This window comes from Providencia rustigianii DSM 4541 (genome assembly GCF_000156395.1).
In the GTDB taxonomy this organism is placed as follows: Bacteria; Pseudomonadota; Gammaproteobacteria; order Enterobacterales; family Enterobacteriaceae; genus Providencia; species Providencia rustigianii.
Genome location: NZ_GG703817.1, coordinates 57,736 through 115,406 on the forward strand (window position 1 = coordinate 57,736; position 57,671 = coordinate 115,406).

General features: G+C 40.5%; 51 protein-coding genes, 2 pseudogenes and 1 riboswitch (1 of these 54 running past the window's edge). Of the genes and pseudogenes, 23 read left to right on the forward strand and 30 right to left on the reverse strand.

The window, feature by feature from the left end; translation table 11 throughout:
• The first annotated feature begins 9 nt into the window (after positions 1-9).
• Complete coding sequence (locus PROVRUST_RS00325; RefSeq protein ID WP_006812667.1) at positions 10-1,593, forward strand: TerC family protein; 1,584 nt, start codon at positions 10-12, stop codon at positions 1,591-1,593.
• Positions 1,594-1,773: 180 nt separating this feature from the next.
• A complete protein-coding gene (locus tag PROVRUST_RS19995; RefSeq protein ID WP_006812668.1) occupies positions 1,774-2,382 on the forward strand; it encodes a hypothetical protein in 609 nt (202 codons plus the stop codon).
• A 52-nt stretch (positions 2,383-2,434) separates the two neighbouring features.
• Here PROVRUST_RS19995 and asmA read toward each other — a convergent pair whose 3' ends face one another.
• From asmA to apbC, 6 genes are all read right to left on the reverse strand, one after another.
• Positions 2,435-4,297: an outer membrane assembly protein AsmA gene (gene asmA / locus PROVRUST_RS00335; protein ID WP_006812669.1), complete on the reverse strand. Its 1,863-nt coding sequence runs from the start codon at positions 4,295-4,297 to the stop codon at positions 2,435-2,437.
• Between the two features lie 117 nt (positions 4,298-4,414).
• Complete coding sequence (gene dcd / locus PROVRUST_RS00340) at positions 4,415-4,996, reverse strand: dCTP deaminase (RefSeq protein ID WP_006812671.1); 582 nt, start codon at positions 4,994-4,996, stop codon at positions 4,415-4,417.
• A 67-nt stretch (positions 4,997-5,063) separates the two neighbouring features.
• A complete protein-coding gene (udk, locus tag PROVRUST_RS00345) occupies positions 5,064-5,708 on the reverse strand; it encodes a uridine kinase (protein WP_006812672.1) in 645 nt (214 codons plus the stop codon).
• Positions 5,709-5,861: 153 nt separating this feature from the next.
• Positions 5,862-6,818 carry a zinc metalloprotease HtpX gene (gene htpX, locus PROVRUST_RS00350; protein ID WP_006812673.1) on the reverse strand — a complete coding sequence of 319 codons (957 nt, stop codon included), beginning with the start codon at positions 6,816-6,818 and terminating at the stop codon, positions 5,862-5,864.
• 44 nt (positions 6,819-6,862) lie between these two features.
• Positions 6,863-7,423 (reverse strand): LemA family protein, encoded by a 561-nt coding sequence (locus PROVRUST_RS00355; protein WP_006812674.1) that lies wholly within the window; start codon positions 7,421-7,423, stop codon positions 6,863-6,865.
• Positions 7,424-7,629: 206 nt separating this feature from the next.
• Positions 7,630-8,742 carry an iron-sulfur cluster carrier protein ApbC gene (gene apbC / locus PROVRUST_RS00360; protein ID WP_039854339.1) on the reverse strand — a complete coding sequence of 371 codons (1,113 nt, stop codon included), beginning with the start codon at positions 8,740-8,742 and terminating at the stop codon, positions 7,630-7,632.
• Positions 8,743-8,978: 236 nt separating this feature from the next.
• Here apbC and metG point away from each other — a divergent pair, with 236 nt between their 5' ends.
• The 4 genes from metG to cdd all read left to right on the forward strand — a co-directional run bounded on the left by metG (position 8,979) and on the right by cdd (position 13,404).
• Positions 8,979-11,006: a methionine--tRNA ligase gene (metG, locus tag PROVRUST_RS00365; RefSeq protein WP_006812677.1), complete on the forward strand. Its 2,028-nt coding sequence runs from the start codon at positions 8,979-8,981 to the stop codon at positions 11,004-11,006.
• Positions 11,007-11,165: 159 nt separating this feature from the next.
• Complete coding sequence (locus PROVRUST_RS00370; RefSeq protein WP_006812678.1) at positions 11,166-11,633, forward strand: CidA/LrgA family protein; 468 nt, start codon at positions 11,166-11,168, stop codon at positions 11,631-11,633.
• The gene (locus PROVRUST_RS00375; RefSeq protein WP_006812679.1) at positions 11,633-12,328 is read left to right on the forward strand and encodes a CidB/LrgB family autolysis modulator; all 696 of its coding nucleotides are present in this window, start codon (positions 11,633-11,635) and stop codon (positions 12,326-12,328) included. Before PROVRUST_RS00370 ends, PROVRUST_RS00375 begins: the two co-directional genes overlap by 1 nt.
• 179 nt (positions 12,329-12,507) lie before the next feature.
• On the forward strand, positions 12,508-13,404 hold the full coding sequence (cdd, locus tag PROVRUST_RS00380; RefSeq protein ID WP_006812680.1) for a cytidine deaminase: 897 nt from the start codon (positions 12,508-12,510) through the stop codon (positions 13,402-13,404).
• A 132-nt stretch (positions 13,405-13,536) separates the two neighbouring features.
• Here the strand turns inward: cdd and PROVRUST_RS00385 are convergent, their stop codons facing one another.
• The 4 genes from PROVRUST_RS00385 to PROVRUST_RS00400 are packed head-to-tail and all read right to left on the reverse strand — an operon-like array spanning position 13,537 to position 16,774.
• Positions 13,537-14,790, reverse strand: coding sequence for a hypothetical protein (locus PROVRUST_RS00385; protein ID WP_006812681.1), 1,254 nt, complete (start codon positions 14,788-14,790; stop codon positions 13,537-13,539).
• A gap of 9 nt (positions 14,791-14,799) precedes the next feature.
• A complete protein-coding gene (locus tag PROVRUST_RS00390) occupies positions 14,800-15,492 on the reverse strand; it encodes a hypothetical protein (RefSeq protein WP_006812682.1) in 693 nt (230 codons plus the stop codon).
• A 26-nt stretch (positions 15,493-15,518) separates the two neighbouring features.
• On the reverse strand, positions 15,519-16,130 hold the full coding sequence (locus tag PROVRUST_RS00395) for a hypothetical protein (protein WP_006812683.1): 612 nt from the start codon (positions 16,128-16,130) through the stop codon (positions 15,519-15,521).
• Positions 16,130-16,774 carry a hypothetical protein gene (locus tag PROVRUST_RS00400; protein WP_006812684.1) on the reverse strand — a complete coding sequence of 215 codons (645 nt, stop codon included), beginning with the start codon at positions 16,772-16,774 and terminating at the stop codon, positions 16,130-16,132. Before PROVRUST_RS00400 ends, PROVRUST_RS00395 begins: the two co-directional genes overlap by 1 nt.
• Before the next feature lie 438 nt (positions 16,775-17,212).
• On the opposite strand from PROVRUST_RS00400, the gene PROVRUST_RS00405 reads away from it, so the two are divergent.
• From PROVRUST_RS00405 to sanA, 4 genes and pseudogenes are all read left to right on the forward strand, one after another.
• A complete protein-coding gene (locus tag PROVRUST_RS00405; RefSeq protein WP_006812685.1) occupies positions 17,213-18,910 on the forward strand; it encodes an NAD-dependent malic enzyme in 1,698 nt (565 codons plus the stop codon).
• 167 nt (positions 18,911-19,077) lie between these two features.
• Positions 19,078-19,953: pseudogene (locus PROVRUST_RS20055) on the forward strand (rhomboid family intramembrane serine protease); the annotation flags it as partial.
• A gap of 294 nt (positions 19,954-20,247) precedes the next feature.
• Positions 20,248-21,096, forward strand: coding sequence for a YncE family protein (locus tag PROVRUST_RS20060; RefSeq protein ID WP_473086653.1), 849 nt, complete (start codon positions 20,248-20,250; stop codon positions 21,094-21,096).
• A gap of 158 nt (positions 21,097-21,254) precedes the next feature.
• Entirely contained in the window at positions 21,255-21,959 is a 705-nt protein-coding gene (gene sanA, locus PROVRUST_RS00415; RefSeq protein WP_006812687.1) for an outer membrane permeability protein SanA, read from the forward strand.
• Between the two features lie 8 nt (positions 21,960-21,967).
• Here the strand turns inward: sanA and yeiB are convergent, their stop codons facing one another.
• Positions 21,968-23,137, reverse strand: coding sequence for a DUF418 domain-containing protein YeiB (yeiB, locus tag PROVRUST_RS00420; RefSeq protein ID WP_006812688.1), 1,170 nt, complete (start codon positions 23,135-23,137; stop codon positions 21,968-21,970).
• 3 nt (positions 23,138-23,140) lie between these two features.
• Complete coding sequence (gene folE, locus PROVRUST_RS00425; RefSeq protein ID WP_006812689.1) at positions 23,141-23,800, reverse strand: GTP cyclohydrolase I FolE; 660 nt, start codon at positions 23,798-23,800, stop codon at positions 23,141-23,143.
• A gap of 388 nt (positions 23,801-24,188) precedes the next feature.
• Here folE and moeA point away from each other — a divergent pair, with 388 nt between their 5' ends.
• From moeA to PROVRUST_RS00440, 3 genes are all read left to right on the forward strand, one after another.
• The gene (gene moeA / locus PROVRUST_RS00430; protein ID WP_006812690.1) at positions 24,189-25,430 is read left to right on the forward strand and encodes a molybdopterin molybdotransferase MoeA; all 1,242 of its coding nucleotides are present in this window, start codon (positions 24,189-24,191) and stop codon (positions 25,428-25,430) included.
• A 5-nt stretch (positions 25,431-25,435) separates the two neighbouring features.
• Positions 25,436-26,182 carry a molybdopterin-synthase adenylyltransferase MoeB gene (gene moeB / locus PROVRUST_RS00435; protein WP_071599536.1) on the forward strand — a complete coding sequence of 249 codons (747 nt, stop codon included), beginning with the start codon at positions 25,436-25,438 and terminating at the stop codon, positions 26,180-26,182.
• 153 nt (positions 26,183-26,335) lie between these two features.
• Positions 26,336-26,671 carry a zinc ribbon domain-containing protein YjdM gene (locus tag PROVRUST_RS00440; protein WP_039853981.1) on the forward strand — a complete coding sequence of 112 codons (336 nt, stop codon included), beginning with the start codon at positions 26,336-26,338 and terminating at the stop codon, positions 26,669-26,671.
• Positions 26,672-26,757: 86 nt separating this feature from the next.
• On the opposite strand, the gene PROVRUST_RS00445 is transcribed toward PROVRUST_RS00440, so the two are convergent.
• Both PROVRUST_RS00445 and PROVRUST_RS00450 read right to left on the reverse strand, forming a co-directional pair.
• Positions 26,758-28,356, reverse strand: a complete 1,599-nt coding sequence (locus PROVRUST_RS00445; protein ID WP_039853983.1) for an ABC-F family ATPase — start codon at positions 28,354-28,356, stop codon at positions 26,758-26,760.
• 204 nt (positions 28,357-28,560) lie between these two features.
• The gene (locus PROVRUST_RS00450) at positions 28,561-29,136 is read right to left on the reverse strand and encodes an LOG family protein (RefSeq protein ID WP_006812695.1); all 576 of its coding nucleotides are present in this window, start codon (positions 29,134-29,136) and stop codon (positions 28,561-28,563) included.
• A gap of 302 nt (positions 29,137-29,438) precedes the next feature.
• On the opposite strand from PROVRUST_RS00450, the gene rhtA reads away from it, so the two are divergent.
• Complete coding sequence (rhtA, locus tag PROVRUST_RS00455) at positions 29,439-30,326, forward strand: threonine/homoserine exporter RhtA (RefSeq protein ID WP_006812696.1); 888 nt, start codon at positions 29,439-29,441, stop codon at positions 30,324-30,326.
• Positions 30,327-30,594: 268 nt separating this feature from the next.
• Positions 30,595-31,098 carry a DNA starvation/stationary phase protection protein Dps gene (gene dps, locus PROVRUST_RS00460; RefSeq protein WP_006812697.1) on the forward strand — a complete coding sequence of 168 codons (504 nt, stop codon included), beginning with the start codon at positions 30,595-30,597 and terminating at the stop codon, positions 31,096-31,098.
• 55 nt (positions 31,099-31,153) lie between these two features.
• Here dps and dinG read toward each other — a convergent pair.
• Positions 31,154-33,266, reverse strand: a pseudogene (dinG, locus tag PROVRUST_RS00465) (ATP-dependent DNA helicase DinG).
• Positions 33,267-33,509: 243 nt separating this feature from the next.
• On the opposite strand from dinG, the gene PROVRUST_RS19825 reads away from it, so the two are divergent.
• Together PROVRUST_RS19825 and sseA are read left to right on the forward strand one after the other, a co-directional pair.
• Positions 33,510-33,671 carry a hypothetical protein gene (locus PROVRUST_RS19825; RefSeq protein WP_006812700.1) on the forward strand — a complete coding sequence of 54 codons (162 nt, stop codon included), beginning with the start codon at positions 33,510-33,512 and terminating at the stop codon, positions 33,669-33,671.
• Positions 33,672-33,708: 37 nt separating this feature from the next.
• The gene (sseA, locus tag PROVRUST_RS00470; RefSeq protein ID WP_006812701.1) at positions 33,709-34,548 is read left to right on the forward strand and encodes a 3-mercaptopyruvate sulfurtransferase; all 840 of its coding nucleotides are present in this window, start codon (positions 33,709-33,711) and stop codon (positions 34,546-34,548) included.
• A 1,052-nt stretch (positions 34,549-35,600) separates the two neighbouring features.
• Here sseA and PROVRUST_RS00485 read toward each other — a convergent pair.
• The 3 genes from PROVRUST_RS00485 to rhlE all read right to left on the reverse strand — a co-directional run bounded on the left by PROVRUST_RS00485 (position 35,601) and on the right by rhlE (position 38,300).
• Positions 35,601-35,849 (reverse strand): GlsB/YeaQ/YmgE family stress response membrane protein, encoded by a 249-nt coding sequence (locus PROVRUST_RS00485; protein ID WP_006812704.1) that lies wholly within the window; start codon positions 35,847-35,849, stop codon positions 35,601-35,603.
• A 139-nt stretch (positions 35,850-35,988) separates the two neighbouring features.
• Positions 35,989-36,948 (reverse strand): tRNA dihydrouridine(16) synthase DusC, encoded by a 960-nt coding sequence (gene dusC / locus PROVRUST_RS00490; protein ID WP_006812705.1) that lies wholly within the window; start codon positions 36,946-36,948, stop codon positions 35,989-35,991.
• On the reverse strand, positions 36,948-38,300 hold the full coding sequence (rhlE, locus tag PROVRUST_RS00495; RefSeq protein ID WP_039853984.1) for an ATP-dependent RNA helicase RhlE: 1,353 nt from the start codon (positions 38,298-38,300) through the stop codon (positions 36,948-36,950). Before rhlE ends, dusC begins: the two co-directional genes overlap by 1 nt.
• A gap of 289 nt (positions 38,301-38,589) precedes the next feature.
• On the opposite strand from rhlE, the gene PROVRUST_RS00500 reads away from it, so the two are divergent.
• From PROVRUST_RS00500 to PROVRUST_RS00520, 5 genes are all read left to right on the forward strand, one after another.
• Positions 38,590-39,288 (forward strand): CerR family C-terminal domain-containing protein, encoded by a 699-nt coding sequence (locus tag PROVRUST_RS00500; RefSeq protein ID WP_006812707.1) that lies wholly within the window; start codon positions 38,590-38,592, stop codon positions 39,286-39,288.
• Positions 39,289-39,354: 66 nt separating this feature from the next.
• On the forward strand, positions 39,355-40,344 hold the full coding sequence (hlyD, locus tag PROVRUST_RS00505; protein ID WP_006812708.1) for a secretion protein HlyD: 990 nt from the start codon (positions 39,355-39,357) through the stop codon (positions 40,342-40,344).
• A gap of 8 nt (positions 40,345-40,352) precedes the next feature.
• Positions 40,353-42,092 (forward strand): ATP-binding cassette domain-containing protein, encoded by a 1,740-nt coding sequence (locus PROVRUST_RS00510; protein WP_006812709.1) that lies wholly within the window; start codon positions 40,353-40,355, stop codon positions 42,090-42,092.
• Positions 42,089-43,228, forward strand: coding sequence for an ABC transporter permease (locus tag PROVRUST_RS00515; RefSeq protein WP_006812710.1), 1,140 nt, complete (start codon positions 42,089-42,091; stop codon positions 43,226-43,228). Before PROVRUST_RS00510 ends, PROVRUST_RS00515 begins: the two co-directional genes overlap by 4 nt.
• 7 nt (positions 43,229-43,235) lie before the next feature.
• Positions 43,236-44,342 carry an ABC transporter permease gene (locus PROVRUST_RS00520; RefSeq protein WP_039853986.1) on the forward strand — a complete coding sequence of 369 codons (1,107 nt, stop codon included), beginning with the start codon at positions 43,236-43,238 and terminating at the stop codon, positions 44,340-44,342.
• A gap of 127 nt (positions 44,343-44,469) precedes the next feature.
• Here PROVRUST_RS00520 and PROVRUST_RS00525 read toward each other — a convergent pair whose 3' ends face one another.
• From PROVRUST_RS00525 to PROVRUST_RS00545, 5 genes are read right to left on the reverse strand one after another with little or no spacing between them, the layout of a single operon-like run.
• Positions 44,470-45,240, reverse strand: coding sequence for a class I SAM-dependent methyltransferase (locus tag PROVRUST_RS00525; protein WP_006812712.1), 771 nt, complete (start codon positions 45,238-45,240; stop codon positions 44,470-44,472).
• Between the two features lie 14 nt (positions 45,241-45,254).
• The gene (locus tag PROVRUST_RS00530; protein ID WP_006812713.1) at positions 45,255-45,605 is read right to left on the reverse strand and encodes a cupin domain-containing protein; all 351 of its coding nucleotides are present in this window, start codon (positions 45,603-45,605) and stop codon (positions 45,255-45,257) included.
• Positions 45,606-45,652: 47 nt separating this feature from the next.
• Positions 45,653-46,393 (reverse strand): ABC transporter ATP-binding protein, encoded by a 741-nt coding sequence (locus PROVRUST_RS00535; protein ID WP_006812714.1) that lies wholly within the window; start codon positions 46,391-46,393, stop codon positions 45,653-45,655.
• Positions 46,390-47,409: a FecCD family ABC transporter permease gene (locus tag PROVRUST_RS00540; protein ID WP_006812715.1), complete on the reverse strand. Its 1,020-nt coding sequence runs from the start codon at positions 47,407-47,409 to the stop codon at positions 46,390-46,392. Before PROVRUST_RS00540 ends, PROVRUST_RS00535 begins: the two co-directional genes overlap by 4 nt.
• Entirely contained in the window at positions 47,402-48,490 is a 1,089-nt protein-coding gene (locus tag PROVRUST_RS00545; protein WP_006812716.1) for an ABC transporter substrate-binding protein, read from the reverse strand. Before PROVRUST_RS00545 ends, PROVRUST_RS00540 begins: the two co-directional genes overlap by 8 nt.
• A gap of 95 nt (positions 48,491-48,585) precedes the next feature.
• Between PROVRUST_RS00545 and PROVRUST_RS00550 the strand changes: the two genes are divergently transcribed.
• Entirely contained in the window at positions 48,586-49,302 is a 717-nt protein-coding gene (locus PROVRUST_RS00550; RefSeq protein ID WP_006812717.1) for a Crp/Fnr family transcriptional regulator, read from the forward strand.
• 39 nt (positions 49,303-49,341) lie between these two features.
• On the opposite strand, the gene PROVRUST_RS00555 is transcribed toward PROVRUST_RS00550, so the two are convergent.
• From PROVRUST_RS00555 to PROVRUST_RS00585, 7 genes are all read right to left on the reverse strand, one after another.
• Positions 49,342-51,390 carry a TonB-dependent receptor family protein gene (locus PROVRUST_RS00555; protein ID WP_039854343.1) on the reverse strand — a complete coding sequence of 683 codons (2,049 nt, stop codon included), beginning with the start codon at positions 51,388-51,390 and terminating at the stop codon, positions 49,342-49,344.
• Between the two features lie 285 nt (positions 51,391-51,675).
• On the reverse strand, positions 51,676-52,383 hold the full coding sequence (locus tag PROVRUST_RS00560) for a Bax inhibitor-1/YccA family protein (RefSeq protein WP_006812719.1): 708 nt from the start codon (positions 52,381-52,383) through the stop codon (positions 51,676-51,678).
• 152 nt (positions 52,384-52,535) lie between these two features.
• A complete protein-coding gene (gene moaE / locus PROVRUST_RS00565; RefSeq protein ID WP_006812721.1) occupies positions 52,536-52,988 on the reverse strand; it encodes a molybdopterin synthase catalytic subunit MoaE in 453 nt (150 codons plus the stop codon).
• Between the two features lie 2 nt (positions 52,989-52,990).
• Positions 52,991-53,236, reverse strand: a complete 246-nt coding sequence (gene moaD, locus PROVRUST_RS00570; protein WP_006812722.1) for a molybdopterin synthase sulfur carrier subunit — start codon at positions 53,234-53,236, stop codon at positions 52,991-52,993.
• Complete coding sequence (gene moaC, locus PROVRUST_RS00575) at positions 53,236-53,712, reverse strand: cyclic pyranopterin monophosphate synthase MoaC (protein ID WP_039853987.1); 477 nt, start codon at positions 53,710-53,712, stop codon at positions 53,236-53,238. The genes moaD and moaC overlap by 1 nt, the downstream gene beginning before the upstream one ends.
• A gap of 26 nt (positions 53,713-53,738) precedes the next feature.
• The gene (gene moaA / locus PROVRUST_RS00580) at positions 53,739-54,719 is read right to left on the reverse strand and encodes a GTP 3',8-cyclase MoaA (RefSeq protein ID WP_006812724.1); all 981 of its coding nucleotides are present in this window, start codon (positions 54,717-54,719) and stop codon (positions 53,739-53,741) included.
• A riboswitch (molybdenum cofactor riboswitch) is annotated at positions 54,709-54,848 on the reverse strand. It overlaps the preceding gene by 11 nt.
• A 518-nt stretch (positions 54,849-55,366) precedes the next feature.
• Positions 55,367-57,671 carry the 3' portion of a TonB-dependent hemoglobin/transferrin/lactoferrin family receptor gene (locus PROVRUST_RS00585; RefSeq protein ID WP_006812725.1) on the reverse strand. 353 nt of this gene lie beyond the right edge of the window, so only the last 2,305 of its 2,658 coding nucleotides appear in the window; the start codon falls outside the window, past its right edge; its stop codon occupies positions 55,367-55,369.

Here is a 57,671-nt window from a genome sequence, read left to right on the forward strand (position 1 = left end):
ACAAACTGTATGGAATGGATCGCAGATCCTTCGATTTGGGCTGGTCTCGCTACCCTTATCGTTCTAGAAATCGTTCTTGGTATTGATAACCTTGTTTTTATCGCCATTCTGGCAGATAAACTTCCACCTAAGCTGCGTGATAAAGCTCGTATCACAGGGTTAATGTGTGCCCTTGTTATGCGTGTTATTTTACTATTCAGCCTATCGTGGTTAATCACGCTGACCAAGCCTATCCTAACCCTCTTTGAGCACCCGTTTAGTGCCCGCGATCTTATCATGTTGCTCGGGGGAATATTCCTCTTGTTTAAAGCAACAATGGAGCTAAACGAACGGTTAGAAGGTAAAGACGAGCATACAAATAATCAACGCAAAACCTCCAATTTCTGGGCGGTTGTAGCGCAAATCATCGTACTTGATGCGGTATTTTCTCTTGACTCCGTTATCACCGCAGTCGGTATGGTTGACCATATCGGAGTGATGATTGCTGCGGTCACTATCGCCATGATGTTAATGATCTGGGCAAGTAAACCACTGACCAGCTTTGTTAACGCGCATCCAACCATCGTCATCCTATGTTTAAGCTTCTTATTGATGATTGGTTTCAGCTTGGTTGCAGAAGGTTTTGGTTACGCCATTCCGAAAGGTTACCTGTATGCCGCGATTGGTTTCTCTATCATGATAGAGGTACTCAACCAATTTGCTCAGTTTAACCGACGTAAATTCCTAACCGGTACCCGCCCATTACGTGAGCGTACAGCTGAAGCGGTATTACGTATTTTAAATGGCAAAACAGAACACGGTGAGTTAGACCCTCGAACTTCTGATTTAATCTCGGACAATCAGTCTGTTTTTGATCCTCAAGAACGCTTAATGATTGCCCGTGTATTAGGCATGGCACAGCGTAACGTGGAAAGTATTATGACTTCCCGTCATGACGTGGATTATTTAGATATTAATAAATCATCCAGCGACTTACTCCAAATGATGCAGAAGAACCCTCACTCTCGTTTTGTGATGGTCGATGAAACCATTAGCGATGAGCCTATCGGTGTTGTCCATGTCCTTGATTTAGTGAAACAGCAACTCAGTGGCGCGCCGTTAGATTTACGTGCTTTAGTCACTCAACCGCTGATCTTCCCTGAAGGTTTGTCATTGTTAAAAGCATTAGAACAGTTCCGTCAGGCTCATACTCACTTTGCCTTTGTCGTTGATGAGTTTGGCTCAATTGAAGGTATTGTGACGCTAACTGACGTAATGGAAACTATCGCAGGCAACTTGCCCGTGGGTGATGAAGAAAATGACTCACGACATGATATTCAAAAGCTAGAAGATGGCACTTGGATTGCCAATGGCTTTATGCCGCTAGAAGATTTGATTATGTATGTTCCAATGCCTTTAGATGATAAACGTGAATATGAAACTATCGCGGGTCTATTGATGGAACATTTACAGCGTGTCCCTGAAGTTGGTGAGCAAGTTCTGATTAACGGCTGTACTTTCCAGCCTCTTGAGGTAATAAGCCACCGTATCAATAAAGTCTTAATCACTCCACCAGCACCTGAAGGTGATGGTTATGATTATGTCGATGACTAATCGCGATTAATATAAGATTAAATACCAGCCTTTATCCTATATTGAGCTGGTATTTTTTTTGCTTTAAATCTGAGCAGATTTTTTTATTTCAAATCAGTAGCGTTTTTTAAAAGAAAAAATTATTTACGCATTGAATAATTCAATTCATTTGATAATTTTACTTTTACTGAGACTCTACTGATGAAAGCTATAAATACCTCACCGCAAGTTCAGATTCGCCGTATGAGCGTGACAGATCAACAAGGCAAAACGACAGAATTTACTCGTACAGCAAAGAGTGTGAAGAATGATTCGCAGCAACATCCACAAGTTACAACGGATAAAAAAACAGTTCATTTGAAAGATATAAAGCAACTTCATAATGAAGTGAATACTCTCATTTCTTCTATAAAAGACATCCTCTTTATTGGCGAAAACATTCCTACAAAACATTTAATCACAAATGATTTACCTATTTTCAAAAATATAAATAATAAAATAAACGAGTTGGGAAAAAAAATCACAGAACTTAAAGATAAGCTGGATAGCTCAAGCTATAAGCACCATAAATCTAAAAAAATAGATCTGGAATCATTGGAGAAAGAATATAAATCAGAAAATAGTCAAATAAATCGACTAAAAAATGAAATGACGAAACTCCAAGAAACTAGCCCTAGCTCTAAAGAGCTGTTAGAGGAAGAACAGCAGGATAAAAAAATAGAGCCACAGAGAGGTTATTATGACCTTTCTGACAAAATTGCAGAAAGATCACAAAGAAAGCGTGATTATGCTGAGAATGGTTATAAATAACTAAACTTCATAATATTATAAACCGCCCATTAAGGGCGGCTCTATACCTAAATTACAAGGCATTTAGTAAATCATCAAACCCTTTAACTTCTTCTTTTTTCAAAAAATTACCTATTGCTTCTTTCGCTTGGGTTCGAATTTCATTTCGTAGTAATTTCTCTACATCTAGTTGATATTGAAGATTGTTCCAGCTGCCATAAATACGCAGTGGTATAATTACGCCACTGAGTTGTTTGATTAGGCGAGAATCCCCAGCCCAACCACCTAGAATGTTAACCCCCAAATTCACATCAATCGTTTCTTTTGGAATATTCACTCGCCCTTGCCCCGTAATTCCTAACAATGGAGACGTAGCGCGTAGCGAGGCAATATTCATATTGCCTTTATTTAAATATCCAGACACCGTAAATAAATCAACTTCCGTGAAGTTATTCATATTGGTTGGTGCATTAATTTTATTGGTCACCCGAGAAATTGACTGTTGGATTAATTGAGGAATATTTAAATCTGCTAGTTTGGCATCACGTAACTCGAAGTTAAGAGGCCCCTGCCATTGATTTTTTACTGCATAATCATCATAGCCAGAACCAGATAACTCAGCATTTAGCGAGATAATTCCACTGAGCTTTTCAGGCATATGGAAAGCTTTCAATAATGGAGTTAAATCAATATTTTTAAAGTTCGGCTTTGCAGAAACTTGTGCAGGAATTCCGCTGTAATTAACCGTAACAGGAAGAGAGAATTGCCCACCAAAGGCTTGTCCCTCTAACTGAGAAACAGTTAAACGAGGATATTGGTTTTGTGCATTAAAATTAACCATCGTGACGGTCATTCCACGATAAATTAAACTATCCACTGCCACATTAATATTTGCAGTAAACGATTTCAGCCCAGTAAGATCGTATTTATCCATATTAGAACCAGAAATAACCGGTTTAACACCAATACGCTCATTATTATTGACCACATCTTCCGATGCATTATTAAGTGTTGTGCTATTTCCAGATGCTGGGGCTTGCCCTAATAGGCTATCGAGATTTAGTGAAGTCGATGATAAATTAACGACGATATCAGGAATATCAGTTAAACCAACATGGATATTCCCCTTCAACTCACTGTCATTCGCTTGGACAATTAAATTATTGAGATTTACTGCGCTGGTATCAGCCTTTGTATATAGAAAATCTGTTGTGACTTTTCCTGTAATCCCATTTTCAGGTAGGTCAACCCCTTTTAGCTGATAGTCAAACTGAGTAACCTGACCACTAACTTGCTGAGATAATTTAGATAAATCTACATCAGAATTAAGATCAAAATTCAGTTCTTGTTGATTTTTATTGAGATTACCGCTGAATTTTACCGAAACTTGCTTGTCATTATTTTTCTTCAACGACAAATTAATATTACGTAGATTGTATTCATCTTTCGCAGTTTGCCAGATAACTAAACTGTTAGTGATATCGATTTTACTGATATCCAATAACCATTGATTTTTATCTGATGGCTCTGCAGGAACTTGACTACCGCCAGGGGCAATAGGCACTTTACGCTGGATGACAGCTTCACTTTCTGGCGTTTTTCTGATGACGGCACCGTCAATAACTACCTGTTCTACAGACAATCGATGAGAGATAAGCGGCCATAATTCAACGTCTAAGCGCATATTTTCTGCACTTAGTACTGGTTGAGTAGCATTAGGCGCAGTAACAGAGATTGGACCGGTAATAATGCTTAATGTCGGCCATACATGCCAACGCAAATCACCGTTGAAGGCAAATTGATAACCACTTTTTTTCTCAACTTGTTCGACTATGTAGCCCCTAAAATCATTCGGGTTAACCAACATCACTAAAGCTGCAAGTCCTGCCACTAATACAACAAGTAAAATAATCAGTGTCGTCAAAAAACGTTTCATTCTTCCCTCTCTTTCACTCTGTTTGTCACACCCTGAGCTACCTGTCCCTGAAGCTTACGCAAGTTTTCCCCTTCAACTCCATTAAGAAGGGGAGCGCTTGTCGCTTTACCGTAACAATTAATCTTCGCTGATACGGCTACCAACTGCACCTTGTTGGTTTTTATATTTGGCATCCTGCCGACTATTATAAGGACGATCGGCGCTGCCTGACAGTGGTTCAAAGCTCAGTGCTCCAATCACCATACCCGGACGCAGGGCTAAAGGCAATTTACCTGAATTGTAAAATTCTAATACAATCTGGCCACACCAACCTGGATCAATACGGTGGGCGGTCACGTGAACCATTAAACCAAGTCTAGCCAAAGATGAACGACCATCCAACCAACCAACAAGGTTATCAGGAAGTGTTACAGACTCAAGGGTCACTGCTAAGGCTAGCTCCCCTGGATGGAGGAAGAAAGGCTCATCGTCTTTAAGGATAATTTCATCGCTCATGACTCGATTTAAAGCCGCAGTAACCTCATCTTTGGGTCCACTAAGGTCAATAAATGCCGCTGTATGGCCTTGAAAAACACGGAATTGATTTCCAAGCCGCACATCGGCAGTCGCACCATTGATTCGTTCAATTGGTGGGCGCGGGTTAATAACTAATCGACCTTCATCCATCCACTGAATTATATCGCGGTCACAAAGACGCATGATCACTTTCCCCCTTCATTATTTTATGTATCCATAACAGTATTATCGTTGGTTATGTGTGGCACAATTACTCTTGACAGAATTCACCAATTTTAGCTTTCAAAATATCAATCGCCACACGATTTTTACCACCACGAGGGACGATAATATCGGCATATTGCTTTGACGGCTCAATAAATTGTAAAAACATTGGACGTACCGTTTTATTGTACTGGTCAATCACTGAATCTAAGGTTCTGCCCCTTTCATTAACATCACGTTTAATACGACGCATTAAGCAGATATCCAATGGCGTATCCACAAAAATAGAGAAATCCATCTCTTCACGTAAACGCTTATCCGTTAATAATAGAATACCTTCAATAATAATGACTTTTTTTGGTTTAAAACTAATAGTTTGTTCTTTACGGGTATGAGCAACATAGTCGTACTGAGGAATCTCTACGGATTGGCCACTTTTTAGTGCCTTAAGGTGTTCATAGAGTAAGCTGTGATCCATGGAGTTCGGATGGTCATAATTAACCTTAAGTCGTTCTTCCATTGGAATATTTGTTTGATCTTTATAGTAGCAGTCTTCTGGAATAACACCGATATTATGATCACCGACCTTTTCTCTTAATTCCCGATATAAGGTACTCGCAATTAGGCTTTTGCCAGATGCAGAGGCTCCCGATATACCTACAATGGTACAGTGATGCGATGTGTCAGTCATAAAATGGTAACCTGGTTGAAAAATTTTGATATGAAATGCATAACAGCAAAATGTTATGGTTGGCGGGAATTATAGGGGGTAATGACACGCGGCACCAGCCTCAGTCATCAAACTCTGATAAAAAAACATCTTCAGTTTTGTATTACAGCATAATTAAAACTGTTTACGCCCTTCTAAAGCTGCAATACGATTTTCTATAGATGGGTGCGTTGAAAATACCGAATCACCTTTATTGAAAATATAGGCCGCCTTACGGTACGCCTGACCAGTGCTTTGATCATCATAATCATGCTGCTGATGATTACCTGAAATTTTCTTCAATGCGCTGATCATCGCTTGGTTATCTGACGTCAAATCTACTGCCGCAGCATCCGCCATATATTCACGAGTTCGAGATAAATAGAAATAGAGAACTTGGGTAATAATCGGTAATAGGATATTCAGTAATAATAAAATTGTTTGTGCTTTATTAGCAGAATTATTACGGCTACGCCCCGCTGAGCGAATAAAGATTTGGGCAAATAAATTGGTCACGGTCAGAATAACGTTGGCAAGGATCCCAACATACAGCGTCAACTTTGAATCCCCGTGAATAATATGCCCGACTTCGTGAGCCAGCACCGCTTGTACTTCTTGGCGGTTTAAGGTTTGCAACAATCCTCGGGTCACGCCAACTAAGGCATTTCGAGAATTCCAACCGGCAGCAAAAGCATTAGGTTCATCACTTTCGAGAATATATAGACGCGGAATATAGCCTAATGTGGCACTTAAACTTAACTCTTCGAGAATATTGAATAATTGTCGTTCTTCTGGAGTTGATGCGCCTTCTTGAGTAATTTCTCGGGCATTCATTCCCGCAAGCATCAATTTATGCCCGAAGAAATGAATATATAGCAACCCAAGAAATGTCAGTCCTAAGATAATCAATGTCGCTACAGGTAACTGTTGAAACGTCATAAAGCTAATCAGATTAGAGGTAAAATCAATTCTCTCATCAGGATGAGTTGCAGTATCAGCAAGTAATCCGATAACCAGCATCAAAAAAATATAACTCATCACAACTAACCGAGTACGAAAGTTATTTTTGCGAATGACGTTTCTAAAATCCATAATAAAAACCTGCCAGTAGCGACACTAACTTAGTCGACATAAATTTAGTCGAAATTAATTCGGCGAGATTCTTCAGCTTTAATTTCAGCTTCATCTAAACGCCAATATTCTTTAGAAATTTTCAAACTTGGAATAATGCCGACAATCAGAGCTGCTGGCATCGATGCAATATAGGCATTATAAGTTTCTAGAGAGCGATTATAGCCACGTTTAGCGAAAGACAGCTTGTTTTCTGAAGAAACAATTTCTTCCTGTAAATTTGCCATAATGGCATCAGATTTTAGCTCTGGATAAGCCTCAACGGCGACATTAATTGCCCCGCTGCTAACCATTTTAGATAGTGCATCTTCCGCTTCACGAGCTTGGTTACCCGATGCATTTTGCGATTGCGCTCTTAATTCTGTAATTTTGCTAAAAACTTCCGACTCATGACTTAAATATTTTTTGACCGTTGCCAGTAAGCTATCAAATACTTTTCCGCGACGATCCAATTGAACTGAAATTTCGGTTTCACTGGAGATTACTGCTTCACGTAGTGCCACGATACGGTTATAAAAATAGATAACGATCAGTACCAGCACGACAATAAAAATTAAAAATTTCATAATCACCTTTTAGGCGGTTTGCCATCGGAATAAACACAGTCATTTATTAGGATTAAATACACTTATTACCTGACATTCTACGCAGCATCTAATGATAAAGAAACTGTTTCGAGATAAATCAGAACAATCGAAAAATAAGATTTTTTGCAACAAAAAAGGCTACTTAGTCATTAACAACTAAATAGCCCTTTATCAGTTCAGATTAATTATACCGCGCGGAAAGAAATCTCTGTTGGGATCTTATCCCCTTCCCAGTACATTAATGCTGAAATATTTGAGGCAATTTCACGGTAAATATCCGCAAATTCGCCTTCAGGGTCACGCATCACAGTCGGTTGACCACGGTCAAGGTCTTCACGTAATGAGATATGTAACGGTACCTGACCTAACAGTTTTGTATTGTATTTTTCAGCCAATTTCTCTGCACCACCGGTACCAAAGATAGGCTCAATATGGCCACAGTTACTACAAATATGTGCGCTCATATTTTCAACAACACCCAGTACAGGCACGTTGACTTTCTTAAACATCACAATACCTTTCATCGCATCCACTAATGCGATGTCTTGCGGTGTGGTTACAACCACTGCGCCAGTCACAGGAATATTTTGTGATAGAGTCAATTGGATGTCACCTGTTCCCGGTGGCATATCGATGACCAAGTAATCCAGATCTGGCCACAATGTATCTTGCAGCATCTGCATTAAGGCTTTACTTGCCATTGGGCCACGCCATACCATCGCGTTGTCATCGGTGACTAAGTAACCAATTGAGTTGGTCGCTAAACCATAGGCCATGATAGGAGCCATGTGTTGACCATCAGGGGATGTTGGTCGTTCTAGCGTAGTTCCTAACATGTTTGGGATGGATGGACCATAAATGTCCGCATCCAAGATCCCAACTTTGGCACCTTCTTGCGCTAATGCTAAAGCCAAGTTAACGGAAGTACTGGATTTACCCACCCCACCTTTACCTGAGCTCACCGCAAGAATATTACGAACGCCATTGATGCCAGGCAAATCATTGGCACGTTTAAGCGTCGTGATATCGTGGCGAAGTTTCCATTCAATGGCGTGAGCACCCGTCAATTGCTTTAATTCAGCGGTTTTTTCGCTAATCAGCGTTTGAAATGGTCCTTTCCAGACAAATGGCATAACTAATTCGACATGCAACACATTGTCCAACAACGCACAATGATGCAATGCTTTGATTGATATCAAATTGCGCTGGAGTGTTGGGTGTGTAAATGAAGCCAAAACAGTGGAGACTTGTTCAGTCAGCAGTTCTGGTTTGTTCTGCTCGGGGGATTTATCGTTCATCCCGGCTCCTTTATTTTCTTTTTTAACTACAGATTTTTGACTACGATGCATGATAGCAGAGAACGAAAAAAATAGTGACCGCCTAGCGAATGAAAAACCACAAACAGTAAAAATTTGTTTCCACCCTCAATTTTTTCCTGCTAAACGCCGATTAATATTTTATTGCCCTAGCGACATCTTTATTGATCGGTTAACATCAAAGACCCTTTATTAATAATGGAAGTAAGAAAGTTACTATGTCTCAAGTCGCGAATAAATTACTGGTAACCTGTGCGTTACCATATGCTAACGGTTCAATCCATCTCGGTCATATTCTGGAGCACATTCAGGCTGATATTTGGGTCCGTTATCAGCGAATGCGCGGCAAAGAAGTTCATTTTATCTGTGCTGACGATGCGCACGGAACCCCGATCATGCTGAAAGCTCAGCAGCTAGGCATTTCTCCAGAAGAGATGATCGCGGCAATGAACCAAGAGCATCAGAACGATTTTGCTGGCTTCCAAATTAGCTACGATAACTATCACTCAACCCATAGTGAAGAAAACAAACAGTTATCTGAAATGATTTATGGCAAGTTAAAGAATAATGGTTTTATCAAGAGTAAAACCATTTCTCAGCTTTACGATCCGGAAAAAGGCATGTTCTTGCCAGACCGTTTCGTCAAAGGAACTTGTCCAAAATGTAAAGCGGAAGACCAATACGGCGATAACTGTGAAGTTTGTAGCGCAACGTATAGCCCAACAGAACTGATTAATCCTCGTTCTGTTGTCTCTGGTGCCACACCAGTTATGCGTGAAACTGAACACTTTTTCTTTGACCTTCCTGCATTTAGCGACATGCTCCAAGCATGGACTCGCTCAGGCGCACTGCAAGAGCAAGTTGCGAACAAAATGCAAGAGTGGTTTGAATCTGGTTTACATCAGTGGGATATCACTCGAGATTCTCCTTATTTTGGTTTCGAAATCCCAGATGCTCCCGGTAAATATTTCTATGTCTGGTTGGATGCTCCAATTGGTTATATGGGGTCATTTAAAAACCTCTGTGACAAGCGTGGAGACCTAAACTTTGATGAATTCTGGAATAAAGATTCTAAAACCGACCTATATCACTTCATCGGTAAAGATATCGTTTATTTCCACAGCCTGTTCTGGCCAGCAATGTTAGAAGGCAGTAACTACCGTAAGCCAACTAATCTATTTGTTCACGGTTATGTGACAGTCAACGGTGCCAAAATGTCTAAATCTCGCGGAACATTTATTACCGCGCGTTCTTATTTAGATAACCTTGATGCTGATTGTCTACGTTATTACTATGCCGCTAAACTTTCTTCAAGAATCGATGATATCGATTTGAATTTAGAAGATTTTGTTCAACGCGTGAATAGCGATATCGTCAATAAAGTGGTCAACCTTGCTTCACGTAATGCGGGCTTTATTGCTAAGCGGTTTAGCGGAAAATTATCTGCAAATCTGGCTGAACCTGAGCTATACCAACAGTTTGTTGATGCCGCACAAGTGATTGGCGACGCTTATACTAATCGTGAATATGGTAAAGCAGTTCGTGAAATCATGGCTCTGGCTGATATTGCAAACCGCTACGTTGATGAAAAAGCCCCTTGGGTTGTCGCGAAACAAGAAGGCAAAGATCAAGAATTGCAAGATATCTGTTCAATGGGTATCAACCTGTTCCGTGTATTAATGACTTACCTAAAACCTGTTCTTCCAAGCTTAACTCAGCGCGCTGAAGATTTCTTAAATGTGAAATTAGAGTGGGATGCAATCAACAAACCGTTACTTAATCATGATGTTGCTCCATTCAAGGCATTATTCAACCGCATTGAGATGGCTAAAGTTGAAGCAATGGTAGAAGCCTCTAAACAGACTATCCAGCCGGTAAAACAGCTAACAGGACCTCTGGCAGATGATCCAATTCAAGAGACAATTAATTTTGATGATTTCGCAAAAATTGACCTGCGTATTGCCTTAATTAAGCAAGCTGAGTTTGTTGAAGGTTCTGATAAGTTACTAAAATTACAGTTAGATATTGGTGGTGAAAATCGCCAAGTCTTCTCTGGCATTCGCTCTGCATATCCAGACCCTAAAGTGCTGGAAGGCCGCTTAACCGTTATGGTTGCTAACCTTGCTCCACGTAAAATGCGCTTTGGTATCTCTGAAGGCATGGTGATGGCAGCGGGTCCCGGCGGTAAAGATATTTACTTACTGAGCCCTGATAATGGCGCACAACCAGGAATGCAAGTTAAGTAAGCCATTCTTGTTGTTGCTAATACGGCATTAAATACTGTAAGCAAATAACGGAGCCACTCTTGTGCGCTCCGTTTTTTTATGAATTTTTATTTGTGATCTATGGCACATTTTGCAAGTTAATTGTATGATGAATGCCTGTCGAGCTATAGGACAAGTCCCATGTCACTTAAACAAGTATTGATAACCGGATGGCAATATTTGCGAGCCTTCGCAATACTTTATCTCTGCCTCATTATCGGAAATCTAATTTCCAAACTACTTCCTTTCTCCATTCCCGGTAGCATCGTGGGAATGTTATTACTGTTTGTGCTACTCGCCTTACAAGTCATTCCTGCACATTGGGCAAAACCAGGTTGTAGCATCTTACTGAAAAACATGACGATACTGTTTGTACCGATTGGTGTAGGGATCATGAATTACTATGATTTACTCAGCCAACAAATGATCCCGATCGTTGTGTCCTGTATAGCAAGTACGGTGATCGTCATGATTGTGGTCGCGGTCAGCTCTAACTATATCCATAAAGAACGTCCCATTGTTGGTGCTAAGCCAGATGAAGTTCCACTTCCCCCTGAAGATGCTATCTCTTCAGTTACTACCGATAATAAACCAAAGGGGAATGAATAATGTTTGAGCATATTTGGTGGTCACTACCACTCACCATCATTGTCTTTTATTTGGCAAGAGCACTGTCGATTAAGTGCAAACTACCTATTTTAAACCCATTATTATTAACAATTGCGGTGATTATCCCACTGTTGATTTTCACTAGCACCCCCTATGAGCACTATTTCGCAGGCAGTAAGCTCCTTAATGATTTACTGCAACCTGCGGTTGTTGCGCTAGCATTTCCACTCTATGAGCAAATGCACCAAATTCGAGCGCAATGGAAATCACTCTTTAGTATTTGCTTTGCGGGCAGCTTAGTTGCCATGTTTACAGGTGCTGCCATTGCGCTGTGGTTAGGCGCAACGCCAGATATTGCTGGCTCTATTTTGCCAAAATCAGTCACTACGCCGATTGCCATGGCTGTCGCCGATTCTGTTGGTGGCATTCCTGCCATTAGTGCAGCTTGCGTGCTGTTTGTTGGGATCTTAGGAGCAATGTTTGGTCACAGTTTATTTGATGTACTACGCATTCGTACTCACGCATCAAGGGGTTTAGCCATGGGAACCGCCTCCCACGCATTAGGAACTGCCCGCTGCGCCGAAATTAACTATATTGAAGGCGCCTATAGTTCACTCGCATTAATGACATGCGGTGTCATTACTTCACTCCTCGCTCCATTCCTATTTCCTATCATTCTGCATTTATTTGGCTAAACTGAATCAATAAGAGAGGTAATTAACCTCTCTTATGCCAATTAGACACCAAAAACTTGAGATACATCTCTCATTTACTGAATTTGTTTCATCGCTTTCATTCACGGAGTGATAATGATCACATTAACACCCCTGATTTATTGAATAGAATGAAAGCAATTAAATAGGGAGAGTAACTCATGCATTCAAGATTTAAGTCCGCTTGGTCCGAACTTCCAGAAAAGTTACAGTCTGTACTTAAACCTATCATGGATAAGCCAGACTTTTCAGCCATGCTAACTGCTGAGCAAGTCAAACATATCAAAGCTGAAAGTGGATTCACTGACAGTGAGCTTGCATTTTTATTGCTACCATTTGCAGCGGCTTATGCTGTCACACCGATTTCTCACTTTAATGTGGGCGCAATCGCTTGCGGGGTTAGCGGTAATTTATACTTCGGCGCTAACATGGAATTTAGCCATGTTTCTATTGGTCAAACCATTCACGCTGAACAATGTTCAATTACCCATGCATGGTTAAAAGGCGAAAAACAGCTGACATCTATTACAGTTAACTACACGCCTTGTGGTCACTGCCGACAATTTATGAATGAGCTTCGTGAAGGCGGTAAAATCATGGTGCATTTACCACAGCGCCAAGCCGCAACATTACATGATTATTTACCAGATTCATTTGGTCCATCGGATCTGAATATCACCACCTTACTGCTTGATACTGTTGACCATGGCTATGCGAATCAAAGTCGTGATCGCTTATTATCTGCTGCAATTGATGCCGCAAATCAATCCCATGCACCGTACAGTAATTCTCATTCAGGTATTGCAGTGCAATTAAAAGATGGCTCTTTATTTACCGGGCGCTACGCAGAAAATGCTGCATTTAACCCAAGCTTGCCGCCACTACAAGCCGCTCTGATTATGGTGAATTTAGCAGGTAAAGATATTACATCGATTGATCAAGCGACTCTGGTTGAGAGGCAAGATGCGATTGTGCAACAGTGGTGTACAACAGAAAATACATTGCGCGCTTTAGGTTGCCAAAAAGTGGAACGTATTTATTTGGATGGGTCCATTTAACCGTTATTTAATTTAAACCATATTTAATTGAAAACAAATTAAATATTCAAAATTAAGACGGCGGTTATTGTGAGTTTATCAACTTCAATAACCGCCGTTTTTTATTAAAATATTATTGAGTGTGGATACAGACTAGAATGAAAATCTGGATGAAGGGCTGCTATAACCGCCACTATAGTTAAATTCAGGCATGCTGGGTACTTGTGGCACGCTAAAATCACGACTGAAAGAGCTTGATGAGTGGTTCATGGACGACATGTGGTCTCTTAAGTTATCAACGGTTCGATCCATCTGGCTCTCACCTATTTGAAAATCATTCGGCCTATATACACTCACAGGAAATCCTCGGTGTCCTGAAGATATTATTTCAATTGGTGCATGATTATTAGAATAACCAGCAGAAGGATTCCTGCTAATTACATCATCAACCATAGAGTTATATTTATCGATATTGGGTTTATAATTAACTGATGGGGAATTAAACAATCCGGTTTCTGGCAATATATAGGCGGGACGTTCAAGGTAATACTCAGTAAGTCGATTTTTATGCTCAAATTCTGTTTGTCCAACCCAATCCGTTTGTGTTGAATATTTGTCACTATTTTCGGATGGATGATCCCAAAAAGATAATCGGTTGGTTCCCCGATCAATTAATGGATTTCCCGTTTCATACACTAATGCTCTAGCTTCATTAAGACCGATTTCTAGGGAAGGTGATTCAAAAAAACCATATGTCTTTTTTAAAGTTATTGTCACACTATCTACTGCATTATCTATGTCTATCACTCTTCTCATCCAGCGATGAGTTTGTAATTGTTTATTTGCAGGTGCGTCATATAAACTTTCAAACATAATATTCATAGTGCTTAAACTTAATTCAGCCTCCTTTTCAGTATCACCTACTGCATCTAGCGCTTTTTGCCAGTACACCTCTCTATCTTTTTCATCAGGGATGACATTAAAAACAGGTTGTAAAGTCCACGCTTCCGCGGGTAATTTGTATCTCTCAAAAACACGCTCATGAAATGCCATTGCTTCTTTATAATTAATATCTCCTATTATTTCTGTAACACTATTTTGAAGTCTATTCCTTAGCGTATGTATATAAGCATAAGCCATATCAAAACGTATTTTTTCAAGCTTAACCTCATTATATATATGACCATTCTCAATTATAACTTCTTCTAAATAGTTTAGTGCAAATCTTCCTGAAAACGAATCTCCTTTAACGACACTATTTGCTAGTGGTGCATATCTGTCACCTTTACTAGCTAAATATTCATACATTAATTCAGGTTTTTTAGTCAATACTAATATTTTTAGAGCTTTTGATGTATCAGTCCACGTTAATTTTACACTTCCTTGTCTGTTTATTTCATTCCGCATATGTAACCTCTACTTTTTTATATGTTCATAAATGAAGTGAATAACATCACCCTTTACTTTATCCCAAATAGCTAAATCTTCAGATTTTATAATTACTTCAATTTTTATACCAATTTTAGGAATTAAAAAAAAACCATCACATCGGCTATAGATACCATCAGAAGGTACCCATAAACACTCAAATAAATCACTTACTCCATCATTATTTACCCTCCAATAATAACCATACCTATCATTTTCAGGATCAATATACTTGTTCATTTTCTTTAGTTTTACTTCATTAAAATATAAATTCAATTTTTCATTATATGAAACATCTCCTTTAACTTTCTCCTCTCCTCTATCAAGATAAATATATCGTTTATATTCAAGATAACCTTTAGGATCACCATCGAGTGGTTCAATAGAAAATCTAAGTTTTTGATTTTCCCCGTTTTCATTTATATCTAAAGGCTTCATGGCAGGCCAACTCATCACTAATGGTAAAACTCGAAAGTTTGCATCACAACCTTTTTTATTTTCTAAAAATCTTGAATCGAAATAACTATAACCTTCATATTCTGCAAAGGTGTAGACATAGTTGCTAGGTACTTCAATGATTGTATCGTTGAACCTCCCACAAACAAAACCTGGCCGATTATCTGCCATTGATATACTTGAAATTAATAAGATAAACATAGAAAAAATAAATTTTATTTTCATATTATGCACCTAAATTTTTCAGGGATTTATTTTTTATAAATAAAGCTCTCTTCAACCATCGTCATGGTTTTTTCCATTTCAATAACTAGGGGTATTTTTCTCATTCTATTTAACCAGCGTTGGCTTTTTTCCCGCTTTTCAATGGATGAACTTTCTGCCTCAGTCTTCATTTTAAACCACAAATCAACAAATATTTTCTCTGCCGATTTTCTTTCAGGATTAGAAATTATGTCTTTCCAAAATTCATCCCGTTCACTTTCATTAAAAACACCATAAATATCAGCAAAAAACCATGCATCATAAGGTAACCCTGATGCTTTAAATCCATTCTTATTAATAACAACTGCCTCATGAAAACTAATGCTTTCAGTTCTAACTTCTTGACCTTTATTCAGTTCAAGCCAATTTTTTAAATATGTTGCATAAGCTAATGCAGATTCAAAATGAAATTTTTCCATTGTTTCTTTTGATAATGGTTGATTATGTTCTTCCATAGTCACCTTCATATACTCAAGTATTATTATCGTAAAAATAGATATTTCATCTTTTTTTAGATTATTCGCTACAGACTGAAATGAGAAAAATAAAAAAGTGAAAATAAAAATAAATTTTTTATATTTATGAAATATTGCAGTCATTATTTACCGCTCTCAAATTTGGCTATAACATTTTCATTCCACATAAAATTAATTTTGTTATCAAGATAATTTATTGCTGGAATTTTTCTAACAATTGATAACCACCTCATACTTTTCTCTTGTTTTACTGATGGCAACTTTGTCGCTTCACTCATCATGGAATACCATATTTTCATTAACACGGTTATTTCTTCTTTTTTTCCACCTTTATTTATTGCATAGAGATAGCCTTTCCATATTAGCTCACTATCTTCTTCATCTAACGCCTCGAAAATAAAATGAAAAAACCATGCATCATGAGGTATATTCGCATCATCCAATGAATTATAATAAAGTTTCATCGCTTCTTTATAACCAATCTCTTCATTAAAGCATTTTTTATTTAGTTCAATTAAATCAAAGATAACCTCACTAAATTTATATTTACTGTAATCACTCTTTTTGATTACGTTTGATTTTATTTTTGATTCATATAAATACTTAAACTGTAATACAAAAAAAAGCCTAACCCCTCCTGTAACTTTATTTTTATCTTTAGTATAAAATTCATTCTGCTTAATGGATGTAACTTTATTTGATGACTTAAAATCCTGACAAGAGCATAAAAATAGCATTGATAAGATAGCGATATATTTCCATTTCATAAGCACCACCAATTAATAATCATTTAAATCAGAAAAAAAACCTAAATGAATTAAAAACATGCCGCAATATATGATATATAAAAATATATTTAGCATGCTCAACATAAGAATACTTATCTCTAAATAATGACTAATACCTCACCAAACAGTTAAATAAATTTAATCCATATCAAAGTGATACCGAGCCTTGAAAAACTTGATATTGTTCTGGAGATAGAAATAACTTTGAATAAGCGTGATCCACTCGCTGTCATTTTGATAGGATTCCGTAGTAAAATCCTCACCTTGTTATAATTTTGTTAGCATATAGATAATAATACTCATCAAAACTTTTAACTGTTTTGTATCATTATTTACTGTACATATTTTTTGTTTAGCTTAGGATCTAACCTAATTTTCCTGACTGTTGTTTTTTAATCGTTCGAAGAGTGATATTTCATGGAACATGAACACGAAACAAAACGCCCTCTCTACATCCCCTATGCTGGTCCAATTTTACTCGAATTTCCTTTACTGAATAAAGGAAGCGCGTTTACAGAAGAAGAACGCGCAAACTTCAACCTATACGGTCTTTTGCCCGAGCAAGTTGAGACTATAGAAGAACAAGTTGAACGTGCATATCGTCAATTAATTGATTTTAAAACAGATATTGATAAGCACATTTACCTGCGTAATATTCAAGACACCAATGAGACCCTATTTTATCGCCTGATTGATGCACATCTTACTGAAGTGATGCCATTAATTTATACCCCGACAGTGGGTGAGGCTTGTGAACATTTCTCTGATATCTATCGCCGCGCGCGTGGTTTATTTATTTCTTACCCAAATCGCGAATACATCGATGACATGCTGCAAAATGCAACCAAACAAAATGTAAAAGTCATCGTTGTCACTGATGGTGAGCGTATCCTCGGTCTTGGTGACCAAGGTATCGGCGGCATGGGTATTCCTATTGGAAAATTATCCCTGTACACCGCTTGTGGTGGAATTAGCCCTGCATACACCCTGCCAGTTGTTATTGATGTAGGTACCAATAACCCGCAGCGTTTAAATGATCCTCTTTATATGGGCTGGCGCCATCCTCGTATTACTGGTGAAGAATACGATGAATTCCTTGAGGAATTTATCCAAGCTGTAAAACGTCGCTGGCCAAATGTATTACTTCAATTTGAAGATTTTGCCCAGAAAAACGCCATGCCATTATTGAACCGTTACCGCGACGAGCTGTGCTGTTTCAATGATGATATCCAAGGAACTGCCTCCGTCACTTTAGGGAGCTTAATTGCCGCAAGTCATGCAGCTGGCAGTAAACTCAGTGACCAGCGGGTAACATTCTTAGGGGCGGGCTCTGCAGGTTGTGGTATTGCTGAACAAATTATTGCTCAGATGAAATCTGAAGGTCTAAGTGATGAAGAAGCACGTTCTCGCATTTACATGGTCGATCGCTTCGGATTACTGACTGATAAATTACCAAACCTATTAGATTTCCAAAGCAAACTGACGCAAAACAGCGCCAATCTACAAGATTGGGATGTAAACAGTGACGCAATTTCTTTATTAGATGTGGTGCGTAATGCGAAGCCAACCGTCTTAATCGGCGTGTCAGGTCAAGCGGGTCTATTCACAGAAGAGATCATCAAAGAGATGCACAGGCATTGTCCTCGTCCGATTGTCATGCCATTGTCTAACCCGACATCACGCGTTGAAGCTCGTCCGGAAGACATTATTAACTGGACTGAAGGCCAAGCATTAGTTGCAACAGGTAGCCCATTCCCACCAGTTTCTTATAAAGACCAAATTTTCCCAATTGCCCAGTGTAATAACTCCTATATTTTCCCGGGGATTGGTCTGGGGGTGATTGCATCTGGTGCAAAACGTGTGACGGATGCAATGCTTATGGCCGCGAGCCGAGCATTAGCAAGTTGCTCACCGCTAGCACAACATGGAGAAGGTCCATTACTGCCATTACTATCGGAAATCCAAGACGTTTCTCGGATTATTGCCAAGCAGGTGGCAAAAGAAGCGCAAGTTCAGGGTGTTGCTACGATGACATCTGACAGTGCATTAGATGAGGCTATTGAGCATAACTTCTGGCAACCAGAATACCGCACATACAAACGTACCTCATTCTAATCAGTTGTTTTGTCCCGTTGAAGAGCACTTCGGTGCTCTTTTTTATTTTCTAGTATTTTCTTTATTTCAATATTGTCTGAAAGTATCGCGTTTCTATAACTTGCAATTGAGATAGCAGACAGAGTTCTTTAAGATGCAAATATACCTTATTTGTATAGGATCCGCTCATGTCAGAGCCAACTGATTCAGTACCTACAATACCAACATCACCTCATAAATTTTCTCTTTGGGCTATCACTCTCACTCTGCTGATTGTGACTCTCAATATTGCTATCTATTTTTACCAGCTCAATTTTGCGGCTCCATTAGAATCCCAGGAATATAATTTATTGTTATTCGGGGCGAATGTTTATCAGTTATCCCTTACTGGGGATTGGTGGCGTTACCCTATTAGCATGGTATTGCACTCAGGCTGGGTTCACTTAGGGTTAAATACCCTTGCTCTACTCGTCATTGGTATTGAATGTGAACGCGCCTTTGGTAAATTTCGCTACCTTGCCATCTATCTATTTGCAGGGATTGTTGGTGCATTTGTTAGTGCAGCCTGGCAATACCAAGAGGCTCTTAATAGCGTCATGCGCCGCTTTGATATGATGTCATGGGGAAGCCTGCTTCAAAATGATAATACTGTCTATATTACGGTGAGCTTAGGGGCTTCTGGGGCAATCATGGGTTTAGCCGCAGCCTCTGTTATTGAACTTTTAAAGCGACTCAGCAAACCTGAACTCACTAAAGAAGCTCGCGATGCCCTTAAACGCCCGTTGTATAATATTATCGCCATGATAGCGTTAACCTTGATTAATGGGTTGCAATCTGGAGTGGATAACGCAGCACATATTGGTGGCGCAGTGGCTGGTGCAGTGATTGGTTTTACTTTCGTTCTTATTCCCGCGAAAAAGTACCTATTAGATTTCATTTTAACTGTGATTATTGGTGGGGTTTTAGCCTTAGTTATCCATCAGCAATCATTTTCGATCGATGAAAGTCTTGTTGCTGAACGAGAATTTATCTACCAAGAACTGGATAAAGAGCTTAATTCAGCTAAGGCAGAGCAAGCTAAGCTAGTAATGGAAAAAGCTGCCGAAGAGGAGCTTGCATCACTCCCTACCGCTCAATCTGAAGAGCAAATTGCTGGTATTCGAGTTCAAGCTCCTGAATTCATTGAGCCCCGCTTTATTCTCAGTGATGATACCCACCAGCGGATCTTTATCACTGATGAGGAGGCTAATCTTGTTAGCGCATACTCTTCTGCTGATGGAAATTGGAAACTGCTGTTTACCATCAAACTCGTCCTGCCCAAAAATGATAATGGATGCAGCTCTAATCGCTGCCGAGGTATGGGGGCTTCTGGTGCTGCACTCAGTGCGGATGGGAAAAAACTGTATGTTGCCTCACTATATCCAAACAGCGTCAGTATCATTGATATTGATACCCAAAAAGTAGAAACCAACATTGAAACGAGCTTTTTCCCACGCCAAATTTATGTGATGAAAAATAGTCAGCGTGCATTTGTAACCAGTGGCGTAGAAAACAGTATTGTGGTTATTAACCTCACAAATAATACCGTTGAAAAAAAATTAACCTTCCCAAATAGCGAAGAGTACCAAGGCGCTTTTGGTGTTCAAATGCCAGCAGCATTATCTCCTGATGAAAAGCAGCTAGCGCTGTATGATAACGTTACTCAAGCGGCTTATCTTTTAGATACCCAAACCATGGCGTTTAGTGAAAAACCTTGGTTTACAGTAGAGGATTACCAAAATGCCGTTAGAGAGTTCTATTTTACACCTGATGGCCAATCGATTTGGATGGTCACGGACAGCCGTTTTGTTTTAGCCAATATTGATATGCCAACAAACCCGGTCACTGCATATCATTGGTGTGGCAATAACAGCGAGATTCAATATGGACAATACGGTATTAATACGGGTTTAAACCAAGCTTACTACTTGCCACAATATCCCAGTGAAACTCAAGTTCCATTAGTTACCACGAGCCTAAAAACATTAAATATCCAGAATGTTCTACCTATCCCAACCAATGGTGAATATATTCAAGGATTAGCAGAAACGAAAAATGCTTGGGTAGTTACCTATCCAAAATCATTTTATGTGGTTGATAAACATAAATCTGTCGATAGGAACTCAATCAGCCCATTACTCTGTTTTGGGGCTATGCCGAGTGAGTAACTAAAAATGGCATCTCCAATATTATGCCGTCAACCGAAACAATATAAGCCATATTGACATGATTTTACGTTACGCGGCTTGCGTCACGAAATTAAGTCAAGTAGCCTATTAATTGTTATCAGTAATTATTATGGGCATTAATTATTCAAGGCGAGGACATGAGGAAACGTCTGCTTTATGGTCTACTAATATTGGCAGGGATAGCTTTCGCCACTGTTATTTTACTTGACCGTTGGATCAGTTGGGATACTGCGCCCTATATCTATGAAGATGTAGAGCAACTCCCTGCGCGGGATGTGGGGATGGTACTTGGTACCTCCAAATATTACGCATCAGGAGCAACCAATCTCTATTATACCAATCGAATCAAAGGTGCCGCTGATGCTTATCACAGTGGAAAAGTAAAATATTTGCTTCTCAGTGGAGATAACGGTGCTCATAACTATAATGAGCCGATCGCTATGCGCAAAGACCTGATTAAAGCAGGAGTTCCCGCTTCAAAAATTGTGCTCGACTTCGCAGGCTTTAGAACTCTAGACTCTGTTGTGCGTACCAAAAAAGTCTTCGATACCGATAACTTCACCATTATCACCCAGCGTTTTCATTGTGAGCGAGCGCTATTTATCGCTAAACATAAAGGAATTGATGCCCAATGTTTAGCCGTTCCAACGCCTGATGGTATGTTTAAGGTACGAATTCGCGAAGTTTTTGCCCGCCTTGGTGCCCTTGCAGACTTATATATTTTACAGCGCGAACCAAAATTTTTAGGGGAACAAGAATCCATTCCTGCGCCAATAAAAATGCCTGATGGAACTAAAGGTTATCCCGCAGTCTCTCCAGATGAGATCAGTAAGCTGAATTAAATTCTTGCTTACACAGCCTTCCCCAGTAATGCCGCCAATTTATTTGATAATTGGCGCCAACACCACTCAACAGGACCTTGCTTGAACCAAAACAACCAACAGTAAGAAAACAGTAAGTTAGCCATCCAAATGGGCAAGATAAACGCCAATAATTCCACTCGAGTAAAATGATAAAAATATCCTAAATAGTAAAAAATCGTGGTACAAATCAGCGTCTGAAGTAAATAATTACTCAACGCCATTCGCCCCACATTTTGAACTAATTTTGCGATCAAGCTGAGACTTAGAATATTCCAAAACCCATATATTAGGGCTATATAGCCTAAAGATTGTAGCGGAACCATCAATTCATTCACAATATACCCCAAAATTGAAGTCGAAAAATAACTCCAGCCCACAAGGCTTTGTAGATATAAAGAGATGATTTGTACCAATAACGAAGGAATAATTAGCATCCATGCCATCCGGCGATAATGTTGTTGGCTAAAGTCACCTTTTAACCAACCATTTTTGATCAATAGTGCACCGATAATCATCATGCTCAGTAATTGCCAACCGTATTGGATAACCAGCAATTCAACCATGGTTGTCATCTCATTTGCACGATAAGCAAACCCAGCCATCCCGCCAACTCGATGTTGCCACATTTCAATTAATGCTTGAGGCTCAGTGATCTGCCAGAAGCTGGTATCTGCTACCATGCTACCAATAATCAACAAAATCACGAGTCCAATCAAATAGAATGCAATCGCAATTTTTAATAATTTGTATTCATCATATAGGGATAAAAATGCAACTGCGATAAACCCCGTTAATGCATAAACCAATAAAATATCACCATCCCATAAACCGACACCATGAACCAGTCCAATGAATGCGAGTACAGTGAGACGGCAGCGATTCCACTTTATTGAGCGATATTGTAATAACCCAAGCGTCGCGCCAAAAAGTATCGAGAAGATACCGAGGAATTTTCCTTGAAAGAATAAATTGAAAAAGACCCAGACAGCAGCATCTGATTGTTCAACTTCAGGTGTGTAATAAGGATTGAGATAGGCCGCTTGTGGCAATGCAAAACCAAAGATATTCATGAGTAAAATACCGAGAATTGCAATGCCACGCACTGTATCAAGTTGCCCTATACGGCTTTTAGGGGCAACAGGAACTGTATTTATCATGGATTATAGATGGCGAACCGCACGTAAGAATTCTTGGCGTGTATTTTGACTTGATTTAAATAACCCGCCCAAAGATGTCGTTGTCGTTGCACTGGTTGCATCACGAACACCGCGGGCTTTTACGCAATAATGTACGGCATCGATTGAAACAGCAACGTTAGTTGTTCCCAGTAACGTTTGCAATGCGACTAAAATTTGCTGAGTTAAACGCTCTTGAACCTGTGGGCGCTGGGAAAAAAACTGAACAATACGGTTGATTTTGGATAAGCCAATCACGGTATCTTTTGGAATATATGCCACCGTTGCCTTACCGTCGATAGTCACAAAATGGTGTTCGCAAGTACTGGTTAACGTAATATCACGCACCGTCACCATTTCATCCACTTTCATCTTATTTTCAATGACAGTAATTTTTGGAAAATTCGCGTAATCTAATCCCGAGAAAATTTCATCGACATACATTTTAGCGATGCGGCGCGGAGTATCCGCTAAGCTATCATCGCTTAAATCCAAGTTCAGCAACTTCATGATCTCTGTCATATGCCCTTCAATCAGTTGCTTACGATCTTCACCTGATTTTGGTTGAATACGCAACGGTGTTTCAAGTCCTCGTGCTTCCAAAGCAGCATGAACTAATTCGGCCTCTTTACTCAGAGATGACATGTGATCCTCCACAGATGGTATATCTATTTATTATAAAAATGCAGGTGTGCGCGGTACTCTAAAACAGCAGATGCAGATAATCCAGCAATACATCAATAAGTCGTGTGAAATATTTGCAGGTTACCGCACGGATTGATTAAGAATACTAATCTAAGTTTAAATTACTATTTCATTATTTAAATGCATTTAATAACACACTTTATTTTAGCTTTTTTATCTAAAACCCTGTACCCACGAATGAAAGAATCTAAATCGCCAAACAATCTGCCCAAAAGCTATCTGCAATCAATTTCTATTCATTCACCCAATGCCCGATATCTGCCATAATACCGCCAACGAATCTATTCTCAGCCTCAAGGCCAATAACTATAGTGAGGGGTAACTATTTATGGACCAGTGCCATACTAACGATTTGATTTCTCTAGAGCTTGCACTAGAAAAACTTCTTTCTCAAACCACCACAGTGACTAGCACAGAAATCATTCCACTTACTGAGTCTGCCCAACGAATTATTGCTGAAGACCTGATTTCTCCCATCAATGTTCCTCCTTTTGATAACTCAGCGATGGATGGCTATGGCCTACGCTTTGCGGATTGGGATGGAAAAACGCCGATGCCTATTGCCGGTAAATCCTTTGCAGGAAATCCAATGGTTGGAGAGTTACCAGCAGGATGCTGCGTGCGGATCATGACAGGCGCGCCAATCCCTAAGGGTGTCGATACCGTCGTCATGCAAGAGTCGGCAGAACAGACTGAACAAGGTATTATTTTTACGGAGAGTTTTAAGCTAGGCAATAATATTCGTAAAGCTGGAGAAGATATTACTGAAGGCAGCGCAGTGTTCCCTTCAGGTACTCTACTGTCTACCGCTCAATTACCGTTAATTGCCTCTTTGGGCATCGCTAATGTGAAAGTTCAACGCCGCTTGAAAGTCGCTGTATTTTCAACTGGTGATGAGCTACAAGCCGTGGGACAGCCCCTTGCCGAAGGGCAAATTTATGATACTAACCGTTTTGCTGTACGCCTAATGTTAGAAAAGTTAAATTGCAAAGTTTTAGATTTTGGCGTGATCCCTGATTCACCGGAGAGATTAAAACAAACCTTTATTGAAGCTAATCAGCAAGCTGATTTAGTCATCAGCAGTGGCGGTGTTTCTGTTGGCGAAGCCGACTATACCAAACAAATTCTTGACGAACTGGGGCAAATTGGCTTCTGGAAACTAGCCATTAAACCGGGTAAACCATTCGCATTCGGCAAACTAAGTTCCGCATGGTTTTGCGGCTTACCAGGCAACCCCGTTTCCGCAGCACTCACTTTCTACCAATTAGTACAGCCATTAATTGCGCGACTGTCAGGCCATAATCAATGGAAAGCCCCTGTACGCTTTAAAGTCCCAGTCACTACCCCACTAAAAAAATCACCGGGTCGACTTGATTTCCAACGCGGTATTTTAAGTACCAATGAACAAGGTCAACTTCAGGTCTCTTCGACAGGTCACCAAGGCTCGCATATCTTCAGCTCATTCAGCCAAGCTAATTGTTTTATTGTATTAGAACGTGAGCGTGAGAAAGTCACTGCGGGTGAAATGGTGGATGTCGAAATGTTCAATTACTTATTAAAAAGTGAGTGAGCGCCGTGCAAGAACTTAGTGATCAGGAAATGCTACGCTATAACCGCCAAATCATCCTGCGAGGGTTTGATTTTGATGGGCAGGAAAAGCTAAAGGCAAGTAAAGTTCTGGTTATCGGATTGGGCGGTCTTGGCTGTGCAGCGACTCAATATCTTGCTGCTGCTGGTGTTGGACACTTATCATTAGTGGATTTTGATACGGTATCCCTATCCAATTTACAACGCCAAATCCTGCATCGTGACGCCACGATAGGCGAGCCAAAAGTGGATTCTGCAAAAGCACAACTTGCTGCTATCAACCCGCATATTAAGATCGAGACATTCAATGCTCAACTCGACGAGCAACAACTTGATACATTAGTCAGTCAACATCAGGTCGTACTGGATTGTACCGATAATGTGGCTATTCGCGAGCAACTCAACCGCCTCTGTTTAGCCCATAAAATACCGTTGGTTTCTGGCGCAGCAATTCGCATGGAAGGTCAATTGTCCGTGTTCACCTATGAAGATGGAATGCCTTGTTATCACTGTCTTAGCCGGCTTTTCGGTGAAAATAGCTTAACCTGTGTTGAAGCTGGCGTTATGGCGCCATTAGTCGGTACGATCGGTACATTAGAAGCGATGGAAGCCATCAAATTACTCACCCAATATGGGAAAGTAAATACTGGTAAAGTGCTGTTATTTGATGCAATGACACTAGATTTTCGCCAATTTAAACTGAGTAAAGATCCTCATTGTGAGGTCTGCAAGTAACTTTTTATGGCGAGGGCTTTCCTCGCCATTGATTAAATCAAAATTAGGAATATTCCTAAAAATTCATTTTTCTCTTCTTTCATCTTATACTATCCCCCTTTCGGGAAGCCTTGGTTGTCCCTATCTATTTGAACTATTACTGAGAGCATGAATATGTCACTCCCTCCTTGCCCAAAATGTCAGTCTGAATACACCTATACTGACAACGATATGTATATCTGCCCTGAGTGTGCTCATGAATGGAATGATGCAGAGCCTGCCACAGAAATTGATGAACTGATTGTAAAAGATGCGAATGGCAATTTATTAGTCGATGGCGATACCGTCACTGTCATCAAAGATCTGAAGGTGAAAGGAAGTTCATCTATGCTGAAAATCGGAACTCGCGTAAAAGGGATCCGTTTAGTCGAAGGTGACCACAATATCGATTGTAAAATCGAAGGTTTCGGTCAAATGAAGCTGAAATCTGAGTTTGTGAAGAAAAACTAGTTTTACCTAAAAGTTAAAAAGCCCCATTGATTGGCTATTTTTAAGGAATAGTCTTTATCAACGGGGCTTTTTTAATGACTTAAATATTAGAGAGTGACGCCTTGGCTTTTCAGATACTCATCATAAGTACCTTTGAAATCAATAATTTTATCTTCTCTAATTTCAAGGATGCGTGTTGCCAATGAACTGACGAACTCACGGTCATGGGATACAAAGATCAACGTCCCTTGGTAGAGTTCCAACGCTAAGTTCAATGATTCAATAGATTCCATATCTAAGTGGTTAGTTGGCTCATCCATAAGTAGAATATTTGGTTGTTGCATCATTAACTTACCAAATAACATGCGCCCTTGTTCACCACCGGATAAAACAGATACTTTTTTCTTGATATCATCTTGAGAGAACAGTAAGCGACCTAAAATACTGCGTACTGCTTGCTCATCATCGCCTTCACTTTTCCACTGGCTCATCCAATCAAAAACATTCAGGTCAGTTTCAAATTCATCTGCATGATCTTGCGCATAGTAACCAATGCTGCTGTTTTCCGACCATTTGACCATACCGCTCGTTGGGGCTTTTTCCCCCATAAGGGTTTTCAAAAATGTTGTTTTACCGATACCGTTGGCACCGATGACAGCCATTTTTTCGCCAACTTCCAATAATAAATTCACATTTTTAAACAGAGGTCCTTGGTCATAACCATTTGTTACCGCTTCTAATTCTAAGGCGTTACGGAACAGTTTTTTCTCTTGTTCAAAACGAATGAATGGGTTTTGACGGCTGGAAGCTTTTACATCATCCAGTTGAATTTTATCAATTTGACGAGCACGAGAAGTCGCCTGTTTTGATTTTGATGCGTTAGCACTAAAGCGGCTAACAAAAGATTGAAGCTCGGCAATTTGCGCTTTTTTCTTCGCGTTATCCGATAATAAACGCTCTCTTGCTTGAGTTGCTGCAATCATATATTCATCATAGTTACCGGTGAACAGACGTAATTCACCGTAATCTAAATCTGCCATATGCGTACAAACAGTATTTAAGAAGTGTCTATCATGGGAAATAATGATCATGGTGCAGTTACGATCATTAAGAACTTGCTCTAACCAGCGAATCGTATCGATATCCAAGTTGTTGGTTGGCTCATCCAGCAATAAAATATCAGGATTAGAAAACAGCGCTTGAGCCAAAAGTACACGTAGTTTCCAACCGGGTGCAACCTCACTCATCGGGCCATAATGCTGCTCAACGGGAATGCCAACGCCTAATAATAACTCGCCTGCACGAGATTCAGCACTGTAACCATCCATCTCACCGTAAGCAACTTCCAGATCAGCAACACGATAGCCATCTTCTTCGCTCATTTCTGGCATCGCATAAATTCTGTCGCGTTCTTGCTTAACGCTCCACAACTCGCCATGCCCCATGATGACAGTGTCTAAGACAGTGAACTCTTCAAATGCAAATTGGTCTTGGCGTAATTTACCAATACGTTCGTTAGGATCTGTGGTGCTCACGTTACCTGCGGTTGGTGTTAAATCCCCGCCTAAAATCTTCATGAAGGTTGATTTACCCGCGCCATTCGCGCCGATTAAACCGTAACGATTGCCCGTTCCAAATTTAACTGAGATATTTTCAAACAGTGGCTTACTGCCAAACTGCATAGTGATATTGTTGGTTGTTAACACTGCGATGCCTTAAATTAATCTTTGTAGCGTCATTGATGAGCTCAGCTGATGACTGACCTTCAGTGACTTGAAGTACGATAGGGATAAATAGCCGCGCATTATGCCATAATTGAACGCTTAGATCTTGTTCTGTTTTTGTTAATGCGCGAGCTAAAAATAGGGGACTGATGAAGATAGGAATTTACACCACAGCCATAAACTCAATTAATCATAAGTTTTCACTGGTGGAGCAACATAAGTCTCAAATTGGTCTAACAGGCTAGCAGGAGTGGACTCAACGATTGCCATATGACGATATTTTTCATGTAAAAAGCCTTCATCTGCCATTTTATTGGTCATATCAATCAATGGTTGCCAAAAATTGTTAATATTAAATAGCCCACACGGTTTAGTATGTAAGCCAATCTGGCTCCATGTAAACACTTCACTGTATTCTTCTAATGTCCCGTATCCACCGGGCATAGCAACAAATGCATCCGCTAACTCAATCATTTTGCTTTTACGTTCGTGCATAGTTTCTACGCGATACAGCTCAGACAAATTTTTATGGGAAATTTCACGCTGCTCAAGTAACGATGGGATCACCCCTATCGCTTTACCACCTAAAGATAAAACGGTATCCGCAACAATACCCATGATGCCCACGCTAGCGCCACCGTACACTAACGTAATATCACGTTTAACCATTTCTTTCGCAAACTCAATGGCTTGGTTTTTATAAATTTCGTTAGAACCCAAGCTTGAACCACAATAAACCGCCACACTTTTAATTTTTTGCATCTTATTCTCTTTCTTCCTATTCTCATTTTTCTACTGAGCGAACTTACAAGGTTCCCACAAGAAAGCTTAACTCTCAATCTTTAGCATCATATTATTAACTGATTATCTTAAATGAAATAATAAATCGCAATTAAACACCTCTTGAATAAAGCAATATAAACTACTTACGTTCTATGAGATAATTGCCCACATTATGCTTGCTTAGGGTAAATAGACTCGCAAGTGGTACTTTATTTATAGATTTACCCACTTTGACTGTAAAAAACTGCTGGGTTTTATCGTTTTTTGAGGTTTATTTATTCATGTCTGCCGATACTAAAAAGAGTGCATTTCCATTATTGCCAATAGGGTTACTATTACTTGCAATGGCCTCTATTCAAAGTGGCGCCTCTTTGGCTAAAACATTATTTCCACTTATCGGCGCTCCAGGGGTGACAGGCTTACGTCTATTATTAGCCACAATTATCCTATGTGTGATTTTTAAACCTTGGCGCTTAAATTTCAGAAAAAGCTCTTTAGTCCCTCTACTCGCTTATGGTTTGTCCCTCGGAACCATGAACTACCTATTTTATTTGGCACTAGAACGAATTCCTTTAGGCATTGCCGTCGCCCTAGAGTTTACAGGCCCCTTAGCTGTTGCGATGTTTTCATCGCGCCGTCCTATCGATTTTTTATGGATTGGACTTGTCATTACTGGGCTACTCTTCTTATTGCCTATTGGTGATGAAATTAACGCTATTGATCCTTTAGGTGCAGCATATGCTTTAGGTGCGGGTGTATGCTGGGGGACTTATATTATTTTCGGAAAACGTGCAGGAGCCGGTTATGGTGCAGCAACCGTTGCGGTTGGCTCACTCATTTCCGCATTAATTTTCTTCCCGATCGGCTTAATGCAGACTGGGGTAGAAGCCATGTTTGACCCAGCTATTTTACCCATTGCACTTGCCGTCGCTATTTTGTCTACGGCATTTCCTTATACATTGGAAATGATCGCATTAACTAAACTTCCTGCGCGAACTTTTGGCACATTAATGAGCCTAGAGCCTTGTATGGGTGCATTTTTAGGTATCGTATTCTTACAAGAACACTTAACCATGACCCAATGGCTAGCTCTGCTCTGTATTGTATGCGCCTCTATTGGTTCCACCTCTACTGCGGTACCAAAATCTAAAATAAAAGAAGTCTCATAGCGTCCTATAAAATATAGATTATTTATTTTAAATAAGGTTAGTAAGAAATTACTAACCTTATTTCTCATCATGAATAATTAAATATTCATTCATCAAACTGACATATAAATTAATTATTTTATCCTCATCCCAACATCCTCAAAAATCATCTATCGAGCGCACCTATTAAAGTAATCGATTATTACTTTATGACAAACTCAATTTAATCTTTTATATTTATCTACAGACAAAATAATTGAATGAATTTATATTTAAGAGAGGAAACATTATGAATACTGCAAAATTATTTAAAACCTCTTCAAGCGAACTTTTATATAGCCGTAATGATATTGAAGACAGCGTAAAACTTGAAACTATCAATATATTGAACATGATGGTCGTCCATTTTACCGATCTTTCTCTGATCACAAAGCAAGCACATTGGAACCTGCGTGGTCGTAACTTTATTGCCATACATGAAATGTTAGATAGTTTCAGAACTACGATTGTTGAACATCTTGATGAGTTTGCAGAGCGTGTTGTACAACTTGGAGGCATCGCAACAGGAACTGTCCAGCAAGTGAATAAATTTACTGCTTTGGAAGCTTATCCTCTTGATATTCATTCAGTTCAGGATCATTTAAAAGCCTTAGCCGATCGTTATGCAGTAGTCGCTAATGATATCCGCAAGGCGATTGATGACGTTGAAGATGAAAATACAGCAGATATGTTTACTGCCGCATCCCGTGATTTGGATAAATTCCTGTGGATGTTAGAAGCCAATATAGAGTAGTGTCGTAAAATAGAGTCATATAAATTGACCATGAGACCACTTCGGTGGTCTCTTTTTATTTATCTATTTTCGGCATTTCGGGTTGCTCTATGGGAAAAATAGGTAATGAATTTAATAAGCGTTTGCCATAATTCTTTGTTATTAAGCGCTTATCATAAATAATAATTTCACCATAGCATTCATGACTGCGAATTAAACGCCCTGCTTGCTGAATCAAATTAAATGAAGCACTGGGTAAACTCTGTACCTCAAATGGATAACGTTTTAGTGATTTTAACCAATCCCCTTCAGTGATAATGACAGGATTAGTCACTGGTGGAAAAGCTATCTTATGGATATGCACCTGAGTTAAGTACTCACCTTTCAGATCTAACCCCTCAGAGAATGACTGTAGACCAATCAAAGCACTTGTTTGCCCTTGCTTAATACGTTCACAATGGGTCTCAACCAGACGATATCGAGGCTGGTCACCTTGAACTAAAAGTTGTAGACGTAAATCTTTTACATGTTCTAAAAAGCCGTCCATTGCTCGTTGGCTACTGAATAAAACCAGCACACCTCGATGATTTCCCTGCGTAAATTGATGGCGAAAAAATGCGGCCATTTCTTCTAAATGCTGAGCTTCAGTTACCATTGTTGGCTCATATTGCATTTTAGGGATAATAATTTTGCCTTGCTCTACATGATTAAAAGGTGAAGAAAGCGTAACAAAACGGTCATCACTTTTTTCAGATAACCCCGTTAATTCCATAAAACGAGAATAACTATTTAATGAACGCAATGTCGCGGAAGTAATAACAATATGAGGTACATTTCGCCACAGCAGATGCTGTAATTGTTCACTAACACGGATCCCAGCACAGTGCAGAAATATCCGTGACTGTATTTTTTTCATAACGTCGGCTGAGCCATTTTGAAATAGGCGCCCCAGAACTTTGATCTAGGGAAGCTAAGCGCCATAACTTTGCCATATTTTCAAAGTAACCCATGGCGCGGCTAGTCACTAAGATTGAACGGTGTAAACGGACAATATCCTGCTTGGCGGTTTGCTCGGTTAAATCATTTAAAATAGATTCGGATAAACCACGTAATGCATCGGTTAACTTAAAAAGCTCCTGACAGCATAATTGCATCGCTTCAGGTAACACGCCCATTGGAAATAAATACTCAGGGTCTTTTGCAGTTTCCGGCAATAACCCATTCGCTAATAACGAAAAATCACGAAAACATTCTCTCAGTTTTTCAGCATGTAATTGTAATTTTTCTGGATTAGCTAATTTAGGGGGCTTCGCTGGACGAAATTGAGCCATATATTGCCCCACATGATGGAGAAAATTATCCACCTGTGCCGTAATTTGAACTAACGTAATTTCCCCTTCAACTTCTAGCGAGTCCCTTGCTACATCTGGGATATGATGCCCCTCATCAAGCACTAATAGCAATTTTTTCGGATCAGGTAAAACAGATTCGGTTTCCATTGCAGCCATCACCAAAGCATGGTTTGCAACAACCACATCGGCATCTTCAATTTCACGGCGAGCAATAAAGAACGGACAACGCTGATAAAACTGGCAGTTACGCCCAAGGCAGTTCATTTTATCTGTACTTACCTTGCGCCAGAGACTATCGCTAAATGCCCGTTTGTGATGATCCCTTAACCCATCCCAAGCAAAACTGTGAAAATCATTACGCAGTTGCTGACACATAGCCCGCTCTTCACTACTGGCGATTTCCGTTTTGTCCTCTACCAATAACATTAAGTCAATTTGCTCCCCTTCAGCAGCACAGATGGCTTCTAAATTACGGGGGCAGACATAACGAGCACGTCCGAAAGCGCCAGTAAATTTAAGGTCGGGAATTATTTTGCTCAACAGGGGTAAATCTTTACTAAAAATTTGATCTTGCAATGCGACGTTCGCCGTACTCACGACCAATGTTTTTCCTTCTTCTCGCCCAACTGCAATACCCGGAATTAAGTAAGATAATGTTTTTCCTACCCCCGTCGGCGCTTCAATGACTAAATGCCGCCCATCTTCATCAGCTAAATTTTTAGCGACTTCAGCAATCATTTGACGCTGAGGAGCCCGAGGTATAAAACCATCTATTTGTTCTGATAGCCCTTTATACCATTGGGTTATTTGCTGTTTTACTGTATTTGATAGGGACATAAATTACGCAGGCGACCAAGTTAGGGAGATAACATAACTAATTAGGATCAGGAAGAAAAAAGCCTAATCCACTTTTTGCGAAACCGTTCGCAAAACTACTGTATTAATACCCATTATACACAAATTTTGGAAAGCCTTTCGCAAAACCCCAATTTCATCGTAAGAAAAAAGCCCGTTTAACTTGTTTGCAACAACCATCCAGTTATACTTTGGTTTCTTAAATTATGACTTAGGCAATAAAAAATGAAAAAGTTTGTCATCGCATTTTGCGCTCTGTGCGCGTTGAGTTCAGTTGGCGGAATTGTATTAGCTGGCATGAATATCTATACACGCTCCACCACGCCTTTAGAGCAAAATCAAACTCAATCATCATCTATATTACCTGCGCCTAATCAAATCAATTAATAGCGAGTTAATTATCAATCTGGGATGGAGAACGCTTATGTACAACGATTATTTTGTTACGCCACAATGGTTAAATACACACCTTTCAGATAGCAATATTGTGGTACTTGACGTTTCAACTCCACCGCCAACTGCACCTTATGACTGTTACCAACATTATCTAGACGAACATATTCCGAATGCCCAATTTTTTAATCAAGATGAGGTTGCTGACAAGACAATTGATCTTCCTCATATGTTGCCAGATGCGAAAACCTTCAGCCAAGCTGTTAGCGTGATGGGTATTGGTAATGATACCCAAGTTATTATTTATGCTCAGAATAATTTATTTTCTTCTCCTCGAGCATGGTGGACATTCACAACGCTAGGCTGTAAACAGGTCAAAATACTTGCTGGCGGCATAACGGCATGGAAAGAGGCTGGTTTCGCAACTCAATCAGGTAAAGTCACACCTCCACCAGCACAACAGTTTATTGCAAGCCGCCAAGATGCGAATGCATTAAGCCAGCAACAAATGCTTGATATCGTTAACCAAGGTCAAGCGCAAATTATCGATGCCCGTGCAGCGGCTCGTTTTTTAGCTCAAGCACCAGAGCCTCGCCCCGGCTTAAGAATGGGGCATATTCCAGGCAGTAAAAACGTACCTTGGGATTTACTTGTCGATAATGGCGAATACCGAAATCCAGAACAGCTCGCAGCTATTTTTGCTGAACACGGTGTAGATATCCATGCTCCTTCAGTAACAACCTGTGGTTCTGGTATGACAGCCGCTGTCGTATTAATGGCACTAGTTCTGCTCGGTAATCATAATGTACGCCTTTATGATGGGTCTTGGGCTCAATGGGGGCAAGATAACGGTCTCCCAATCGAACCCTAATTATTTGGCTTCCTCATATTAAAAATTATCTATGAGGAAGCTATTTATTACTTATCCACTTTAAAATATTTTTATTATAAATATTTAATAAAATAATTAACGGCTTCAATTTAAATGGAGCACCATATTTATGAACATGCCATGGGATTTATGGGTTATAAACCTAGGTACTTTATCCACTTTTATTGGTACAACAGCAACATTATGGGTTTTATTACAAACAACAAAATTAACAGTTAAATTTAATCAAAAGGCTTCCTTTTATTTTCATAAAGATAAGTTAAACCGATTGCTAAATGATTATTTTACTATGATATCAGAATCTCAATTCAACAATGAAAACTCGCATAAAATAATGTTGCATCGAAAGATATTATCATTACATAATTACATTTCGTTCATCGACACAAAAGATAAAAAATTATCGGCATTAATAAATCAATATATTATTAATACTAAATGTATTTTATCCATAAAAAACTATGATGAAATAACTTACTTTCTTCACTTAAGATATTTAGATGAAGTTACTATATTACTGGATTACATAAATAATACTCTTAGTATTTCGGCAAGAAAGATATGAGGTCATCAAATGGACTATAATGATAATAAGATAATCTGTAATATATTAATGAACAGCTTAAAAAAAGAAATCCTATGGCAACAGACAGTTAATATGCACCCAGTGATATTTAAGAATTCAAATCGATATATTACAAGTTGCTTTAATACAATAAATTTAGAAAATATGACTTTCTATCTATATTCTTATCGAACATTAGAGTTTGACCCAGTATTAGAAAATCATATTAATGTTGGAAAAATGTCTCTTTCCCTTATTGAAAATAACTATATTACTTGGCACTACTCAAAAAATGGGTTTCTTATACAAAAGCTATTTGAACATATGTCACTAAACATTTCATCTATCCAAAAATTCGTATAATCAAGAGATTCCATGCAAAAAAATTAAAGCCACATGTTATTTAGCAAAATTCATAACATGCGGCTTTAATCATTATCTAGTTATTCAGAGAAAATACAGTGCTCTATTTGATAAACATTCCGGCTAAAAATAGCACCACTATTGCGCCAATAACTGCGACAATAAAACTACCAAAATTAAAGCCATCGACCTTACCTTTGCCAAAGAAAGTACTAATGTACCCCCCAACAACCGCACCGACGATCCCTAATACTGTCGTCATGATAAAACCCATCTGATAGGTTCCTGGCATAAGCCATTTCGCTAAAACACCGGCGATTAAACCAAACACGATCCAAGCAATAACTCCCATTTGACGCCTCCGAAATGTAAGTTGCACTAAATAAATGCTTTAGTTGGTTGCATACAGTGATGACCTATTATTCATTTAATCACCGCCATACACTTTATATTAAAGACTGTATCTCAAATTTTGGCAAATTAGTTCTTTTTTAGATGGCTGATATCGAGCCATATTCAACATGATGAGCAATAACTTCAGCAATTTGACTCGCATTTTTTAATGCTCTTACTTGAGAAAATAACGTATCCGCTTGCGGGTACTCTTTACGCAGATAACCTAACCACTGTTTGATACGTGCGGCATGATAGTGTCCAGTATCACCTAGCTTTTCTAACTCGGTGTACTTAAACAATAACTTTCCAACCTGTTCCCAAGGCATTTGAGCAACATTCTGCTTAATCACTCGACTTAAATTTGGAGTATTTAGCGCGCCACGACCAATCATAATAGAATCACATCCAGTAATTTCCATGCATCGTTTGGCACTTTCATAGTCCCAAATTTCCCCATTGGCGATCACTGGAATAGACAATCTTTGGCGAATATCACCAATTGCCTGCCAATTAATACACTCTGCTTTATAGCCATCTTCTTTGGTTCGACCATGAACTGTCAGCTCAGTTACCCCCGCTTGTTGAGCAGCATCCGCAATTTCATGCGAAAATTGGCTACTATCCCAACCAAGACGAACTTTGACAGAAACAGGAAGCTCTTTAGGCACGGCATCACGCATCGCTTTTGCAGCGCGATATATCGACTCTGGTTGCTTCAAGAGCGTCGCACCACCGCCACTTCCATTTACCGTTTTTGATGGGCAACCACAATTGAGATCTACCCCCCATGAACCCAGTTCAATAGCGCGGTTGGCATTTTCAGCCAACCATTCAGGATGCTGCCCTAACAGCTGCACCCTAACTAACGTTCCTGAAGGTGTTCGACTACCATGACGTAGCTCAGGACATAACCGATAGAAAGTTTTTTCCGGCAATAACGTATCTACGACTCGCACAAACTCAGTAATGCACAAATCATAATCATTCACTTCGCTTAATAAACTGCGAACTAAAGAGTCAAGAACCCCCTCCATCGGGGCTAATAACACACGCATTAGCTTTCACTGCGCCCCTGTTTCACTCTTTTTTGTGCGCTTTTCCATGGTGAACCGGAAGAAGCCTCAGATTTACCTTTGCCTGCATTAGCGTTACCGCGACGAGGGCGGTCATTGCCACGGCTTCCTCTATCATTGCCACCACGATTTTCTGAAGGGCGGCGATCATTACGTTGAGACGGTTTTTGAATAGGTTCAGCTTTGATTGAAGGATCTGGCTCATAACCATCAATCGCCATAACTGGAATGGATTTTTTCAGTAACTTTTCAATATCTTTAAGTAACTTAACTTCATCAATACAGACTAATGAAATTGCCTGACCAGTTGCTTCTGCACGCCCAGTACGACCGATGCGATGGACATAATCTTCAGCCACATTCGGTAGCTCAAAGTTAACAACATGTGGAAGTTGTTCAATATCCAAGCCTCGTGCTGCAATATCTGTCGCAACTAATACGCGAATATCCCCTGATTTAAAATCAGCTAAAGCGCGGGTACGTGCTCCTTGGCTTTTATTACCATGAATTGCGGCGGATTTTATTCCATCCTTATTCAAGTGCTCTGCTAAACGGTTAGCACCATGTTTAGTCCGAGTAAACACTAACACTTGCTGCCAATTCTCACGTCCAATCATGAATGAGAGTAATTCAGCTTTACGTTTTTTATCGACCAAGTGAACATACTGAGTCACTTGCTCTGATGCCGAATTACGCGGAGCTACTTCAATAGAGACTGGATTATTAAGCAATTTACTCGCCAGCTGTTTAATATCATCCGAGAAAGTTGCAGAAAACAGTAAATTTTGACGCTTTTTAGGTAATTTAGTGATCACTCGGCGAATATCGTGAATGAATCCCATATCTAACATTCGGTCAGCTTCATCCAACACTAAAATTTCTACCTGTGACAGATCCACTGCATTTTGATGTTCTAAATCCAGTAAACGACCAGGCGTAGCGATTAGTACATCCACGCCACTGCGAAGTTTCATCATTTGAGGGTTAATGCTGACACCACCAAATACGACGAACGAGCGAATATTTAAATGGCGGCTATATTCTTTAACATTCTCTGCCACTTGAGCCGCTAATTCTCGAGTTGGTGTTAAAATTAATGCTCGAATTGGTCGACGATTATTTCCACTGCGTGGCGCATCAACGAGCTTCTGTAAAATAGGTAAAGTAAAACCTGCGGTTTTACCTGTCCCTGTTTGAGCACTGGCTAATAAGTCATTGCCAGCCAAAACTGCTGGGATAGCTTGTTGTTGAATAGGCGTAGGGCTGTCGTAGCCTAATTCATTAATGGCACGCAAGATTTCCTCGTTTAACGCGAGGTCAGAAAAACTAGTCAAGTTATTTACTCCGGGCTTCACCGCTTCAAATTTTTGGGCAGCTCTAGGGGGAAGGTTTGATATTTAAGAAAAGAAAAAGCGCAAACTGCCATGCGATATGCAAAAATTCTACCATCATTTGACTGTGATAAATATATTAATTTAGATTTATAAGTAAACTAATACAAAATCTGCTTTATATAGTATATATACGTAGACAAAACTGAGAGAAATCAGTTTACGAATCTCAAAAATAGTAAGTGCCAATCAAGAGCATACTGAAAATAATTTTATTCTGTATTAAAAAGGAATGTTTATGAACACAAACTCATCGCCAACTTTGCGTGGGGAAAATGCCAAATATCAGCTTCTTCTTGCCGCAGCTGATGTTTATGGAGAACAAGGTATTGATGGCGCAACCACTCGCAAAATAGCACACGCCTCTGGGCAAAACATTGCTGCCATTTCATACTATTTTGGCTCTAAAGAAGGGCTTTACCTCGCTGTAGCGCAAGAAATTGCGAATAATATAAAAGAAAGTTTCTCTGAAACCTTATCTAAGATAGATGATTTTTTGAGCTTATCTGTTAACTCTCAAGAACCCGAAGAGGCATTAGATCTCCTTAAAACAACCATCATCTCCTATAACTTTTTCCAACTAAAAAAAGAAAATCTCAGCTTTTCACGTATTTTAGCCCGAGAGCAACTCAACCCTACTGAAGCCTATGCCATCATCCATGAACAAGCTCTTGGTCCAATTCATTCGCGTTTAAATCGTTTAATTTCTATCTATATTGGCGCAGACCCCAATAACTTAGCGACGTTGATTCATACCCACGCCATTCTAGGAGAAACACTCTCTTTCCGAATTGCGCGAGAAACGCTGCTTAGGCAAACCGGCTGGAAACATATCAACGAGGATGAATTTAAAATTATTAATCAAGTCCTTATTGAACACATTGACATTCTATTATTGGGATTACGTCAACGCCAACAGACAGAAAAGTGATATGATGCATGGATAAAGTCAAACCATAGTTTTAAGTTATAAACTTATCCATTATTAAGGTTAGCTATGAACAATAAACGCCGTTCCGTTATTATTCTTATTATTGTCATATTAATCGCAGCTGCAGGTGGCTACTACTACCAATCAATGCAGAGCCCATCATTAGCCCTATATGGTAATGTGGATGTGCGAACCGTTAACCTTAGTTTCCGTGTCGGCGGTAAACTAGCATCTTTAGATGTGGATGAAGGCGCTAAAGTCACCTCAGGGCAGCAATTAGGGAAACTTGATGATGCCCCCTATATCAATGCTCTCAATAAAGCTAAAGGGGTTCGTGATAGTGCAAAAGCCCAATTAGCATTAAAAGAAAGTGGATACCGTACCCAAGAAATTGCGCAAGTAGAAGCGGAAGTGGCTCAACGACAAGCGGCTTGGCAATACGCAGACAGCTTTTTTAAACGCCAACAAGGGCTAGCAGCTCAACGTTTGATTTCCGCAAATGACCTTGATAATGCAAGAAATAATCGCAATCAAACCCTTGCAGCGCTAAAAGCATCCCAAGATAAACTCAATCAATACCAAAGTGGTTTTCGCCAAGAGGAAATTGCGGCCGCACGCGGTGAATGGCTACAAGCAGAAGCCGCTGTAGCACAAGCTGAATTAGACCTTGCAGACACCATTCTTACTGCGCCATCTGATGGCACAATTTTGACGCGAGCTATTGAGCCAGGAACGATCATTGGTGCTGGCAATACTGTATTCAGTGTCACGTTAACAAATCCAGTTTGGGTCCGAGCCTACGTCAGTGAAGCACATTTAGGTGATGCAATTCCCGGTAGCAAAGTTCTCTTGTATACCGATAGCCAGCCCAATACCCCTTATCACGGCACCATTGGGTTTGTTTCCCCTACCGCAGAATTTACCCCTAAAAGTGTACAAACACCGGATCTACGGACCGATTTAGTCTATCGCTTGCGCATCATTGTTGATGACCCCAATGACAAACTACGCCAAGGAATGCCTGTAACTATCCAATTCACTGATGCTCAAAAATAGGGCAGATTATGGTTCAAGATTACAGCATCCACCTACAAGGGGTCGAAAAGACCTTTTTAGGATTAGATTCCCCTGCCGTTGAAAGCTTAACCACGGTTATCCATGGTGGCTCAGTAACAGGGTTGGTGGGTCCAGATGGGGCAGGAAAAACCACCCTAATGCGCATGCTTGCTGGGCTACTCAAACCCGATTCAGGCAACATCAGCATCATGGGATTAGATCCCATCAAAGATAGCATTGAGGTGCGCGCAAACTTGGGTTACATGCCGCAAAAGTTTGGATTGTACGAAGATTTAACGGTACAAGAAAATCTCGATTTATATGCTGATTTGCGCGGTGTGATTGGTGAAGAACGTCAACAAACTTATCAACAATTATTAACCTTCACCAGCTTAGCACCGTTTACTGCACGTCTGGCTGGAAAACTGTCAGGTGGAATGAAGCAGAAACTCGGACTCGCCTGCACCTTACTCGGTAAACCCAAAGTGTTATTGCTCGATGAGCCTGGTGTCGGTGTCGACCCCATCGCTCGACGGGAGCTCTGGCAAATGGTTCACACCCTTGCTGATGATGGTATGTTGATCCTCTGGAGTACCTCCTACTTGGATGAAGCACAACAGTGTAAGGAAGTACTTCTGCTAAACAAAGGTAAACTGCTGTATAGCGGAGAACCTGAAAAGTTGACACAACACATGGCTGGGCGCTCCTTTTTGTTGGACGTTCCAGCTACTAAAAAACGAACAATTTTACAGGATGCCCTCGTTCTTCCTGAAACCACCGATGGTGTGATCCAAGGACGCTATATCCGTTTAATACTGAAGCCCGATGCATCCCAAGAAAATTTACTCAACGCATTAAATATGGGGCAACAAAAATTACTGCCCGCCAAACCGCGTTTTGAAGATGCATTTATTGATTTGCTCGGCGGTGGGCCATCACATCGTTCAGAATTGGCATCAATCGTTCCCCAAATTCCACCAGCACCCAACGAAACGGTGATTGAAGCCCGTAATCTAACCAAAAAATTTGGGGACTTTGCCGCAACCGATACAGTTAATTTCCAAGTTAAACGCGGGGAAATTTTTGGCTTATTAGGTCCCAATGGAGCAGGAAAATCCACGACATTTAAAATGATGTGCGGCTTAATGAAACCAACAGATGGGCAAGCATTAGTGCTTGGGATGGATTTAAAAACCAGCTCCAATAAAGCCCGCCAACATCTGGGGTATATGGCACAAAAATTCTCTTTGTATGGCAATCTTAAAGTCGGACAAAACTTAAAATTCTTCTCAGGTGTTTACGGTTTACATCATAAAAAACAAACCCAAAAAATACAGGAGATGGTCGATGCGTTTAACTTTAATCCGATCATTAACCAAATTACCGATTCACTACCATTAGGCTATAAACAGCGTCTTGCCCTTGCCTGTTCCCTAATGCACGAGCCCGATATTCTGTTTTTAGATGAGCCAACATCCGGTGTTGACCCACTCACCCGCCGTGAGTTTTGGCTACATATTAATGGAATGGTTGATAAAGGTGTTACCGTGATGGTGACCACTCACTTTATGGATGAAGCCGAATATTGTGACCGTATAGGTCTGGTTTATCACGGTAAAATTATTGCGGCAGGAACCCCTGACGAACTTAAACAACAAGTAGCGAGCACTGAAAATTCAAATCCTTCCATGGAAGATGCTTTTATCGAACTGATTGCTAACTATGACAAGCAACAGGAGGAAAAATGAGTATTGCCACCTCCCGCTTTTCATGGCGTAGGCTAAAAGCCTTATGCTGGAAAGAGAGTAAACAAATTGTTCGCGATCCAAGCAGCGCGTTAATTGCTATTGTCATCCCCTTGATGCTGCTATTTATTTTCGGCTATGGAATCAATTTAGACTCCAGTAAATTGCGTGTGGGTATTTTAATGGATCAGCAAAGCCAAGAAGCCCGCGAATTGGTTGATACCTTCACGGGATCCCCCTTTATTGATGCGACCATTAGCAACGATCGCCATTTACTGATCAATAAAATGCAAGCCGGTGAAATTCGTGGAATTGTCGTGATCCCAGTGAACTTTTCCGAGCAACTCTTGCGCCCAGATGGACACGCCGCTATTCAGGTGATCACAGATGGTAGCGAACCCAATACCGCCAATTTTGTTCAAGCCTATACCAAAGGTGTTTGGCATACTTGGCTCGTGCAACAGGGGGAGAACAAAGGCTATCCCACTGATCCATTGATTGAATTGAATATGCGTTATTGGTTTAACGAAGCAGCGTTGAGTCAGCACTTTATTATCCCAGGGGCAATTAGCATTATCATGACAGTGGTTGGCGCGATTTTAACCTCGCTAGTGATTGCTCGGGAATGGGAACGTGGGACGATGGAAGCGTTACTCTCCACACAAATAACACGCACTGAATTATTGCTATCAAAATTATTACCTTACCAAGTGCTTGGTTCTTTTGTGATGATCTTGTGTATGTTGGTAACAACCTTTGTACTCAATATTCCTTATCGGGGATCTTTATTGGTGTTATTTGTGATCACCAGTTTGTATCTCGCCACGGCCTTAGGGATGGGATTATTAATTTCTACTATTACTCGTAATCAGTTTAATGCAGCCATGGTCGCACTAAATGCGGCATTTTTACCTGCAATCATGTTATCTGGGTTTATCTTCGAAATTGATAGCATGCCAGCATTCATTCAAGTAGTGACTTACTTTATCCCTGCTCGTTATTTTGTCAGTAGTCTACAAACCCTATTTTTAGCGGGTGATATTTATTTAGTTTTACTCACTGACTTTTTATTGCTAATCGCATCCGCTATTTTATTTATCGGCTTAACGGCATTAAAAACTCGCCGTCGCTTGGATTGAGGGGCCTATGTTTTATCGCCTTTACACCTTAATAATGAAAGAGCTGCAATCTTTGTTGCAAGAAAAACAGACTCGAATTATTTTGATTATGCCCGTGATTTTTCAAATGATTTTATTCCCTCTTGCGGCAACGTTGGAAGTCACCAATACTACTATCGCGATTTTTGACCAAGATAGTGGAGAGCATTCCATTGAGCTTACTCAGCGTCTCGCTAAAGCCAGTGCGTTTTCCCATGTTTTACTGTTAAAAAATGAGCATGAGATCCGTGAAACTCTTGATAACCGGAAAGCATTATTAGTCGTCAGGTTTAACCAGAACTTTAGTGCGAATATCGCCAGCCACCATACTGCGAATATGATGCTATTGTTGGATGGACGAAATTCAAATAGCTCGCAAATTGCGGCCAATTATATCGAGCAAATTGTGATGCAATATCAGCAAGAGCTGAGCAAAACACAAATTCAACCGAATAATAGTGAGCTGATTGTCCGTAACTGGTACAACCCCAATTTAGACTATAAATGGTTTATCGTGCCATCACTGGTCGCCTTGATCACCACGATTGGCGTGTTAATTGTGACCTCACTGTCGATTGCCCGAGAACGGGAGCAAGGGACTCTCGACCAACTATTAGTTTCCCCACTCACCACATGGCAAATTTTTATCGGAAAAGCGGTTCCAGCCTTGGTGGTGGCGACCGCTCAAGCAACTTTGGTGCTAATCATTGGGATTTTTTGCTACCAAATTCCATTCGCCGGTTCTCTGTTACTGTTCTACGGCACAATGGTATTTTACGGATTATCGTTGGTGGGATTTGGATTATTAATTTCTGCGCTCTGCTCTACTCAGCAACAAGCTTTTATTGGGGTGTTTGTATTTATGATGCCCGCCGTTTTGCTGTCCGGCTATATTTCCCCAGTAGAGAATATGCCTGTATGGCTACAAGATATTACTTGGATCAACCCTATTCGTCACTTTACGGATATTACTAAACAGATTTACCTCAAAGATGCAGATTTTTCAGTGGTTTTTCACAGTTTATGGCCTTTGCTAATTATTGCATTAGTGACCAGTAATCTTGCCTATTATCTGTTTCGTAAGAAAATTGCTTAATCTTATCGGTTAGAAATTGCCTCTTGAAAGCAGTTAATAGTACTCAGATTAACGTTTTAAGCTCTCTGTTCAAAGTACGGAGGCTAGATACAATTTAGCGCTTCCTTGCGCGTATTATTGGGCTTCCTTATTTCACGCTAGCAACGGCAATATAGTTTAATTTTCCACGATTTTTTCGAAAGTGGCGGAACATCCGTAAGAATTGTGGTCGGTTTTCTTTTTTTAATGCATTTCGAATAATTTTTATCGTACCAAGTAAGCCTTCATCATAAATTAGCCCCTTTGGTGACAATAAGGTCATTGGTCCTGTACTAGACAGTACGCTCTGAAAGCCTGCTTGCTTAAATAAATCAATCCATTGAGCTTGAGGTAACGGTTGTGCTTTTACATGAATAGCTTGATGCATTTCTGCCGCAATATCTTGTGGATCCTGCGCATCTTTAAACGCAATATCATGGGTTAATAAGCAACCACCGGATTTTAATACACGATAGTACTCCTGCAATAATTTTGCTTTCGCTTTATCTCCGTACATTGTTAGCATGGCTTCATTGATCACCACATCAAAGCTATTATCAGCAAAGGGTAATTTTGACGCATCAGCCATTTGGAGAGTGATTAAATCCGTTAAACCATGCTGGTCTACATTTTTTTGAGCCTTCTCCAAGGCGTGTTTATCCATGTCTATACCTGTGATATGACAATGATATTGTGAAGCAATTTCAATGGCAGTCGTTCCCATGTTGCATGCAATTTCAAGTACTTGACTATCTTTATTTAAACCAGATTGGCTCAGTAACCACTGAGTAGCAATTTTTCCGCCGGGACGTAAGCGTTTTTTCCCAAGACGGGCTAAAAATTTATGCCCTGCCTCATGCGCAGTAAATGATTGTTCCATAAATAATCTCCAAACTAATGGTTACACTCATGATTCGGTTCACGCAACATCACCAACAGCATTTTGGCGGGCTCAGGCGCATCAACAGCATGAGGAATATTCGCTGGCATTCTGACTATAGTTCCCGGTTTAGCTGTCACCAATTCACCGTTAATCGTCAGCAACAAACTGCCCTCAACAACCATCACAATGGCATCAAAAGGAGCACTATGTTCAGATAATGCCTGACCTTTATCAAAGGCAAATAAAGTCATATTTCCCCCGCCATTTTTAGCTAAAACTCGGCTGGCAATCCCTTGTTCGGTATAGTTAATTAGTGTGCTGATAGTTAAGGCTTCAGCAGGCGTTATTGTGTTATCGCTCATAATTTCACATTCCTTAATGCTATTGATTGTTTATGCTCATTCAAAAATTATCTAAACAGTGGAACAACCCCTTGTATTTCTCTGCTTTGCTCATGAATGGGCATAATTGCCACCGGTAATTGGTAGAGTTGAGAAAGGTTTTGTTCCGTTAAAATGTGTTGAGATTCACCAAATAAACAGTGCCCTTCGTTAAACAGTAATAACGAATGGTCAGCAATATGCAGAGCATGCTGTGGGTAGTGGCTAGTAAATAAAATGGTCATTTCACGGTGTTGGGCTAAATCACGTAACGTACTAAGAACATTATCTTGATTGGCTAAATCCAATGCAGAGGTAGGCTCATCCAAAATTAAAATTTGAGGTTCGCTGGCAAGTGCCCTGGCTATCATGACCATTTGCTTTTCACCGCCACTCAATCGATTAAATTGTTGGCTGGCAAAACGACGTAGACCTAAATAATCCAAGCATTGCTCAACAATTTGATTATCGCGTTCACTGGGTGAAGCATACCAAGGTAGATGGCGAATACGCCCTAGGCTCACCATAGTACGTACAGAGTAATGAAACAAAGAGCCTGTAAGTTGTGGCACATACGCAACGGGAGCATTTAGAGATACCTGACCTTGCATGCCTTTTTGTAACCCCAACAATAACCGCAATAAAGTGGTTTTCCCTCTCCCATTGGGACCCAAAATAGCCCCAATACTCCCTTTAGGCTGATTGAAACTTAAATCAGTGAATAACTGACGCTGACCTATCGAAAAATTGAGATGTTTTACGTCAATCATAAATCAGCCACCTTTTTATTAAGCGCATGAATTAAAATCGCAAAAATAGGCGCTCCAATTAAAGCCGTGATGACGCTGAGTGGAATTTCTGCATTGGTAATACTCCGAGCAAAGGTATCTACACCAATCATATAAATCCCACCAATCACAGCACTGGCAGGCAACAAAATACGGTGATCATGCCCTACTACAATTCGCGCAATATGGGGAACAATTAACCCTACCCACCCAATAGTGCCAGATACTGCGACTGTAGCGCTGGTGATCAATGTGACACTGAGTAACACTGCCCAACGCGTTCGATTGATTTTCATGCCTAAAGCCTGTGCATTTTCTTCTCCTAGTGACAGCACATTAATACGAAAGCGCAAAGCAAAAATAATCAATATCGAAAACAAAACAACTGGCAGTACAATCATGAGCTTTAGATAAGAAGCGCTAGCAAAGCTCCCCATCAACCAAAAAACAATGGTTTGCAGCGTGTTATTAGGGTCTGCAAAATAGGTAATCAATGAAATGAGTGCAGCAAAAAAGGCATTGATAATGACGCCTGCGAGGATCAACATCAGTAGCGGGCTTCCTTGGCGATTCATACCTAATAAAAAAACCAACATAATCGCCACCAACCCACCAATAAAAGCAAATGAGATAGTTATCAATAGTGAGGAAAACAGTAAAATAGCTAAAGCTCCGCCTAACGCAGCGCCAGAAGAAACACCAATAATTTGCGGCCCGACAAGAGGATTACGGAAGATACCTTGTAAAGCGGCTCCCGCAACGGCAAGACCAGCCCCCGCAATACCGGCAATCAAAACTCGTGGTAATCGAACGCTCAGCACCACATTTTGTTCCGTACGGCTATAATTTCCCCCGCTTTCGTTCCCTAAAATTGCATCATAGAGAATATGAAATACAGAAGAAAATGAGACCGGATAACGCCCAAGACTCAACGCCAACAAAAATATAAAAAGGAAACACATCCCAAAAGTCATCCAGAGCATATAAGGACTACGCATTTGGCTTACCCATCAGAGAAAGGTAATGCAGGCTATTTTTATTTAGCTCAATCTGTAAAATCCCATCGATTTGATCTTCCGTGACGTGATAACCATAAAGCTGCTGATAACGTTGACGAATTTCTTCGCGTAAAGGAATATTGGTGGTTTCAGGGTGAAACACCATTGATAGCCATTGCCAGTACAATGGGGTTTCTTGGTTTGGTGCATCCCAAATAAACCCGCCAATCGGCAGTTTATAAACTCGTTGATTTTTAACTGCGGTAACGTCACTCAACATTGGGTTACCATATACATCCGCAGGGGATAAACCTTCTTCAAAATTACCGAGTAAAATGATATCGGGATCCCAAAGTAGTATTTGCTCAATATTCAGTGTTCTTGGGCCAGTTAAATCCCGGTTTAAGCTCACGCCTCCCGCTAATGCAAAATCGGCATTGTTGTGAGATGTTGAACCAAACGTTTGAATACTTTGATTAAAGTGAGACAGATAAAGAACTTTAGGTTGCTCTGATTCAGGAATTTTCGCTGTAGTAGCGGAAAGCGTGTTCACCACTTGTTGGCGCCACAGGATCATTTCATTGGCTTTTTCGTTATGCCCTAAAGTTTGTCCCATTAATCGGATCCACTCTTGGGTATAACTTTCTTGCCCATAACCGAGTGTTGCAACAGTCAGCCCCGCATCTCGCATCGGGGAAATAATATCGTCGCCTCTATGCCCCCATTGCCATACTAAATCAGGCTCAACATTGAGCAATGCTTCAATATTCGGTGTGAAATTATTACCAACAACATTCGAATTAACCTGTAACACAGGCGAAAACATCTTTCCAAGCATTCCTTCCTGAGCTGCAACTTTGGCAAAGGGGTGCATACCGACTAATTTTTCACTACTTTCATCCATACCCACTAGCATTGACGCCGCAGGAATGGGGATCACAACAATACGTTTTGCAGGGGCAGATAAATGAATTTTATCACCGGACATATCCGTAAAATCAACTGCTTGAGATGCACTCGCATTAACCACTAACCCGAACATAGAAAATGTTACTGCTATTTTAAAAACATTATTTATCATATGGTTATTCAACTCCCTGCCAATAACTTAATTGATAATGTGTATGATTATCATTTATACTCAAGCTATTCTAAGGTGCCTGAAGAGGATGACCTATGACATTTGTCAAAAATGTTTTTCCCTACACTCAATCGATCGAAGCGCTTATAAAATGCCCATTATTTTCCGGTATTGAAGAGCAAAAATTAGCGTTATTACTTGAAAATTGTGGCTATATTCAATTTAAAAGTGGCGAAATTGTGGGCTATGAAGGTGATACCTTTAAGTATTGCCCTTTAATTATCAATGGGCAGATGGAAGTGTATCGACACACTTATTTAGGTGAAGAAAAAATCTTTGGTTTATTTACAGGAGGGGAAATTGTGGCAATTGCCGCCGTTTTTATGCCACATAACCGTTATCCAATGAGCTTACGCGCAAAAACAGACGGGGACTCACTGCTACTGGATAAACGAGATATTTTGCAGCTCTGTCATGCTTGTCCACAGATTATGGAAAAATTACTTATGCGGTTTAGCACTAAACTGTATGAAAACATTAACCATATTGATTGGCTTACATCGAGCTCAGCAGAACAACGGCTTGCAGCTTACATTCTTGATTTAAAAAATAAGCAATTAACACCGAATATTATTTTACCGTTATCTCGAGGGCAACTAGCAGCAAAATTGGGGATGCGTTATGAAACCTTGAGTCGATTAGTCTCCAGCTGGCGCCAAAAAGGGTTTATTGATATCGAAAAAGATACAGTACGAATTAATAACGAAAATTACCTCACTCAACTGTCTATTTCTGCCCAGCGTCCTTTTTAGTGTTAGCGCATTATATTGAAATAATGCGCTAATTATCTGTTAGAAATTGAAAGTGACACCGCCGTTAACATTAAAACCCATACCAGGGAATAATGTGCTGTCCTTGGCTGTCACGGTTTGATTAGCCACCGATGTCGTTGCATAACGCTCATCCGTTAAGTTATCCATTGATAAGTAAACGGACCATTGTTTCGTTGGCTTATAGCTGCCTTTTAGCCCTAAGACTGCATAATGTTTTCGTTTTTGAATATCGAGGTTGTTTTGGTGATCAACAGCCATATCTGTTGGCGCCCAATGAATATTAGGACCGAAGCTCCAATCACCTAGCTCATATAACACTTCGGCGGCCACTATATTGCGAGGAATACCCGCGATGTAGTTGCCGTTATATTCCCCGCCCATAAAGCGGAAGTCATTGTAAGTCCAAGATGCACGGTAGTTAATATCCCCAGGACCTGCGCCAATTCGTCCTGTAAGCCCAGCTTCAAATCCTTGATGACGGGTTTTAGCTGCATAATTAAACACACCAACGACAGTACCAGCACTATCATAGGTTGTAATGTATTCATCTTTAATTTGGCTACGATATAGAGCAAGATTCCATTTCAATCCTTCGGTCACCTCTCCTTCACCGCCAATTTCATAAGTAATGGCCTTTTGTGGTGACAATTTAGTCAATTTGCCATCACTGGAATTAATAATTTCCCAAAAGGTGGCGGGTTCTTCACTCGCACTAATATTAGCAAAATAGCGTTGGCTTTCCGTTGGGCGCCAAACAATGCCTGCTTTTGGGGTCAAAAATGTCCAACTTTGGTCTAATGATATGGAACTTTGGCGTTTCTCTACATCACGGCGAGCATGGGTCGCTTTCACATCAAAATTGACGGTCACTGTTGGTGTAACATGTAAATCAACGCCTACGCTGCCATATATGTTTTCAGCATACCCATCATATTTACCTATTTTTTTCTTATCCGCTGGTGTGCCTTTTCGATTTTGCATTAAATCGGTTTGTAGCGTCATTTGATCCCACGCCACAGCTGTACGATAAGTCACTGGCTCAGTTTCTATATTATAAGTGAACTGCAATCCTTCACTGTGACTATGACTAAACCGGTAGTATGCAGGTGTCGTAAAATTGTCATGAGTACGGATGTGCCATACTCCCGCGCCAATTGCTTGGTTGCCGATTTGCCAGTCAGACCGGTTGGCTACTCGAAACTGCTCTACATTACGATGAGGCTCTCGCAGCCAAACCATTGGGTAAACATCTGTTGGGTTATTGTTCAGTACCTCTTCAGAAACAGGACCTGCAACATCAAAACGTAAATCCGTCCAATTTAACCATGTGCGGTTTTCAAAATTATCCGTGACATAGCCAAAATTGCTACGTAATGTTTTTCGTTGAGATGAAGAATGTTTACGGTAGCCGTCAAAGTGGTCATAAGTGAAATTCACCCGCGCATCAAGTGATCCATCATCAGAAACACCCCCAAATGCAGTTTGTAGTCCTTCTCGCCCATAAGATCCATACTCATAGCGCAGTCGCCCCTGCTCATTTCGCCCTGTATAGGACAAAACATCCAGCTCGCCACCAAGGCTATTACTTTGTGGATTTAAGCTATTCGCTCCACGACGCACACTCACCATCCTTGCATCACGCATTTCCAATGTACTGATATGGAAGCTACCATCGGCATCTGTTGCAGGTAGGCCATCTTGTAACAATAAAACGCCTCGAGCTAATGGCGCACTTTGTACCCCTGAACCGCGAATATTTAGCCGAGGTTGATCAATACCACCAAAAAAGTTTTGGATCACCAATCCAGGTTGGTAATCTAACGCATCTTGTAATGTGGCAAGACGCGCGTCTTTTTCAATCATGACTAGATTGGTCCCTCCCGCCACTTTCTCAAGTTTTTCTTTTTCCTGTTGCTCTGTGGGTGTTAAACGACTGTGTCCCATTGACGAGTTCACAATCAGCGTATCTTGTTCCGTTGGCGCTGCTATCGAGAAAGTAAACGGGCTCAACCCCAAAATCAGAGCAGTACAATGAGCTAATTTATGCTGCTTTAATGGATAAGACATATATTCACCCCAATAATAGTAATGGTTATCATTTTCATTTAGAGGCATAAAATAGTAGAAAAGAAACCATTTCCCTATGACATTTGTCAAAAGTGAAAATAATTTGAGTCAAATCCAAAATATAAATATCTGATGAAGATTAGGGCTTGTTAATCTAAAGGGATTTATTTGAAAGTTGATGAAAAAGAAGGGAAATATAAAATAAAAACCCCTCGCTAATAAACGAGGGATTTAGGTAAAAAAGACGGCGTAATACGGATGTATTCAGCCTACTTAACTCAAAGACTAGCGACGGTCACCGAAGATACGCAGTAACATCAGGAACAGGTTGATGAAGTCTAAATACAGAGATAACGCACCCATAATTGAGTATTTACGCATATTCTCTCTGTCATCTTGGTTGATTTGCTCGCCCATTTCTTTCAGCTTTTGAGTATCATACGCAGTCAGAGCAGCAAACAGTAAAACGCCACCGTAAGTAATTACCCAGTACATCATTGAGCTTTGCAGCCAGATATTAACCAGCGAAGCGACAACCAAACCAATCAGCGCCATAAACAGGAAGTTACCCATACCTGTTAAGCTGCGTTTGGTAGTGTAGCCGTAGAAACTTAATGCACCGAACATAACCGCAGTAATAATGAAGGTTCCGACAACTGACTCACCCGTATATACCGCGAGGATCACGGAGATGGTTAAGCCAGTCAGCAACGCGTACAGCATAAACATACCCGTTGCAATGGCACCGCTCATTTTCGGCAGTAAGAATGACAGACCCATGACTAAACCAAGTTCAGCAATGATCATTCCGAAAAATAGCACTTTGTTAGTTGCGATAGTGACAAATAAACCGCTGCTTAAAGAATACCAAGCAACAAAAGCCGTCAGCAATAATCCGACTGTCATCCAGCCGTATACTTGCGACATAAATGCCTGAACGCCAGTACTGGCATTCTGGACAAGAGAATCATTACGCTGATCAAATTGACCCATGATGGTTACCCTTCCATTGTAAGAAAAATCGACCCAGCAAAACCACCATTAAAGTAATCCATACTGTGATCGGACAAATTTATCCAAAGTCTATCACAATATTTTGACATTACCATTCGGCTTATTCGCATTTTTCGCCTAACTCCTTGAGACTACCAGCGGTTTGCCGATTCCTCATCACTCTGTTTGGCATCAACCCAACGTTCATTATCCGGTAACGTCTCTTTTTTCCAGAACGGTGCTTTAGTCTTCAAGTAATCCATAATAAATTCAGCGGCTTGAAATGCTGCGTCACGATGGGCACTGGTCACCCCAACAAACACAATTTCGTCGCCTGGCTGTAGTGTTCCCACACGGTGGATCACACTCACCCGCTGTAACGGCCAACGGGATCTAGACTGAGCCACAATATCGGCTAATGCTTTTTCAGTCATTCCCGGATAGTGCTCCAAGGTTAATGCTGCAACGCTGTCACCCAGATTATGATTACGTACTTTTCCGGTAAAGGTGACTACCGCGCCATCACTGTCGCATTCGGCTAACCATTGATATTGCTCACCAACGCTGAAATTCTCAGTCTGTACCGCAATGTGGGTCTGTTCCATGTTTAGCCTCCGGTTACCGGCGGGAAAAATGCCACTTCATCACCCGAGGTCAATGGATGTTCGCCAGAAACAAACGATTGATTCACTGCTGACAATAATTTTCCATCTTCTAAAGCTAATGCCCAGCGGTCACCTTTTTGTGTTAATGCATGACGTAAAGCCTCGACTGTCGGGTACTCCGCTTCCAGTTCTAAACGATCCGTACCAACTAACTCACGTACTTGAGCAAAAAATAATACAGTAATCATTATTCCACCTTAAAATGTCCAGACTTACCGCCAGACTTTTCTAATAGACGTACCGGACCAATGACCATATCTTTTTGGATGGCTTTACACATGTCATAGATAGTTAATGCAGCCACTGATGCCGCCGTTAACGCTTCCATTTCGACACCAGTTTTTCCCGTTAAGCGGCAGCAAGTTTCGATGCGTACACGGTTATGTGCTTGTTCTGCCTCTAACGTCACTTCCACTTTGGTCAATAGCAGTGGATGGCACAACGGGATCAGCTGCCACGTATTTTTGGCGGCTTGGATACCTGCAATACGCGCCGTCGCAAATACATCCCCTTTATGGTGGCTACCATCGACAATCATCGCTAAGGTTTCTGGGTTCATGGTAATGTAAGCTTCTGCACGGGCTTCGCGGATAGTTTCCGCTTTAGCAGAAACATCAACCATATGCGCCTCGCCCGACGCATTAAGGTGAGTCAGTTGGGACATCATATCTCCTGAATATCAAAAAATTATTAGCCGCCGATAACGGATAAATTTGGGGTGATCCCGCTGTCGCCTTGATGAAGAAAATGCGTCTCACGTTTAGAACGCAAACCACTTTGAAGACGGGCTTTCAGTGCTTCGTTTTGATTATCATCGCCCAGTAGATCACGTAGTGGAATGCCATTTTCACCAAACAGACACAAATGTAGATTTCCCAAAGAAGAGACTCTTAATCGGTTACAACTTTGGCAAAAATCTTTTTCATACGGCATGATCAACCCAATTTCACCTTGATAGTCAGGGTGACTAAATACTTGGGCTGGACCATCACTGCGAGAACGAGGAAGCATGTACCAGCCTTCAGCAATCAGGCGGTCACGCACGGTTTCACCAGACACATGGTAACGCTGGAATAGGCTGCTGCCTTCTCCTGTTTCCATGAGCTCAATAAAACGCAATTGAATTGGACGATGCTTGATCCAATTGAGGAAGGATTTTAGGGCAACATCGTTGACATTCTTCATCAAGACTGCATTGACTTTGACTTTTTCAAAGCCAGCCTCGAAGGCCGCATCAATGCCTTGCATAACCTGAAAAAATTTATCTTGCCCAGTGATCGCTGCAAATTGACGAGGATCGAGACTGTCGACGCTGACATTCACCGCGTTCAGTCCGGCATCGCGCCATGTTTGTATATCACGCGCCATACGGTAGCCATTGGTGGTAACCGCGATTTTCTTAATCGATTGGTTTTCGCGAATAGCCGCAATGATATCACTGAAATCTTTCCGCATTGTCGGCTCACCACCCGTAATACGTACCTTTTCTGTGCCTAAATCGGCAAAAGCACGGCTTACTCGACGGATTTCATCCAGCGTTAAAAATTCGTGGCGGCCACTCGGTTTATAACCATCAGGTAGGCAATATGTGCAACGGAAGTTGCATACATCGGTGATAGATAAACGAAGATAGTAAAATTTTCGGTCAAATTGATCGACAAGTTGCTGCATATTCACACCTTTCCAAATACGGGAGATGCAGACATTTCTATCTTGCACCCTGGCGACTCTGAGGTCACGGCCTGAACATCATATTCAGTGGCTGAACTTAGATGCAAAGGCTAGGAGTTTTACAGGAGCCGGGTAACTAAATTGAATTTAAATGGTTAAAAACATCATAGTCACTAGGTTCACTTATTTTCTGTAAGGATTTTAGCCTATTGCAAAGTAAAAAGCGAACTCGAATACGATATATACCTTATTATACAACGATTTGCGTTTTATAAACCGGAGTCTCAGAAGTCCTTATTATTATGGATAATTTTCTATTATCTTCTCTGGAATGATAGGGAATTAAGTGTCAAATTGCTGTCAAAGTAACGTTAATTCAATGCACATTGTTTGTTGTAGATCACTTTTGTATAGAACCAAATTTCAGTCACATCAATACAGTACATTGAGTTATCAAAATCCCGATAGACTCCAAAAGTAAGATAAAAAATGAAGTTAAATGGCAGAAAGAAAGGTACGGGATGAATTGATTTCCAGCGAGTTCAAAAATGATTAGTGCCTGATAACATTTAATTTAATAAATCATACTCACCAAATTATCATTCCTAAATCGGTATGGAGAAATTCCCCATACCTTGATATCAGCATTAAAAACGATATTCAATGCCACCGCTAATCGTTCTTCCACGCCCTAACGTATTGGAAAGACTTTCGCCGTAGCTCACAACATAAGCCCTATTGGTTAAGTTTTCGACATTCCCCCGAATAATTAAATCATCGGTTAACGCGTAACTCGCATACAGATCCACCAATGTGTATTTAGGCCAGTCAGCCAAATAGGGCTGATTACTTTGTGCTGAATGGTCTTGGAATCCCGGTGTAAAGCGAATAATCATTCCGCCATCAAGTTTCCGATTAAAGGCGCGACCACCTAATGTGAAGGAACCTCTATCACCCGGTAAATTTGCAGCGCTACTAAACACTGCTGCGCCATCACAATTCACATGATCATTTTGTTGAACATCATCTTCTGCGTACCAATTTCCTGGGCGATTTTCTTTAGTAAATGTCTGAACACCCCCTAACCAAGCACGGCGAGCACAAAATTCATTTTTGCCGATCATATGAGTGAACGTTAAATCTGCGTAAGCAAAGCCCGCATCATAATTAACTTGGTACTCAAAGCCCCTAAAACGGGTCGCTACAAGGTTATTGCTGTACGCCGCATTACCAATACTCGGACTCACCATTCCCGGTTTTGTTCGGTTAATCGCGAGATTGATATAGTTATCAACCCGCGTATCAAAATAGGCAACTTTGGCTAATAATCGGTCCTCTTCAAGCACTAAATTTGGATAGTTAACATTGGCTCCAACCTCCCAAGAATTCGATCTTTCAGGTTTTAGATAAGGATTGGGGAATTGAGTGGATGAGCTGTGCGCACTTCCCGACGTTAATGTTTCGGTGATAGCCGGTGGACGCCAAGAGCGCCCATAGCTTGAATACAGTTCCAACCATTCGACATTAGGCCGAATCGCTAACTTGATGTTGGGTGAAAATTCCCCTTGGGCATCATCCACATCCCAGACGCGATTAACTTCAACACTTTTACAATTACGCAGGCTTGATGCTTTACATGGGTTGTCTTTCGTATAAGGAAAGACTCGATAGCGCATACTGGTCTGCCCTTTTAACTGATAATAATCATAACGCAGCCCACCTTCTAGAGTGAGCCAATCATCATGTTCATAGGTTAATGTGGCAAATAGCGAACTTAAGGAACGCTTACCGTCTGGTGTCACCCCATTTGCAGACACTTTGGTGGAATCACTGCTGGCCTTATCCTGAAAAGCTTCTAATCCATAGTGTGCTTTTAAAACATGGTTATAATTAAATTCAATTTCTGAGTGATTTTCTAACTGTAATCCTAGCGTTTTCACACGGGTATTCATTTGATAACCATTGTTAAAAACTTTACTGGTTGAGTAGGTTTGGGTGTCGTCATTGGTATCAACGAAATACACTTTTCCTTTTAATTCAACACTCCATGGGCTTTCGCTATATTGGCTATAATCCAGCGCGTAATTTTTTGTCGTCACATCACTAAACCCACTACTTTTCCAGCCCAATTTATACGGCCATGTTCCTGATAGATTGGTGAGTGTGCCTGCATTTGGTGTCGCAACTTTGGTTTCAAGGTAATTGAGTTGTAGACGCTGCGAGTCACCAAAATTCCAACCTGCTTTTGCCAAATAGGACGTCATTTGATAATTACTGTCCGTAATACGGCTATGCTTTAGGTCATGAACGAGTTGGTCATAATGCCCAGTTTCATTATTGATCCGAATATCGCCAATATCCCCATGCACACCCGGTTTATAGTCACCTAATCGACGTTCACTAGCAGCAAATAAGAGATCCGCCTGCTCATTTCCCAATGCTAACGCGGTACTGCCAATAAAATGGGTATTATTTGTTCCCGTACTCGCATGGATCTTCCCGCCAAATGTTTTATCTTTAGATAAAAAATCGGATGCACTAACCGTGTTGAATGTTGCGACGCCACCTAATGTGCCCCCACTCCCCATTCCGCTGCTATTTCCCTTTTGAATCTCAACCCCAGAAAGAAGTTCTGAATCGATATACATGGTGCCATTACGCTGCCCATGACCACTTTTTTGGAAATTTTGGCGCATCCCATCAATATTCATATTGACCCGTCCATAATCTTGGATCCCACGAATATTGACAGACAGTGAGGGATCTTGCTGACTCACGCTAGAATAGACCCCAGTTGTTAACTCCAGCAAATCAGCGATATGTTTTGGAGGTTTATCTTCAATCTGTTTTTTACTGATCACACTGACGGACGATGGAGTGCTATAAACCCAATCACCTTGTTGATGAGGTGCTGCCGTGACCGTAATTTTATCCAATACAATGACCGAATTA

Coding starts and splice junctions, on each gene's coding strand:
- metG (WP_006812677.1), top strand. CDS start 8,979: ATGTCTCAAGTCGCGAATAAATTACTGGTAACCTGTGCGTTACCATAT.
- htpX (WP_006812673.1), bottom strand. CDS start 6,818: ATGGATTTTAGAAACGTCATTCGCAAAAATAACTTTCGTACTCGGTTA.
- PROVRUST_RS19995 (WP_006812668.1), top strand. CDS start 1,774: ATGAAAGCTATAAATACCTCACCGCAAGTTCAGATTCGCCGTATGAGC.
- PROVRUST_RS00375 (WP_006812679.1), top strand. CDS start 11,633: ATGTTTGAGCATATTTGGTGGTCACTACCACTCACCATCATTGTCTTT.
- sanA (WP_006812687.1), top strand. CDS start 21,255: ATGAGGAAACGTCTGCTTTATGGTCTACTAATATTGGCAGGGATAGCT.
- PROVRUST_RS00535 (WP_006812714.1), bottom strand. CDS start 46,393: ATGATTGACGTAAAACATCTCAATTTTTCGATAGGTCAGCGTCAGTTA.
- dps (WP_006812697.1), top strand. CDS start 30,595: ATGAATACTGCAAAATTATTTAAAACCTCTTCAAGCGAACTTTTATAT.
- PROVRUST_RS00395 (WP_006812683.1), bottom strand. CDS start 16,130: ATGACTGCAATATTTCATAAATATAAAAAATTTATTTTTATTTTCACT.
- PROVRUST_RS00500 (WP_006812707.1), top strand. CDS start 38,590: ATGTTTATGAACACAAACTCATCGCCAACTTTGCGTGGGGAAAATGCC.
- PROVRUST_RS20060 (WP_473086653.1), top strand. CDS start 20,248: ATGGGGGCTTCTGGTGCTGCACTCAGTGCGGATGGGAAAAAACTGTAT.
- PROVRUST_RS00325 (WP_006812667.1), top strand. CDS start 10: ATGGAATGGATCGCAGATCCTTCGATTTGGGCTGGTCTCGCTACCCTT.
- PROVRUST_RS00485 (WP_006812704.1), bottom strand. CDS start 35,849: ATGGGAGTTATTGCTTGGATCGTGTTTGGTTTAATCGCCGGTGTTTTA.
- PROVRUST_RS00370 (WP_006812678.1), top strand. CDS start 11,166: ATGTCACTTAAACAAGTATTGATAACCGGATGGCAATATTTGCGAGCC.
- dusC (WP_006812705.1), bottom strand. CDS start 36,948: ATGCGTGTGTTATTAGCCCCGATGGAGGGGGTTCTTGACTCTTTAGTT.
- PROVRUST_RS00355 (WP_006812674.1), bottom strand. CDS start 7,423: ATGAAATTTTTAATTTTTATTGTCGTGCTGGTACTGATCGTTATCTAT.
- moaA (WP_006812724.1), bottom strand. CDS start 54,719: ATGCAGCAACTTGTCGATCAATTTGACCGAAAATTTTACTATCTTCGT.
- PROVRUST_RS00545 (WP_006812716.1), bottom strand. CDS start 48,490: ATGATAAATAATGTTTTTAAAATAGCAGTAACATTTTCTATGTTCGGG.
- moeA (WP_006812690.1), top strand. CDS start 24,189: ATGGACCAGTGCCATACTAACGATTTGATTTCTCTAGAGCTTGCACTA.
- PROVRUST_RS00525 (WP_006812712.1), bottom strand. CDS start 45,240: ATGGAACAATCATTTACTGCGCATGAGGCAGGGCATAAATTTTTAGCC.
- moaE (WP_006812721.1), bottom strand. CDS start 52,988: ATGGAACAGACCCACATTGCGGTACAGACTGAGAATTTCAGCGTTGGT.
- dcd (WP_006812671.1), bottom strand. CDS start 4,996: ATGCGTCTTTGTGACCGCGATATAATTCAGTGGATGGATGAAGGTCGA.
- PROVRUST_RS00385 (WP_006812681.1), bottom strand. CDS start 14,790: ATGCGGAATGAAATAAACAGACAAGGAAGTGTAAAATTAACGTGGACT.
- PROVRUST_RS00510 (WP_006812709.1), top strand. CDS start 40,353: ATGGTTCAAGATTACAGCATCCACCTACAAGGGGTCGAAAAGACCTTT.
- PROVRUST_RS00550 (WP_006812717.1), top strand. CDS start 48,586: ATGACATTTGTCAAAAATGTTTTTCCCTACACTCAATCGATCGAAGCG.
- asmA (WP_006812669.1), bottom strand. CDS start 4,297: ATGAAACGTTTTTTGACGACACTGATTATTTTACTTGTTGTATTAGTG.
- PROVRUST_RS00540 (WP_006812715.1), bottom strand. CDS start 47,409: ATGCGTAGTCCTTATATGCTCTGGATGACTTTTGGGATGTGTTTCCTT.
- PROVRUST_RS00450 (WP_006812695.1), bottom strand. CDS start 29,136: ATGCAAAAAATTAAAAGTGTGGCGGTTTATTGTGGTTCAAGCTTGGGT.
- PROVRUST_RS00560 (WP_006812719.1), bottom strand. CDS start 52,383: ATGGGTCAATTTGATCAGCGTAATGATTCTCTTGTCCAGAATGCCAGT.
- moaD (WP_006812722.1), bottom strand. CDS start 53,236: ATGATTACTGTATTATTTTTTGCTCAAGTACGTGAGTTAGTTGGTACG.
- hlyD (WP_006812708.1), top strand. CDS start 39,355: ATGAACAATAAACGCCGTTCCGTTATTATTCTTATTATTGTCATATTA.
- PROVRUST_RS00520 (WP_039853986.1), top strand. CDS start 43,236: ATGTTTTATCGCCTTTACACCTTAATAATGAAAGAGCTGCAATCTTTG.
- folE (WP_006812689.1), bottom strand. CDS start 23,800: ATGTCATCTCTGAGTAAAGAGGCCGAATTAGTTCATGCTGCTTTGGAA.
- yeiB (WP_006812688.1), bottom strand. CDS start 23,137: ATGATAAATACAGTTCCTGTTGCCCCTAAAAGCCGTATAGGGCAACTT.
- apbC (WP_039854339.1), bottom strand. CDS start 8,742: ATGAACGATAAATCCCCCGAGCAGAACAAACCAGAACTGCTGACTGAA.
- PROVRUST_RS00555 (WP_039854343.1), bottom strand. CDS start 51,390: ATGTCTTATCCATTAAAGCAGCATAAATTAGCTCATTGTACTGCTCTG.
- moaC (WP_039853987.1), bottom strand. CDS start 53,712: ATGTCCCAACTGACTCACCTTAATGCGTCGGGCGAGGCGCATATGGTT.
- cdd (WP_006812680.1), top strand. CDS start 12,508: ATGCATTCAAGATTTAAGTCCGCTTGGTCCGAACTTCCAGAAAAGTTA.
- PROVRUST_RS00405 (WP_006812685.1), top strand. CDS start 17,213: ATGGAACATGAACACGAAACAAAACGCCCTCTCTACATCCCCTATGCT.
- udk (WP_006812672.1), bottom strand. CDS start 5,708: ATGACTGACACATCGCATCACTGTACCATTGTAGGTATATCGGGAGCC.
- PROVRUST_RS19825 (WP_006812700.1), top strand. CDS start 33,510: ATGAAAAAGTTTGTCATCGCATTTTGCGCTCTGTGCGCGTTGAGTTCA.
- sseA (WP_006812701.1), top strand. CDS start 33,709: ATGTACAACGATTATTTTGTTACGCCACAATGGTTAAATACACACCTT.
- rhtA (WP_006812696.1), top strand. CDS start 29,439: ATGTCTGCCGATACTAAAAAGAGTGCATTTCCATTATTGCCAATAGGG.
- PROVRUST_RS00400 (WP_006812684.1), bottom strand. CDS start 16,774: ATGAAATGGAAATATATCGCTATCTTATCAATGCTATTTTTATGCTCT.
- PROVRUST_RS00530 (WP_006812713.1), bottom strand. CDS start 45,605: ATGAGCGATAACACAATAACGCCTGCTGAAGCCTTAACTATCAGCACA.
- PROVRUST_RS00390 (WP_006812682.1), bottom strand. CDS start 15,492: ATGAAAATAAAATTTATTTTTTCTATGTTTATCTTATTAATTTCAAGT.
- PROVRUST_RS00440 (WP_039853981.1), top strand. CDS start 26,336: ATGTCACTCCCTCCTTGCCCAAAATGTCAGTCTGAATACACCTATACT.
- PROVRUST_RS00515 (WP_006812710.1), top strand. CDS start 42,089: ATGAGTATTGCCACCTCCCGCTTTTCATGGCGTAGGCTAAAAGCCTTA.